The 57,671-nt window shown below is 34.3% G+C and carries 31 protein-coding genes (2 of these 31 cut by a window edge); 25 read left to right on the top strand and 6 right to left on the bottom strand.

Features of this window, described 5'->3' with window-relative positions; all coding sequences use genetic code 11:
• Together rimO and AC2DZ0_RS06260 are read left to right on the top strand one after the other, a co-directional pair.
• A protein-coding gene (gene rimO, locus AC2DZ0_RS06265) for a 30S ribosomal protein S12 methylthiotransferase RimO (RefSeq protein ID WP_484644410.1) crosses the window boundary here: on the top strand, positions 1-1,138 show its 3' portion. 173 nt of this gene lie to the left of the window's left edge; only the last 1,138 of its 1,311 coding nucleotides appear in the window; its start codon lies off the left edge, out of view; it ends in the stop codon at positions 1,136-1,138.
• 9 nt (positions 1,139-1,147) lie between these two features.
• Entirely contained in the window at positions 1,148-1,921 is a 774-nt protein-coding gene (locus tag AC2DZ0_RS06260; RefSeq protein WP_484644409.1) for a Dph6-related ATP pyrophosphatase, read from the top strand.
• Positions 1,922-1,957: 36 nt separating this feature from the next.
• Here AC2DZ0_RS06260 and AC2DZ0_RS06255 read toward each other — a convergent pair whose 3' ends face one another.
• Both AC2DZ0_RS06255 and AC2DZ0_RS06250 read right to left on the bottom strand, forming a co-directional pair.
• Positions 1,958-3,346 (bottom strand): SGNH/GDSL hydrolase family protein, encoded by a 1,389-nt coding sequence (locus AC2DZ0_RS06255; RefSeq protein WP_484644408.1) that lies wholly within the window; start codon positions 3,344-3,346, stop codon positions 1,958-1,960.
• Positions 3,347-3,452: 106 nt separating this feature from the next.
• The gene (locus AC2DZ0_RS06250) at positions 3,453-4,655 is read right to left on the bottom strand and encodes an SMP-30/gluconolactonase/LRE family protein (protein WP_484644406.1); all 1,203 of its coding nucleotides are present in this window, start codon (positions 4,653-4,655) and stop codon (positions 3,453-3,455) included.
• Between the two features lie 212 nt (positions 4,656-4,867).
• On the opposite strand from AC2DZ0_RS06250, the gene bshC reads away from it, so the two are divergent.
• A complete protein-coding gene (gene bshC, locus AC2DZ0_RS06245; RefSeq protein WP_484644405.1) occupies positions 4,868-6,460 on the top strand; it encodes a bacillithiol biosynthesis cysteine-adding enzyme BshC in 1,593 nt (530 codons plus the stop codon).
• Between the two features lie 34 nt (positions 6,461-6,494).
• On the opposite strand, the gene AC2DZ0_RS06240 is transcribed toward bshC, so the two are convergent.
• The 3 genes from AC2DZ0_RS06240 to AC2DZ0_RS06230 all read right to left on the bottom strand — a co-directional run bounded on the left by AC2DZ0_RS06240 (position 6,495) and on the right by AC2DZ0_RS06230 (position 11,017).
• Positions 6,495-7,457, bottom strand: coding sequence for a hypothetical protein (locus tag AC2DZ0_RS06240; protein ID WP_484644404.1), 963 nt, complete (start codon positions 7,455-7,457; stop codon positions 6,495-6,497).
• 221 nt (positions 7,458-7,678) lie between these two features.
• On the bottom strand, positions 7,679-9,466 hold the full coding sequence (locus tag AC2DZ0_RS06235; RefSeq protein WP_484644403.1) for a cytochrome-c peroxidase: 1,788 nt from the start codon (positions 9,464-9,466) through the stop codon (positions 7,679-7,681).
• Between the two features lie 3 nt (positions 9,467-9,469).
• Positions 9,470-11,017, bottom strand: a complete 1,548-nt coding sequence (locus AC2DZ0_RS06230; protein WP_484644402.1) for a PhoX family protein — start codon at positions 11,015-11,017, stop codon at positions 9,470-9,472.
• Between the two features lie 258 nt (positions 11,018-11,275).
• On the opposite strand from AC2DZ0_RS06230, the gene AC2DZ0_RS06225 reads away from it, so the two are divergent.
• The 11 genes from AC2DZ0_RS06225 to AC2DZ0_RS06175 all read left to right on the top strand — a co-directional run bounded on the left by AC2DZ0_RS06225 (position 11,276) and on the right by AC2DZ0_RS06175 (position 34,015).
• Complete coding sequence (locus AC2DZ0_RS06225; protein ID WP_484644400.1) at positions 11,276-12,631, top strand: MATE family efflux transporter; 1,356 nt, start codon at positions 11,276-11,278, stop codon at positions 12,629-12,631.
• Positions 12,632-12,675: 44 nt separating this feature from the next.
• A complete protein-coding gene (locus tag AC2DZ0_RS06220) occupies positions 12,676-12,912 on the top strand; it encodes a hypothetical protein (protein WP_484644399.1) in 237 nt (78 codons plus the stop codon).
• A 19-nt stretch (positions 12,913-12,931) separates the two neighbouring features.
• A complete protein-coding gene (locus tag AC2DZ0_RS06215) occupies positions 12,932-14,167 on the top strand; it encodes a DEAD/DEAH box helicase (protein WP_484644397.1) in 1,236 nt (411 codons plus the stop codon).
• Between the two features lie 295 nt (positions 14,168-14,462).
• Positions 14,463-15,434, top strand: coding sequence for a Gfo/Idh/MocA family protein (locus AC2DZ0_RS06210; protein ID WP_484644395.1), 972 nt, complete (start codon positions 14,463-14,465; stop codon positions 15,432-15,434).
• A gap of 251 nt (positions 15,435-15,685) precedes the next feature.
• Positions 15,686-19,216: a sulfatase-like hydrolase/transferase gene (locus tag AC2DZ0_RS06205; protein ID WP_484644393.1), complete on the top strand. Its 3,531-nt coding sequence runs from the start codon at positions 15,686-15,688 to the stop codon at positions 19,214-19,216.
• A gap of 553 nt (positions 19,217-19,769) precedes the next feature.
• Complete coding sequence (locus AC2DZ0_RS06200) at positions 19,770-22,037, top strand: glycoside hydrolase family 3 N-terminal domain-containing protein (protein WP_484644392.1); 2,268 nt, start codon at positions 19,770-19,772, stop codon at positions 22,035-22,037.
• A gap of 3 nt (positions 22,038-22,040) precedes the next feature.
• Positions 22,041-23,171: a glycoside hydrolase family 88/105 protein gene (locus tag AC2DZ0_RS06195; RefSeq protein ID WP_484644391.1), complete on the top strand. Its 1,131-nt coding sequence runs from the start codon at positions 22,041-22,043 to the stop codon at positions 23,169-23,171.
• Positions 23,172-23,311: 140 nt separating this feature from the next.
• Positions 23,312-25,411, top strand: a complete 2,100-nt coding sequence (locus AC2DZ0_RS06190) for a BNR-4 repeat-containing protein (RefSeq protein WP_484644390.1) — start codon at positions 23,312-23,314, stop codon at positions 25,409-25,411.
• Between the two features lie 263 nt (positions 25,412-25,674).
• Entirely contained in the window at positions 25,675-27,426 is a 1,752-nt protein-coding gene (locus AC2DZ0_RS06185; RefSeq protein ID WP_484644388.1) for a sulfatase family protein, read from the top strand.
• A gap of 30 nt (positions 27,427-27,456) precedes the next feature.
• Entirely contained in the window at positions 27,457-30,057 is a 2,601-nt protein-coding gene (locus tag AC2DZ0_RS06180; RefSeq protein WP_484644387.1) for a glycoside hydrolase family 2 TIM barrel-domain containing protein, read from the top strand.
• 142 nt (positions 30,058-30,199) lie between these two features.
• Positions 30,200-34,015, top strand: coding sequence for a T9SS type A sorting domain-containing protein (locus tag AC2DZ0_RS06175; protein WP_484644386.1), 3,816 nt, complete (start codon positions 30,200-30,202; stop codon positions 34,013-34,015).
• 198 nt (positions 34,016-34,213) lie between these two features.
• On the opposite strand, the gene AC2DZ0_RS06170 is transcribed toward AC2DZ0_RS06175, so the two are convergent.
• Positions 34,214-35,032, bottom strand: a complete 819-nt coding sequence (locus tag AC2DZ0_RS06170) for a polysaccharide lyase family 7 protein (protein ID WP_484644384.1) — start codon at positions 35,030-35,032, stop codon at positions 34,214-34,216.
• A gap of 149 nt (positions 35,033-35,181) precedes the next feature.
• On the opposite strand from AC2DZ0_RS06170, the gene AC2DZ0_RS06165 reads away from it, so the two are divergent.
• From AC2DZ0_RS06165 to AC2DZ0_RS06115, 11 genes are all read left to right on the top strand, one after another.
• Complete coding sequence (locus AC2DZ0_RS06165) at positions 35,182-38,652, top strand: glycosyl hydrolase (RefSeq protein WP_484644383.1); 3,471 nt, start codon at positions 35,182-35,184, stop codon at positions 38,650-38,652.
• 103 nt (positions 38,653-38,755) lie between these two features.
• Positions 38,756-40,918: a glycoside hydrolase family 3 N-terminal domain-containing protein gene (locus tag AC2DZ0_RS06160; RefSeq protein ID WP_484644382.1), complete on the top strand. Its 2,163-nt coding sequence runs from the start codon at positions 38,756-38,758 to the stop codon at positions 40,916-40,918.
• A gap of 113 nt (positions 40,919-41,031) precedes the next feature.
• The gene (locus AC2DZ0_RS06155; RefSeq protein WP_484644380.1) at positions 41,032-42,948 is read left to right on the top strand and encodes an ulvan lysase-like protein; all 1,917 of its coding nucleotides are present in this window, start codon (positions 41,032-41,034) and stop codon (positions 42,946-42,948) included.
• Positions 42,949-43,155: 207 nt separating this feature from the next.
• A complete protein-coding gene (locus AC2DZ0_RS06150) occupies positions 43,156-44,715 on the top strand; it encodes a T9SS type A sorting domain-containing protein (RefSeq protein ID WP_484644379.1) in 1,560 nt (519 codons plus the stop codon).
• A gap of 135 nt (positions 44,716-44,850) precedes the next feature.
• Positions 44,851-45,066, top strand: coding sequence for a glycosyl hydrolase (locus AC2DZ0_RS06145; RefSeq protein ID WP_484644378.1), 216 nt, complete (start codon positions 44,851-44,853; stop codon positions 45,064-45,066).
• Between the two features lie 425 nt (positions 45,067-45,491).
• Positions 45,492-46,319 carry a T9SS type A sorting domain-containing protein gene (locus AC2DZ0_RS06140; protein WP_484644377.1) on the top strand — a complete coding sequence of 276 codons (828 nt, stop codon included), beginning with the start codon at positions 45,492-45,494 and terminating at the stop codon, positions 46,317-46,319.
• A 399-nt stretch (positions 46,320-46,718) separates the two neighbouring features.
• Positions 46,719-49,832 (top strand): SusC/RagA family TonB-linked outer membrane protein, encoded by a 3,114-nt coding sequence (locus AC2DZ0_RS06135; RefSeq protein ID WP_484644375.1) that lies wholly within the window; start codon positions 46,719-46,721, stop codon positions 49,830-49,832.
• Between the two features lie 9 nt (positions 49,833-49,841).
• Positions 49,842-51,710, top strand: coding sequence for a RagB/SusD family nutrient uptake outer membrane protein (locus AC2DZ0_RS06130; protein WP_484644374.1), 1,869 nt, complete (start codon positions 49,842-49,844; stop codon positions 51,708-51,710).
• A gap of 38 nt (positions 51,711-51,748) precedes the next feature.
• A complete protein-coding gene (locus AC2DZ0_RS06125) occupies positions 51,749-54,790 on the top strand; it encodes a SusC/RagA family TonB-linked outer membrane protein (RefSeq protein ID WP_484644372.1) in 3,042 nt (1,013 codons plus the stop codon).
• A 24-nt stretch (positions 54,791-54,814) separates the two neighbouring features.
• Complete coding sequence (locus tag AC2DZ0_RS06120) at positions 54,815-56,536, top strand: RagB/SusD family nutrient uptake outer membrane protein (protein WP_484644371.1); 1,722 nt, start codon at positions 54,815-54,817, stop codon at positions 56,534-56,536.
• 45 nt (positions 56,537-56,581) lie between these two features.
• Positions 56,582-57,671: the 5' portion of a DUF5627 domain-containing protein gene (locus AC2DZ0_RS06115; protein ID WP_484644370.1), read on the top strand. It continues 80 nt past the right edge of the window; only the first 1,090 of its 1,170 coding nucleotides appear in the window; the start codon lies at positions 56,582-56,584; the stop codon falls past the right edge of the window.

The raw sequence follows: 57,671 nt of genomic DNA, 5'->3' as shown, positions 1-57,671 counted from the left end.
TATTGGTAAAGCGAAGGAAGAATCTGTAAATACGATTTTACATTATGCTGAAAAAAAGGCTGAAGGTTTGGTTGATAAGGTATTTGTTACGGGGTGTTTGAGTGAAAGGTATAAGCCAGATCTAGAGAAAGAAATCCCTGATGTGGATGAGTATTTTGGTACGCATGATTTGCCAAATTTATTGAAAGTTTTAGAAGCTGACTATAAACATGAACTGATTGGTGAGCGTTTGACAACAACTCCTAAACATTATGCTTATCTAAAGATAGCAGAAGGGTGTGATAGACCTTGTTCTTTTTGTGCAATTCCTATCATGAGAGGTAAGCACAGATCAACTCCAATTGAAGAATTGGTCATTGAAGCTACTAAATTGGCTGAGAAAGGAATCAAAGAATTAATTTTGATTGCCCAAGACTTGACTTATTATGGGTTAGATATTTATAAAAAGCGTGAGTTAGCGGGATTGTTAAAAGAATTAGTAAAAGTAGAGGGCATTGAATGGATTCGTTTGCATTATGCGTTTCCTGCAGGGTTTCCATTAGACGTGTTGGACGTCATGAGAAATGAACCTAAAGTTTGTAATTATTTGGATATACCGCTACAGCATATCAATACTGAAATTTTACAATCAATGCGCCGTGGGACAACTCATGAAAAAACGGTAAATCTAATTAACGAATTCCGTAAGGAAGTACCAGAAATGGCAATTAGAACTACATTAATAGTTGGGTATCCTGGTGAAACTGAAGAGATTTTTGAAGAATTAAAGCAATGGGTGATTGATTCAAGGTTTGATAGATTAGGAGCATTTGCTTATTCTCATGAAGAAAATACGCATGCGGGTACGTTGAATGATGATGTGCCTGAAGATGTGAAAGAGGCACGAGTTGCAGAAATTATGGAAATTCAATCTCAGATTTCATTTGAGTTAAATCAGGAAAAGGTTGGTAAAACGATCAAATGTTTGTTCGATAAAAAAGATGGGAATTATTTCATTGGTAGAACTGAATTTGACTCACCAGATGTAGATAATGAAGTATTGATAGACGCAACTAAGCATTATGTTCAAGTTGGACAGTTTGTAAACGTAAGAATTACTGAAGCTGGAGATTTTGATTTATACGGAGAGCCTGTTTAAGTTGTAAAGATGAAAAAAGCCTATTTTAACTGGAGTACCGGAAAAGATTCTGCGTTGGCCTTGTATAAAATTACGCAAGCAAAAGATTTTGAAATAGGTACATTATTGACCAATATTAATGGAGAGTTTGGTCGTGTTTCAATGCATGGTCTTAGAGAGGAATTGTTGGATAAGCAAGCCGAGTTGATTGGATTGCCTTTGCAGAAAATTCATTTTCCAGGAGATGTGACCATGTCTTTATATGATAAAATCATGAAGGAGGCAATGGAGGACATCTTAAAATCAGACTACAAACATGCTGTTTTTGGTGATATTTTTTTAGAGGATTTAAAAGCTTACAGGGATAAAAAGCTGAGTGAAGTTGGAATAGAAGGGGTATATCCTTTATGGAAAATAGATACAAAAGCTTTGTTGAAGGAGTTTTTAGAGTTAGGTTTTAAGGCTATTACAGTTTGTGTAAATGCCAAACTCTTGGATGAAAGTTTCGTAGGAAGAGAGATAACTGAACAGTTTATTGCTGATTTACCTGATGAAGTTGATGTGTGTGGTGAAAATGGAGAGTTTCACACGTTTGTTTTTGATGGACCAATTTTTTCCAAACCGGTTCCGTTTGAAATTGGAGAAAAAGTTCTTAGAACCTACAAAGCAAATACGGATACCTCAGATGATAATTGTGGGAATTTCTCCAAGGATAAAGACCAAAATTGTTACAAAGAAAAGAAAGATCAATCGTCTTGGGATACCGGCTTTTGGTATTGTGATTTATTGCTGAAAAAGGAATAGATTTGTATTGAAATAGTTGGTTTTTTAACGAAGGAACTAAGGTGATTCATTTATAACCAATAATTTGTATCTATGTGTTTTTGGTGTATTCATAGCGTAAATTTTAAAACGTATTTCTTCTAACTGTTTACATAGATCATCCTTTTTTTCAACAACCTCGAAATATCGATTGGTGGTTTTGATCATGTAATTATACCAACTTTTTCCTTTTTGTTTTGCAACCAAATTTTTAAGATAACTTTTTTTGGATTCAAGATCATTCGTGCCATTATAGTCTTTTAAGTTTTTATAGTCAATGAGTCCGATGATTCGTAAGTCTCCATTTATTTTATGGTAACGTTTACATAATACGGCTATATCTTTTGCTTGAATGCTTTGTGGTGTGTTCGTATAGTTGCTCAAATTAATTCCATGTTGGAGTTGTTTTGAAGTAAAGGATCCAATTTTAATTTTATCGATGGTCAATTGATAGGTTCCCTTTTTAAGTTGCGTTATTTTTAAAATTTCTTGATTGTAATTTTTAGTAAAATCGACAAGTTGTTCGGCTGCTTTATAATTTTTTGTTAGGGGAAATGGAAGCGAATTATTGTTGACCATGAATGTCAAATTAATTGAGTCAGGTAACATTGTAACTGCTGAGTTTTTAACCGAAATTAATTTTCTTTTTTTTGCGTTAATTTTTATTTCAGAAATTTTATTGGGTGTTTCAATACTATTTAGAATAGTATGCATCATAATAAAATGGCCTGTATCACCTGGATGCACTCTATCTTGACTTATTATTGTTTTTGATGGATTTTTTTTCTGAACAAGTTTGTTAATACGAAGCATCTCTGGTTGAAGGTCAACGAGCAAAGCATCATGTTTTTTAGCTAATTTTCTAATATGGATCGAACATTTTTCAAGGGCATCATTCACTCCGATATTATTTGTACAATCAATTTTTGCAGTTTGGTCATATATGGAAGGAGTCAAGAAAATCGGAATAATTCCGTTTTCTATTATAATATTCCCAAGTTTTTCTGTTTTTATATAGTAGTTTTCTAGTGCTTTTTGACGTTTCTTTAAAAGATTGTCCGTAATTTTTAAATCGGGATTATATAAATATTGTTGCACATCGTTCATACCTACCATTAGAAAGGCATAATTTGGCTTATGAATTAAGATATCTGATTCAAATCGCTCAAGCATACCATCCGCAACATCACCAGAAATACCACAATTAATATATTTTAAATGTATGTTGGGGTGTCTTGTAGCAAAATAGGTTTGCAGTAACATATGATATCGTCCATCCTGTGTAATGCTATTGCCAATAAAACATATGGTCTTCCTATTATTAAACTTTGGTGCTATTTGAGAAAAGCAACAATGAATTGAGATTATAAATAAGAAGGTGAATAGTGTTTTGAGTGTGATTTTCATAAACTAGGTTTGAATACTCAAAAATAGCTTTATTGCAAATCGATTCGAATTTGAAATGGTTTTATTTGGAACACATATGAGCGTTTATCATTAACGTACTTGTTGGTTAGTTTATGATGATATTTCTATTTATAAAATTGCCTTGTTTGGTTTTAAGAGAGACAATATAGACTCCTTTATCAATAGTAGGATTGAGTTCTAATTCTAATATATTCCCTTTAATGGAATGTTTTTTAGGCATTAAATATTTCCCTAAATTATTGTAAATGGAGATGTTTTCTATTTGTGAATTTCCAATATTGATATTGGTTTTATAGTTTGAGGTAGGGTTAGGAAAAAAATGATTCATGGCGTTGTTTTTTAGCAGGCTCTTGACAGATAAATCTTCTGATGCTGGTAAATCAAATGGATGATGAAAACCAAAAGAGTCAGAGGCCTCATCAAAAATAGTTACTTTATAAACCTCGTTCCAACCAGTAACGTATAACGTTTTTTTATCGCTACCTCCAAATACCATATTGGTTGTTTTGGTAGGAAAGTTGATTGTACCGGTTTGTGTTCCTTGCTTATTGAAAACTTGAATGGTAGCCTTTGACGATACGTATAGATTTTCATCAGAGTCCAACGCCATTCCATCCGCTCTAGATAGACTATCTCCATCATTGTTATTTGTTAAAGTTGCAAAAACATGCTTACTACTCAAATGTCCGGTTTGTGAGTCAATATCGTATTTGAAGATGTTATAGGATTGTGAGTCGTTCACAAATAAGTGCTGCCCGTCATTAGAAATCAAAACTCCGTTTGGGTATAGGTATCCGGTTCCATCATCTACAATGGTTAAAATGCCATCATGTGTAATATAATAAACTCTTCTTGCGGGTTGGTAGGGTGAATTACTCCCAGAAGGGTCAGTAAAGTAAACCCCACCTTTAGCATCTATACATAAATCATTCACATTGTCAAAACGAGTACCATTATATCCTTCACTTAAATACTCAATAAAAGTACCTGATGTAGTGCGTCTAGAAATTTTTCCTGCACTAAATTCACATATTACTAGATCTTTGTTTGAGTCAAACATGAGACCGTTTGGTTTGGTATTCATTGTAAACGCTAGTTCAAATGTGTTGTCAATCGTAGAATATTTATAAACTTTGAAATCATTTAAATCCGAAAAATAAATATACTCAGTTCCATCCCAAGCCGGACCTTCTAAGAATTTATAATTATGAGTACTTATTTTGATAGGAGTCTGACCAATGGCAATTGAACAGAAGCACAAAAGGATTAGAGAAAAAATGTTTTTCATAGCGTTTTTGACTAAAATTATTTTTGGCTGCAAGAAATTAAAATAGGGAATTGAAAACTTCGTCAGGATTATCTTTTGGTGCTACCGCATTACCTTATGAATTTCATTTATCAACTAGGTTTAGTATCAATAAGTTTGTTTATTTTAGCTTTTAACTGTTAGGTTGTTCTTGTAAACCGACATATAGTTTTAATAATTAGATTTTCTATTGCATGCCGAATACATATATTCCTTATAAGTCCACAGGATATTTTTCTACTTTAATGGTTGACTATCTAGACAGGAAAGATTCTGTGAAAAATTTATATGGAAATTTTCCAAATTTAGATGGTTTCCAAAAACAGATAGAGCAGAAAAGCGAGCAATTTAGTTTGAATTCAAGAGAAATATTGGTTTCTAGCTTAAAAAAGCAATATGTAGATACAAAAGTGTCAGAGTTGACACTAGATCATATAGACTCCTTAAAGATGCCAAATTCTTTTACAATCGTTACGGGGCATCAATTAAACTTGTTTACAGGTCCACTATATTTTCTTTATAAAATAGTGAGTACTCTGAATTTATCGAAAAAATTAAAAGAGGAATTTCCTGAGAAAAATTTTGTCCCTGTTTATTGGATGGCAACGGAAGATCATGATTTTGAAGAGATAAATCACTTTTTTGTAAAGAGTGAAAAAGTAAGTTGGGAGATTGAAAGTTCTGGACCGGTGGGTAGAAAAAGAATACAAAATTTTGATAAAGTATTCGAATTGTTTTCTGAAGTATTGGAGAATAGGCAATCATCAAAATATTTGAGAGACTTGTTTTATAATGCTTATTTGAAAAATAATTGTTTAACTGAAGCAACTCGATTTTTGGTAAATGAATTGTTTGGTGAATTCGGATTAGTTATTGTAGATGGTGATGACAAAGCATTGAAGCAAGAATTTATTCCTTATGCAAAGAGAGAGTTAGAGGATAGTTATGCTAAAAATGCAACAAAGAGTACAAATGAATTTTTAGAGAGTAATTATAAGTTACAGGTAAACCCAAGGGATATTAATTTGTTTTATATTGAGAATGAACTTAGGGAGCGTGTTGTTTTTGAGGACGGGGTGTATAAAATTAACAATACTGATAAAACTTTTACAAAGGAAGGGATTATTAAGGAATTAGAATGCTCTCCAGAAAAATTCAGTCCGAATGTAATTATGCGTCCTTTATATCAAGAAGTAGTTTTACCAAACCTCTGTTATATTGGAGGAGGGGGAGAGCTTGCCTATTGGTTTCAATTAAAAAATCTATTTAATGCTTCTGAGGTTGTTTTTCCAATACTTTTATTGAGAAATTCGGTAATGATAGCGTCGGAAAAGCAAGGGAAAAAAATAGAAAAATTGAACCTTAGTTATGAGGATTTATTTCTAAAGCAAACTGCGTTAATTGAAAAAGTAGTTCGAGAGTGTTGTAAATTAGATTTAAACTTGTCAAAAGAAAAAGAGCTTTTGAATAATTTATTTAAAGGCTTAAGGCCTATTGCAGAGCAAACGGATATTAGCTTTTTGGGGGCTCTTGAGGCGCAACAAAAAAAGCAACTAAAAGGATTACAGAATCTTGAGAAAAGGCTTTTAAAAGCTGAGAAAAGGAAATATTTAGATGTAACAAATAGGGTAAAAGAAATTCAAGATGCATTATTCCCACGTCAGGGGTTACAAGAAAGAAATAGTAATTTCACTGAGTTTTACGAAGAGTATGGAGCATCGTTAATTCAGTCTTTATTACAGGAGTTAGATCCTTTAAGAATGGATTATACTATATTAGAATTATAAAAAAAAAGCGACTGTGAAGTCGCTTTTTTTATTTTTATTTACAAGCACTTTGTGCAGCGGTATTTGAAATTTCGTTAATTACCGTATTGTTGTTTTTGTATTTGTTTAAATCTACAAATAAAATTCTATCGATATAAAATCCTAAAGATCTTCCGGTGATAATAAGTTTGTATGTTTGGTTTGCCTTAAAATTATATACAGCAAAAGGTCTGTTATAGTGAGGAATATCGGTGCTTGCGTTATGAGTATCCAATCTCATGTTATTGACCCAACTAACGTTAGACGCTCCATAAAATTTAGTGTTATTTTTTAAAAGCCATGTTTTGGTATCAGGGAGTACGTTTTTAGAGTCATAATCTTCAATACATGGATTTGGTTCTCCTGGAGTAAAAGTGGCTCCATCAAGCCCTTCAACTCTAATAAAGCAGTCATTGTGTTTGTCCCCTTCTTCGTTTAGCTTTTTAAAAGATCTAAGGTAAAGTCGATAAATTCCAGCATTTTTAATTTCAAAAGTATATTCTAATGGCGAGACTTTTTCAGGGTCATTCCAGCTAAGCCAGGTTCCTGTGTAATGTATATAGCCTGTTCCTTTATGATCTGTAATTTCTTTTGTTTCGTGTATCGTGGAAGTCCAACTCTTTCTACCAATTAAGGTCTCATTGCTAAAAGACCAAAGATTTAAGTCAGATTTTGTGTTTTCCGCTTCCATCACAACAATTCCATTTTCTTCGGTAAAAATGTCACATTTATTTTCTATAGGTGTTGTATTGGTGTCAATAATAGGAAAGGCAACTTGACTAACGTCATCGCATACTGGGGGTAAAGTAACTACAGGTTGCTCCTCTTCTGGTTCTTCTTCTTCAATTGGGGTCTCTTCTTCATTTGCTTCTTTTTCTGTTTCCTCTGTTTCAACAATGTTCTCCGCAGAATCGGAAGAACAGTCAGACATTATAAGACCTAGAAATAGCGTGGCAATGATTGTGAATTTTAGTTTCATTTGGGTTTTTGGTTTGATTAGTTATGACTAAGATATATAGAGTGCCCTTCAAAATGAAACGAATTACTGTAGCGTATGTTTTTAATCAAGAATTATATGTGTTTATTTTCTATGGAGTTAACTTTTGTCTAGATTCTGAATAGTCTTGTTGGTTTAAAAAAAAGTTCAGCAATACTTTTGAGTCGTAAAACTCATCGTATTGCTGAATTAGATTTTCAGATTTATTGATCAGAAAGTGTTTTTAAAAATGCAATAATGTCTTTTATTTCTTTTTCTGATAAATCTAAATTATCAAAAGGTAATGTCTGATGAGGAACATCAAAACCTAAACCAGCTCCACCTCCTTGATTGTAAAAGTCCAACACTTCTTCAAGAGTGTTATAAATGCCATTATGCATATACGGTGCTGTTAAAGCTATGTTTCTTAGGGTTGGAGTTTTAAAAGCTCCTTTTCTTTCCTCAGTATGAAAAATGGTATATCTCCCTAAATCTGTATCTAGTTTTTGATTTTTGTTTGATCTTGGGACTCCGATTATTTCCAATTCAGATTCATTGAAGTTTGGTGGTACTGTACCATTAAATAAAGGGGGGAAGTGGCAGGTTGCACAAGCCGATTTCCCCATAAAAAGATTAAAACCTTTTTTCTCCGCTTCTGTTAAATTGCTTTCAGTTTTGTTAATGTTATTATCAAATCTTGAGTTGAACTTATTTAAGGTTCTAACATAGGATGCAATGGCATGACGTATATTTTCATCAGTAGCGCTTTTAGTGTATAAACTATCAAATCTAGCTTTGTAGTATGGGTTGATAGAAACAATATTTTCAAGTGTTTCTAAATTAGAATCGAATTCATTGTGGTTTGTAACAACTCCCACAATTTGTCCTTCTAAACTACCTGCTCGGTTATCGTAGAAAAATGCTTTTTGCAAGCCAGCATATGCAATAGTTGGCGTGTTTCTTATTTGATTTCGGTCAAATGTTTTTCTTCCATCGGCAAAGCCTTTTTCTTTGATATGGCATGTGGCGCATGACATATTTTTGGTGGTAGATAAATTTTTATCATGGAATAATTCTTTACCCAATGCAACTTTATCAGTCAAATAGATGGTATCACTATTATGGTCCGAGAAGTAGTTGATATTGAACATCTCTTCGCTGAATAAGGAATTAAATTCGTTTTGGGTAGCCAATGAAAATGGAAAAGTAACTTGCCAATCCGTAGCGGTTTTGTTCCAAAGTTCTAGTTGCTTATTTGTATGGTTTTTAATGAAATTGAAACGGTCAAAATCATCAAAATCTTCAGATAATAATTTTTGTGATTTTTGAATTTCATGCAACCATTCATTATAAATTTCAATATGGACAAAACGTTCTTTGTATAACGCAATAATATGTGAAACACTTTGATAAACTAAAGTAGATTCTTTTAAAGATTGCCCAAGAACTGGAGAGTCAAAATTAGTCAAACCTGTCGTAGCAATTCTTAATACAGCATCACGTATTAGCCATAAAAGGTTATGGTCTTTAAGTTTTATGTGTGTGTTTTGGTAAATAAATTTAATTCTATCACTTGTTTGTTTTGAGGTGATAAAAATCTGCTTGTCTTTTGGGGAATCGCCAAAAAGGTTTTCTTCAATTACTTGAAAACCAATAGGGGGTCTGACTTTGATATCCGTTGCATCCTCTTCCTGAATTCGTAATAAATTAGGGGAGTTTAAAGTTTTGTAATTTTCTTTATCTAGGTAGGATAATATGGGTTCTGAAAGTTTGAAATATTTTCGAGCTTGTAAGTAATATTCTTTGTTTCGATGCGTGCTTTCTGTTGATTGGATGCTATCTAAATATAAAAAACTTTTTTTAAGATGAGCTTTGTAATAGGTTTCTAAATTTAATATTGGGTTAGATTTGATGGGTTGATGATTTGATTTTTCTTCTTTGCAAGCGCTATTGATAAATAGCAAAAGACATACACAGATTGTGTATGTCTTTTTGATAATTGAATGATTCATATATTATCTGTCTAATCCTTCGATAGTGTATAAAGTAGAACCTTCTACTGCCCAGTGGTTTTCAGCATCTAAAACGGCGCTGTAGTCAGTAAATAATTGACCTGTTTTAGCATTCCATCCATGGTTTTGAGTAATCAACATAAAAGTGTTTTTTCCGTTATTCACCACATCCGTTACGTCTATCATTCCTGTAATTTCCCAAAATTTAGCTGTTGTACCATATCCTAATGTTTCAGCATTTGTTTGATCACATTCTAAAACTGTTTTGATGGCACCAGTATTTAAGTCATATTGGTATACTTTTGCAAATCCATTGTCAGCAAAAGCTTTATATCCATTAGGGTCTTCTTGAATATATGCATAATTCTCTGTAACCAAAATGTTGTCTGGAGAATGGAACATTTCAGCTTTTCCTCCAACTTTATCTCCATCTAAAACGCAAGTTATTTTTGCAGCACCTGTTGGGTCAGTATCGTTTAATGTTACTTTGTAAATACGACCTAATAAAGTTCCTTTTCCTACTAAATCAGGCTTGTTTCTTCCTGTAACGCAAAAGTATATTTCTCTTTGGTTTTCAGCAGTTCCTCTTCTCCAGTCAATATCTTCTAATCTAGAGAATCCCATCAAACCTTTGGCTTTACACTCTGCATCTAAGGCAGAAATTTCTGTTTCTTCTAATTCCACAAAATCAGCAGTGTACTCTGTTCCTTCAATCATGTCTACTTCATTTGTAATTCCAGCAGAAGTAACTTTAAGTCCATATAACTTTCCTCCTTCTAAGTCTCCTCTGTTTCCTACATACATACCTAATTGTCCAGAAGGTACAGAGTTATCAGAATGATCATCTCCAATAAAGGCAACGGTTTTATCAGTATATGCATCTTTACCAATAACAACAGCATTTTCCGTAGACCATTGTCCGAACGCAGTTAACATTTTAGCAGAACTTGCTCCTTTTGTTGGTTTCCAAGGATTTGTTAAGAATACTCCTTTAGAAGCACCTCCCCATTCACCTCCAGAAAGGTATAAAGGTCCAAAGCCATGCTCGTCTTCAGAAATTAAGGATCCAGAACATTGAGCAGTTGCAGCTGTTGCGTCAGCGTTAACAATATATTCTCCATAAGCAACCTCTAAGTTACTGTTTAAATAAATTCTAGCAATTGAGTAGTCTGCTTCTATGTTATTGATCAAAGTAAAAGTTCCATCATTATTTCCAATTAAACCAGCACCATCTGCCATAGATCCATAGACAAAATGTTTACTTTCCGGAATTGTGTCTTCAGATGATAAAATAGGTTTTACCACAATATTGGAAAAATCGCTTGAAACTTTTAAGAGGTTAGGAGTTTTTGATGTTTTTAGTGAATTAGTGAAATCAATTTCACCAAAGTTTTTACCGTCTTCACCATCAAGTCCATTGATACCATTGATACCGTTTTCACCATTGGCACCATCAAGTCCATTGATTGCATCTTCTGTACATGCAACGGCAGCGGCTGCTAAGAATGCCATTGTTACAGTCCTTAAAATAGACATTTTTGAAATTTTCATAATTGAATTAGTTTTTAGGGATTAATTATTTTGACGCAAATCTATCTCTGTATGAAAAGCTTAGAGTTATCTAAAAGTGTTTTTTGAATTAGAAAAACTTTATGATAATGTAAACAAGTGAATTAATGGTTAATAATAAGAATCACTATAAATAAGGAGGTTTCTTTAGCTCATTTTAAGTTGAGTGATAAGATTTTAAAATAATTTCTATATGCTGTGGCAAATGACTCTATCTTTGTGCCATCTAAAATTTATAAGTTGAAACTATCAAAATATACTTCAGAATTTAAAAAGAACATGCAATTGGCATATCCTGTAATGCTTGGTCAATTAGGACATGTGCTTGTTGGGTTTGCAGATAGTATTATGGTAGGAGAATTAGGTCCTGCTCCTTTGGCAGCGGTGTCATTGGCAAATAGTCTGGCTTTTATAGCTTTTAGTATTGGTATCGGATTTACGTTTGCCATCACTCCTCTTATTGCTGAGGCGCATACCTCAAATAATGTTCAAAGAGGGAAAAGTTATTTTCAACACGGAATTTTAATGTCCTTTATATTGTCCATTGTTTTATGTGTTGTTTTGTTTTTGATGAAGCCATTGATGTACAAAATGGATCAACCTATTGAAGTTGTTGAGTATGCATCTCCTTATTTTGATATTATCATCTATTCTATGATTCCAATGCTTCTTTTTCAGGCATATAAACAGTTTTCAGATGGAATGTCGCAAACAAAGTACCCAATGAGAGCCGCTATTTTAGCAAATATGATCAATGTATTATTGAATTATTTGTTGATTTATGGGAAATTTGGATTTCCAAGAATGGAGTTGATAGGGGCAGGTTTAGGTACCTTGTTTTCAAGAATATTGATGTTGGCCTTCATCATGTACATCGTACACACCAAAGATGTTTTTGCTGTTTTTGTGGAGAGAATTAGAATTTCAAATTTTAAAAAGAGGTTTGTAGCAAAAGTATTTAACGTTGGGTATCCAAGTGCCTTACAAATGTTTTTTGAAGTAGGTATGTTTGCAGGTGGTATCTTGTTGACAGGAATGATCGGAACTAAAGCACAAGCCGCAAATCAAATTAGTTTAAACCTGGCAACTATGACCTACATGGTTGCGGTTGGTCTAAGTGTTACAGCTACAATACGTGTTGGAAATCAAAAAGGATTAAAAGATTTTGTGTCTTTAAAAAGAATTGCCATGTCCGTTTTATTTTTAATGCTCATAATAGATTTGTTTTTAGCGGCTGGTTTTATTCTTTTAAAGGACCTATTGCCTTTATTGTATATCGATGATACGGAGGTGGTAATTCTTGCGGCACAATTATTAATTGTGGCTGGGCTTTTTCAAATTTCGGATGGAATACAAGTGGTTTTTTTAGGAGCGTTAAGAGGGTTGCAAGATGTGAAATACCCAATGATAGTAACTTTTGTCGCTTTTTGGATTATCGGATTGCCAGTGAGTTACTATTTGGGTTTAAAAACAAATCTAGAAGCTTTGGGAGTTTGGATTGGGATGCTTGTTTCCTTAACTATATCCGCAATTATGTTGTATCTTCGCTTTCACAAATTGACAAATAAAATGATCAATGAACAGAAAGCTTTATAGGCTTTTTGATAGATTGAATTAAATTATAATAATTATACAATACTATGGAGTTACCAAAGTTTTTATTAGGTGATAATACGAAGGCAAATGAAGATGATATTTTTGTAATTCATACTGAATTTCCACGATTTATAATCAATTTAAAAGATGATGAAATTGAACTGATGGATGATCTCATAGGAAGTGATGAAGAAGAACTTTCGATTCAGGTTGCGGGATTTATTGAGGAAGCATCTGAGTTTTATGATGAAGAGATGAAGGCGTACGAAGAGGAAGCCTAGAGAAGCTAAAAAATATAGTATGGAATTTAGAGATTTAAAATTAAACAAGCCGCTTGTTAAAACTCTTATAAATAAAGGGTACGAGCAACCAACATTGGTGCAAGAACAGGTTATTCCGTTGGTTTTACAAGGGAAAGATGTGATCGCATCAGCTCAAACAGGTACCGGTAAGACAGCTGCTTTTGCCTTACCAATTCTTCAGAATTTATACGATAGGCAAGATCCTTCTAAAAGAGGAAGAAAGATAAGAGTTTTGGTGGTAAGCCCTACAAGAGAGCTAGCGATTCAAATTGAAGAAAATTTTAAATCTTATGCAGAGAGTACTGTCTTAAGAACGGCAGTTGTTTTTGGTGGTGCTTCCATTGAGCCTCAGAAAAAGTTGTTAGATGCAGGAGTCGATATTTTAATAGCCACACCTGGAAGGTTATTAGATTTGCATAAGCAAGATTTGGTGAATCTAAGTTTTATTGAAACGTTGGTTTTGGATGAAGCAGATTTGATGCTGGATATGGGGTTTATTGATGATGTTAAAAAAATTGAAAGACTCTGTCCAGTAGAAAAACAAATTTTATTGTTTTCGGCAACGATGCCACACAAAGTGGTACAGTTAGCAGAGACTATTTTAAAAAATCCAAAGAAAGTAGAGGTTGCTCCAACTTCATCCGTTGTAAAAACAGTGAGCCAGGTTTTGTACTATACGCCTAAACCTCAAAAAATTGAACTTTGTCTTTATTTGTTGAGAAACACAATAAAAGGAAATATTATTATTTTTAGAAGAACCAAATACGGTGTAGATAAACTTGAAAAAAGTTTGTTGAAAAATGGCTATAAAGTAGATAGTATTCATGGTGATAAACCTCAGTCTGAAAGACAAGATGCGATGAACAGGTTCAAACGAGGGGAAGTGAATATATTAATAGCTACTGATGTAGCTGCGAGAGGACTTGATATTAAAGAGTTGGATGCAGTAGTGAATTTTGATTTGCCGAATGTACCAGAAACCTATGTGCATAGAATAGGAAGAACTGGTAGGGCAGGTGAAATCGGAACTTCGTATTCAATTTGTTCTGCTGATGAAAAGCCATATTTAGCAAGTATTCAAAAGTTAATAAATACGCATATTTCTGTAGAAACAGAACATCCCTATCCATTAGATCCGAAAGCGAAACCTGAAGTTCATAAGAAAAAGGGGAGTAAGCACAGACCAGGAAGGAAGTCAGAGGCTTCTAAGAAAAAGAAAAAACGTTGGTATTGATTTACAAATTATAATCCGGTGTAACAATTGAGTTACATCGGATTTTTTTTGCAAATTATTTTGTTCCAATTGAATTCTTGAGAAAATGATTCGTAATCTTTGGACGGAAACAAGTAGTTAAGTAACAGTTGGGTTTTAGGGCATATGTTATAGAGATTGATGAGGATATTCTGTTAGTTATCAAAGTTTAGTAAGAGGCTTTTTATAAAACATATTATTTTTTTTACATAACAGTTCAGAACAGGACTTCTGATAAAAGTAAATAATTTTGAGTGTAACTTGCATAAAAATTGATATGAAAAAAAGAATTATAAGATGGGGCATCATAGGTTGTGGAGATGTTGCAGAAGTAAAAAGTGGTCCTGCATTTCAGAAGTGTAAAGATTCAGAGTTGATAGCAGTTATGAGACGAGATGCTTCCTTGGCGGAAGATTTCGCGAAAAGACATAATGTTCCTTTTTGGTTTGATAATGTGGAATCTATCTTGGCTAATAGAACCATCAATGCTATTTATATCGCTACGCCTCCCTCTAGTCATTATGCTCTTGTTGTGAAGGCCTTAAAAGCCGGTAAAGACGTTTATGTTGAAAAACCGATGGTACTTACCAAGGAAGAAGCTGCTTCGTTGTCTAAAATTGTTCGAGAAAGTTCTCAAAAAGTGGTAGTAGCTCATTATAGAAGGTATTTGCCTATGTATATTAAAGTCAAGCAACTTTTAGATGAAAACTATATAGGGGAAATACATCATGTAGATATTCGATTTCTTCAACCTTTTGATTTTAACCCTAAAACTACTTGGCGTTTAGATAAAAGAGTCTCAGGAGGTGGATATTTTCATGATTTAGCACCACATCAGTTAGATTTGATGTATTATTTCTTTGGTGATTATGTGAGTGCTTTTGGTATAGCATCAAATCAAGCATCAAAATATGAGGTAGATGATTCAGTGAATGGAATAATAAATTTCCAAAATAAAGTTCAATTTATAGGGTTATGGTCCTTTGTAGCCCCAGAGTATTTAAAAACTGATATGTGTTCTATATACGGATCACATGGCAGCTTGCAGTTTTCTTTTTATGAGGACAAGTTAACGGTACATTCAAAAGGAAGTTATGAAGAATTAGAGTTTAAAAATCCGATCAATATTCAGCAACCGATGATTCAGGAAACCGTTGATTATTTTCTTGGTAATAGAGATAATCCGTGTTCTGTTGAAGAAGGAGAGCTTATAATGTCCTTGATGTTTGATTTGACTCATAAGGTGTAAATAATTAAGATTACTAGGGATTTTATAATTTGTGCTTTTGAGATTGAATGTGAATCAGTTGTTTTGAAAAAGTTAGTTTTCAAGATGTTGTTTATGAGTGTGATATAGTTTTGTTAGAGAGTGGTTCACTACACATCAGTACAGCTATTCAAATCAATAAAAGTAATTTAGAACATTGTTGTGTTTTTTAGGTTGTGTTTTGATCTGATGAAAACAACAAGGTTTAAGAATTTACATTTAATTTTATTCATATGCATAATCATAGATTTTTGTTGCTTGCGTTTATAGTGTTCGCCGGCGTAGGGAAAATAAAAGCACAACAAAATAATACCACAAATAAAAAACCTAACATTATTTTTATCTTAACAGATGATCAAAGGTATGATGCAATAGGTTATTATGGGAATAAATATGTCGAGACACCAGAGATGGATGATTTGGCAAAATCAGGAACCTATTTTAAGAAAGCGATTGTAACAACGCCTATTTGTGCTGCTAGTAGAACAAGTATTCTTACAGGTTTACATGAAAGATCTCATAACTATACCTTTCAAACAGGAAATGTACGTGATGAGTATATGGATAATTCATATCCTAGATTGCTAAAAGATAATGGATATTATACAGGTTTTTTTGGGAAGTACGGTACACGTTATGATGGATTAGATAAACAATTTGACGAGTACGATTCGTACGATAGAAATCATAGATACAAAGATAGAAGAGGATATTACTATAAAACCATCGGTAAAGATACTGTTCACTTAACAAGGTACACCGGACAACAAGCATTAGATTTTATTGAAAAGAATGGCGCCAATGAAGAGCCGTTTTGTTTGTCTTTAAGCTTTAGCGCACCTCATGCTCATGACAGTGCGGTAGATCAATACTTTTGGCAAGAGACTACTAATGAAATGTTGAAAGATACTAAAATACCTGGCCCGGTGTTGGCAAGCGATAAGTATTTCAAAGCACAGCCAAAAGCAGTAAGAGAAGGTTTCAATAGATTACGTTGGACATGGAGATATGATACACCAGAAAAATACCAGCACAGTTTAAAAGGGTACTATAGAATGATTTCTGGGGTTGATTTAGAAATCAAAAAAATAAGAGAAAAGTTAAAAGCAAAAGGAGTAGAAAATAATACCGTTATTATTGTCATGGGTGATAACGGCTACTTCTTGGGAGAAAGACAAATGGCAGGTAAATGGTTGATGTACGATAACTCAATTCGTGTTCCATTGATTGTCTTTGATCCACGTGTGAAAAAGCATCAAGATGTAGATGATATGGCTTTGAATATTGATGTTACTGCCACTATTGCGGATTTGGCGGGAGTTGAAGCTCCGAAGTCTTGGCAAGGAAAAAGCTTGATGCCAATTGTAACTCAAGAAAAAAGTTCGATGGAACGAGATACAATTTTGATTGAGCATATCTGGAATTTCAGCGAGATCCCTCCGAGTGAAGGAGTAAGAACCAATGAATGGAAATATTTTAGATATGTAAATGACAAACGAGTTGAAGAGTTATACAATCTTAAAAAAGATCCTTTAGAAACAAAGAATTTAATCAACAAAAGAAAGTATAGAAAAATTGCCGCAGCACTTAGAGCAAAGTGTGATGAATTAATTAAAAAGAATAGTAATGAATTCAGAGCTGCGCCTAGAGATTTAACAGTAGAATTGATTAGAGAACCAAAGACAGAGGTAAAGGTTTTTGATTTAAAACCTGAATTTGGATGGTCAGTTCCTTTAGGAGCTAAATATCAAGGTGCATATCAAATTTTGGTAGCTTCTTCAAAAACGAATATTGATGTAAATAATGGTGATGTTTGGGATAGTAGAAGAGTGGCTTCATCAAAATCTACAGATGTAGAGTATAGTGGGAAAGATTTAGAAATAGGTAAAACTTATTTTTGGAAAGTTCGTATTTGGGATGAAGCAAATAGGTTAGTTGACTATTCAGAAGCACAACAATTTACTACAGGAAAAAGCGATAATTATATCATTTCTACAGAAAATAAATTTGAAACTACACAGGTAAAGCCTGATAAGTTTGAAAAAAGAGGTGATTTCTACTTTATGGATTTTGAGAAAGCAGCTTTCGCAACTATGAAGTTTACATACAACGCAAAAAAGGCTCACACACTAACAGTGAGAGTTGGTGAAATGTTGGATGATAATGGAAATGTGAATAGAGTTGTACCAAAGAAAAGTAATATTCGTTACCAAGAGATAAAAGTTGATGTATTACCTGGTAAAAAAGAATATCAAATTCAAGTTCAGACAGATGAAAGAAATACTAGACCGAACAAAGCGGTGCCTTTGCCAAACGGTTTTCCTCCATTAGTTCCTTTTAGATATGCTGAAATAGAAGGATTTGAAGGTGAGTTAAAAGCAGAAGATTTTACGCAGCTAGCTTTCCATACCTATTGGGATGAAGAAGCGAGTAGTTTTATAAGTGACAACAAGGTCTTAAATCAAGTTTGGGATTTATCTAAATACTCTATCAAAGCAACAACATTTAATGGTTTGTATGTAGATGGAGATAGAGAACGTATTCCATACGAAGCAGATGCTTACTTGAATCAGTTAAGTCATTACACAACAGATAGAGAATATGCAATGGCAAGAAGAACCATTGAATATTTTATGAAAAACCCAACATGGCCAACAGAATGGCAACAACATGTGCCTTTATTGATTTATGCAGACTACATGTATACTGGAAATATTGAGTTGATAGAGCGTTATTATGAACCATTAAAGCATAAGTCCCTATTCGAATTGTCTAATGAAGATGGATTGATTACTTCAACAAAAGTTGACGAAGAATTCATGAAAAAATTAGGTTTTCCTGATGGATATAAAAAACCATTAACAGATATCGTTGACTGGCCATCTAAAAACTTCTACGGAAGTAAAACAAAAGGAGAGCGTGATGGTTTTGTTTTTAAACCCTATAGTACTGTAATCAATTCTTTCTTTTATGAAAACATGAAAATCATGGCTGAGTTTGCTAAGTTATTAGGAAAAACGCAAGAAGCTTTAGATTTTGAGTACAGAGCAATAAAAGCTAAAAAAGCAGTGAATGAACAAATGTTTGATCAAGAAAAAGGAATCTACGTGGATGGTATCGGTACAGATCATTCGTCATTACACGCAAACATGATGCCTTTGGCATTTGGAATTGTACCTGAAGAGCATTTTCAATCAGTCGTGGATTTTGTAAAATCTAGAGGTATGGCATGTAGTGTGTATGGAGCACAATTTTTATTGGATGGTTTATATAATGCAGGTGAAGAAGATTATGCTTTAGAATTGCTTGCAAGCAAAGCAAAAAGAAGTTGGTATAATATGATTAGGGTTGGTTCTACCATCACCTTAGAAGCATGGGATTATGAATACAAAATAAACTTAGATTGGAATCATGCTTGGGGTGCTGCTCCGGCAAATGTAATTCCAAGAGGCTTATGGGGAATCAAACCAAAAACACCAGGTTTTGGAATTGCAAGTATCAAACCTCAAATGTCTAATTTAAGAAAAAGCGAAATAGAAGTTCCTACAGTTAGAGGAACGATTAAAGCAAAATATAGCTATAAAGGGAAAAGGATACAAGAGTACGTTATTGAAATTCCTGGAAACATGGTAGCTGAGTTTTCATTAAATAATTTAGAAGGGAAAGATTTGTTGCATAATGGAGAAAAAGTTCCAGCTGCATTTGATTCGGTACGTTTAGATCCTGGTAAACATGTCATAGAATTGAAGATAAACTCATTTTAAAATAAAAGCCAATATGAGAGTATTGGCTTTTTGCATTTAGAGAGTTGATGTGAAAAATCACTTGGAGTGGTTGCCAATGAAAATTGAACAGTCTATACAGTTCAGAACAGGTATATTGTAAAAGGCTTTTAAATTTAAAGAGAATTTTTTGAGGGTTTTAATTGAAATAGTGTTAGCGTATCATGTTTATTTGGTGTCTGGCATTCGGTTTACGGCTATCTAATTCACTTAGAATATAGAAGATGGTTCTCAAAAGAAAGCTGTGTAAGTTTATGTCGCATTCAAAAAACATAGAAACAGAGTGGTAAGTGTACGAAAGTGGTTGTCTATTTAGAAAAAGAGGGGGTAATTCGTATGAAAATTGAAAATTTTGTAACATTTCAATTTGTGATTGTTAATAAAAAAGTTTGTCAAGATATTGAAGTTATTTCTGAGGTTAGGATGAAGTGTTGTCCATAAATAAAGAAAGGTGTTTTGAGAAAAAATTATGCAAATTATATTCGCTTACCGGAAAATGTAAGCTTTTGATTTTAAAATAAAATAAATATAAAAAATGAAGAAAATAGTTTTATCATTAGCTGTAGTAGCGATGTTTTATTCATGTGAAATGAAAGAGGCACAAGAGAAAGACTACAACGATGCAAGTTTATCTATTGAAGAACGTGTCGAGGCATTATTGCCGAAGCTATCTTTAAAAGAGAAAGTTGCGCAAATGAGAATCTTTCATGCTAATATTGGTGTGAAACATGATGAACAAGGAAACTTGAAGTTATCAAAACGTGTTAAGGATAAGCTTGAATTAGGAATTGCCGGAATTAAAAATCCTGGTGAACATGTAAGTGCTGTTGAAGCGGCTAAATTTAACAATGAACTGCAGAAATATATTATTGAACACAACCGATGGGGAATTCCTGCATTGTTTGTAACAGAATCTTATAATGGTGTTGATGCTGAAGGTTGTACTAAATTTGGTAGACCTATGACATCAGCAGCTTCTTTTAATCCAAAATTGGTACAAAAACAATGGGATATTGTAGGTAGAGAGGCTAGATTAAGAGGGATGCATATGTGTCATTCTCCAGAAGCTGATTTGGTTCGTGATCCAAGGTTTGGTAGAATGAGTGAAGCTTTCGGAGAAGATACTTATTTAACAACACAAATGGTAAAGAATGCCATTATTGGTGTACAAGGAAATTATGAAGGACTTGGAAATGGGACACATATTGGTGCGGTTGCAAAGCATTTTGCGGGATACGGACAAGTATTGGGAGGTTCAAATTTTGCAGCTATAGAAATTTCACCAAGGACTTTGATAGATGAAATATATCCACCTTTTGAAGCAGCTGTGAAAGAAGCGAAAACTTTGGGTATAATGGCTTCTCATGGAGATTTAAATGGGGTTGCGAGTCATGGAAATCAGGCTTTGCTTACAGGAGTATTGCGCGACCAATGGGGGTTTGAAGGTTATGTAGTTTCTGATTCGAATGATATTGCACGTTTGTTCTATTTTATGAATGTTGCTGAGTCTCCGGAAGCGGCAGCTCAAATGGGATTAGAGGCAGGAATAGATATTGATTTATATGCAGAAGATTCGTATGCTTACTTACCAGAAATGGTAAAAAAGGATCCAGAACTTGAAAAACTAATTGACAGATCTGTGAGACGTGTGTTACGAACAAAATTTATCTTAGGATTGTTCGATAATCCGTATATCGATATCGAAGAGGTTAAAAAAGGAGTGAGAGCAGAGTCTTCTTTTGAATTAGCGAAAGAATCTGATTTAGAATCCATCATTTTGTTAAAGAATGAAAATGGAATATTGCCTTTGCGTAAAGAGAAAAAGACAAAAGTTGCTCTTTTAGGTCCTTTGTTGAAAGAAAACACAAAAGAAATGTTTGAGTCTGTTGCAGGAAGTAAAATTAAGTTTATTGCTGAAAAAGGATTCAATCTTACAAACGAAAGAGGCGGTGCTCCTAAATTATTAGAGAGAAACCCTGCCGCGATAAGCAAATTAGTGAATACAGCGAAAAATGCAGATGTAGTGGTGTTGTTTTTAGGAGGTGATAAATTTACAGCTAAAGAAGCTTATTTTAGTAATAGTACACTAGGGGATAGAGCTACAATTGATCCAGTGGGACCTCAAGACGAATTGTTAGAAAAAATTAAAGCACTTGGAAAACCAGTGGTCGTTGTTTTAAAACACAGAAGAACCTTGTCTATCAATACGATTGCAGAAAAAGCAGATGCAATTTTAGATACTTGGGATTTAAGTGAATTTGGAGATGAGTCTACTGCAAGAATTGTATTCGGTGAAGTTTCGCCATCTGGTAAATCCCCAGTAACTATTCCTCGTTCAATAGGTCAGTTGCCATTCCATTATAGTATGAAAGAAATCAACTATAAAAAGGAATACCTATTTTTAGGGCAAGGTCCTCTTTATCCATTTGGATTCGGTTTAAGTTATGTAGATTTTGAATATTCGAATATAAAAATATCGAATACTGAAATTACTCCATCTAGAGAGTTGATTGTTAGTGTTGATGTGAAAAACAACGGAGATATGAAAGCGAAGGAAGTTGTACAGATGTATATCAAAGACGAAATAGGATCGGTTACAAGACCAGACAAGGAACTGAAAGCGTTTGAAAAGGTTGAATTAAATCCAGGAGAGCGTAAAACAATTTCATTTAAGATTAACCCAAAAATGTTAGAATTTACAGGGGCTAATATGCAAAAAGTTTTAGAGAGTGGAGACTATACTGTAATGGTTGGAACTTCATCTAAAGAATATTTAGAAACTACATTCAAACTCAACAAATAAAAAATGAAAAAGTTAATTTTAAGTATACTAGTTGTAATAGGCATATCAAGCTGTAAAGTATCAGAAACAGCAGTAGCTCAAGATTCGTTGAATAATGTCGAAATTGAAGCGTCAATGATCAAAGCTTTGGAGTGGCAAGAAGCACATCCTATTTTTGCGATTCATCCAACAGACTGGACTGAAGGAGCTTACTATACAGGGGTTGCAAGAGCGCATAAAACGACAAAGGATATGATGTATATGGCTGCTTTAAAAAACCAGGCAGTTAACAATAATTGGCAAACTTATAAAAGATTACACCATGCAGACGATATAGCTATTTCTTATAGTTACTTGTATATTTCAAAGGCAGAAAAGAGAAGAAATTTTGTGGATTTAGAACCTACAACAAAATTCTTAGATGCACATTTATTTGAAGATGATAACTGGAAATCAGGTAAGAATCCAGGAATCGATGGAAAGAATATTTTATGGTGGTGGTGTGATGCTTTGTTTATGGCACCTCCTGTATTGAATCTTTATGCCAAATACACGGAACAACCTAAGTATTTGGATGAAATGCACAAGTTTTACATGCAAACTTATAATCAATTGTACGACAAAGAAGAGCGTTTGTTTGCAAGAGATATGCGTTTTGTTTGGAAAGGAAATTCGAAAGATAGAAAAGAAGAAAACGGAAATAAAATATTCTGGTCTAGAGGAAATGGATGGGTGCTTGGTGGGCTAGCATTGATTTTAGATGATATGCCTGAAGATTATGAACATAGAGATTTCTATGTGAATCTATATAAAGAAATGTCCGCTAGAATTCTTGAAATTCAACCAGAAGATGGTTTATGGAGAACGAGTTTGTTGTGTCCAGAATCTTACGATCATGGTGAGGTTAGTGGAAGTGGTTTTTATACATTCGCTTTGGCTTGGGGTGTGAATAATGGATTGTTAGATAAAGCTACATATACTCCAGCAATAAAAAAAGCTTGGAACGCTCTTGCAGCATGCCAACATCCTGACGGAAGAGTAGGATGGGTACAAAATATTGGAGCCTCTCCAGAACCTGCATCTTTTGATAGCTGGCAAAACTATGGTACTGGTGCTTTTTTAATGGCCGGTAGTGAGGTGTTAAAGTTAAAATAATAGCATAGCTCATAATTTGATAAAAAGTAAAAAAATAATGAGATTTTTAGGTGAGCTATCAGATTAACAACAAGGCATCTTCCATTTGGAAGATGCCTTGTTGTATTAAAATGAACTACTAAAAAGATAAATCATATAGTATGAAAACGTATTACCTTGTAATTTTAGTCTTGTTATATTGTTCTTTAGTAGAATCACAAGAAAAACAGTTTGTAGTAAATTTAAATGCTTCAACGAAAGTTGCAGACGATGGTTTGTATTTTGCCGGAACTAAAGATGTGAATTATAGATTTGGACCAAGAATTACACCTCATGGCGATTGTGTTGATGTTGTCAATGGTTATGCGTTTGTAACCTGGTACAAAGGAGGCATGGATAAACGTAATTTAATGCTTTCCAGAAAGAACTTAAATGTAGAAAATTCGCCTTGGGTAAGTATTGAATTTCCACATCAACATGTCGGTCAAAATGGAGAGCTTTTAAATGGAACGGGTATTCGTGGAGATTCTCACAATACAGCAGCAATTGGAGTTAGCACCATAGACAATACGATTCATATAATTTATGATATGCATGCATATCGATCTTCTTCTCTACCCAATCATTTTTTCAATTATTCGGTTTCATTAGCAAACAAAGCATTCGTGCCAGATAATGAGTTTACTATTGATATTTTTAATGCGAAACGAAATTATTTAAAATCAGGAGGTGATTATGAACGTATGACGTATCCTATGATTCATAGAGCAGATAACGGTAGTCTAATTGCTAGATTCAGACAAGGGGGCTCAGGTAATGGTGATATTCTTTTAGCGCATTATAACGGTGCATCATGGAGTAACAATTGGTTGTTTCATGAAGGAACATTAGCAGCGCCAAATACAAATAATATGTATGGGGGAGAACGTTTTTTACATGGTAAGTTTTATAGTGGTTTTTCAATAAGATATGCTACCAATAATAGTAGTGATACAAGCAATGGGTATATGCTAAATAGTGGCTTGTATTTTGCCTATACAAATGGCATTCCTAATAATTCTTCTGTGCCATGGTTCGATGTAAATGATGTTGCTATTTCACTACCGATAAAAAACAATGTCAACCCCAATATAGACCCAGTTCAATTTGCACAACCAGGTGATGATTTCGGCATATCCTCAATGCCGAGATCATCTACTGACCCAGCATGGACAGTTACTGAAAATGGAGCTATTCATTTTGTTCAAAGGGTTGATAATAGAAATGTTCATTATTATAAGTTGGCTGCAGATGTCAATTTCTCTAGCAATGCAGATGGACTTATACCAAACCCTCAAACCCGTGGAGAAATTTATAGCTACAAAAACCATGTATTTATGGTTGAACTTCTAGGAGGAAAAGTCAATGTTAAAAGTACTCCAGAGGGAAAAAATGACTGGACAATAGTTTACGCAAGTTCAGAAACGATAAATTTTTCGCATTTTGATGCTTTTGTTGAGGGTAATAAACTCTATGTATATTTAATGGAAAATACTGGGAATAATACACCAGGTGTTGGAGATAAACGTCCTCTGTATTTTAAAGAATTTACCTTGTCAGAGGTTGATATTCCAACGGAAGGAGATAATATATTGTTAGAAGCAGAGGATTACACAACGGCATCTAACGATATTGTGGTGGGATCGAATCCTGACGCTTCTGGGGGTGCGTATATCGACTCTTTTTCCTCAAATCAATTTGTAGAACATAAGTTTCAGGTAGAAAATGCAGGTAAGTATAACTTTAAACTATTTGCCGCAAATAGAAATCGAGATGATTCTGTCATGGATATAGAAATTAATGGAACATTATTCGAGAGTGTTTTAATTACTAGAACATTTGATTGGAATGTATATTTAGAAACAGTAATCCCAGATATTTCATTAAATCAGGGGGAAAATACCGTTCGATTGACCCAACGAAAATCACTATCAAGTGAGCCTGATAAAATAGAATTTGAACCAACAGATGCATTGAGTTCGAAAGATTATTTACAGAATGATACAAGTGTTTACCCGAACCCAAGTACGGGTCTTTTTTATTTAAAAAATTATGATGATAATTTGGCGTATACATTATTTTCTAGTCGAGGTGAAGTTTTGAAAAATAGTATTATGGAAAAAAATGAACTTGATTTAGTTGGGTATCCAGAAGGTGTTTATTTCCTCAAGCTAGCTTCCAAGGGAAACACTGAGATAAAGAGATTAATAATTAAAAATTAAATACACTCTTACACGGTAAATTAGGGGTGTAATATTCAGTATTGTACAGAACACTTGGGCCTGTATAGTTTTTTATTTTGGTTGATGCACTAAATATTCTTGAATCGGGATCATTTGATAATAAGTAGGTTTATAGAGCTGCGATTTTCAATTAGTCAGGAGTGAAATTTTGCATGCAAATAATGAATAACAATCAATGGTTGAGGGATATTATTTTTCAATCTTAATTTACGTGTTAAACGGTATTGAACAAAAATATTTCTATGGATAAGTTTATATTGACAGTTGTCACATGTCTGTTTATGGTTGGTTGCCATATAAAAAAGAATCAAAAAGATTCGTCTAATGATTTAAAATTACAAAAGAGACCGAATATTCTTTGGTTGGTAACTGAAGATATGGGAGCTTACATTCCTTCTTTTGGTGATAGTACGATAGTGACACCTCATCTTAGTCGTTTGGCAGCTGAAGGTGTGTGTTATCCAAATTTATATTCTCCATCAGGTGTTTGTGCACCGAGTAGAGCAGCCATCGCTACTGGGATGTACCCTTCAAGTATCGGGGCGAATCATATGCGTGTGAATTCTTATACCATGGAGAGAGGATTGCCAGCTTATGAAGCCGTGCCACCTGCCGAAGTGAAAATGATAAGTGAGTTATTACGTTCACAAGGTTATTATTGCTCTAATAATTACAAAGAAGATTATCAGTTTAAAGCTCCTGTTACAGCCTGGGACGAGAGCAGTCCATATGCTCATTGGCGAAACAGAAATAATGAGCAACCGTTTTTTTCTGTGTTTAATTTTACTGTAACACACGAATCAGGTTTGTTCGAACCTTATGGGTTTCGAGAAATAGAAACTAGGTACGATCATTTAGGAGATAGAACGTATCAATGGAAAAATAAAGGAACTTCCCCTGCTAATAATAAATCAAAAGAAGCTGAAACTCCTATACTCGTTTCTAAGGATACGGAATTCAAGATTCCTCCTTATTTGCCAAACACACCAGTTGTTCAGAGAGATATGTGGAAGCTTTACAACAATATCGCAGAAATGGACCGGCAAGTAGGAATGGTTTTAAAACAATTAGAAGAAGATGGATTGTTAGAAAACACATTGATATTTTTCTATGGAGACCACGGTGGACCTTTACCTAGAGAAAAACGTTTGATTTATGATTCGGGATTGAAAACACCTTTGATTATTAGGTTTCCTAATAAATTAAAGGCCGGAACCGTAGATAAGCAATTGCTAAGTTTTGTTGATTTTGCTCCAACAATGTTATCTGTGATTGGGCAACACCCGAAAAATTATATGCAAGGAAAAGCTTTTTTAGGGGTAAATAAAGTTGAAGTTGAACGAACATATATTCATGGAGCAGCAGATCGTTTTGATGCAGAAACAGACATCATTAGAGCGGTGAAAGATGGTCAATTCAAATACATCAGAAATTACCTGCCAGAAATACCATATTATTTACCAATTACCTACAGAGAAAGAATTCCTAGCATGCAAGAATTATTAAAATTACGAGAAGCAGGGAGGCTAAATGACATTCAAAAACAATGGTTTCGTGCATCAAAACCACAAGAAGAATTATTTGATTGTATAGCAGATCCTAATGAATTGGTCAATCTAGCGGGAAAAGCAGCGTATTCAGAAAAGTTACATGAGCTTCGGGACGAAATGGATAGGTGGCTATCTGAAATTAATGACAACCCATCAAGAAAAGAGAAAGATCTAATCAGCTTTTTGTGGAATGGAAGTTCAAAAAAGCCAATTACTGCACCCCCAAAAGTATCAAATGAAAATGGAGTGATTTCGATTGCTTGTAAGACAGAAGGGGCTTCCATAGGATATAAAATTGAACAACCGGGTACAGCACCTCAGAAAAGTTGGCAGGTCTATACAAAACGATTCTCCATTGCCGATGGATCAAAATTAGTAGTAAAAGCGCATCGAATAGGGTATGTTTCTAGCAAAACATTAGAACTAGTATTTGAGAAAGAATAGCTTTAATATTTCAACTATCATCCAATAACAATGAAAATAACAAATTTATTAGTAACATTTTTAAGTTTCGCAAACTTCTTAATCGCTCAACAAGTTAGACATATTGAAACAATCAATGAATCATGGAGCTTTCATAAAGGAACAATTGAAGCCCCTTTTTCTGATAATAATACAACAGTTTGGGAAAAGGTTACTATACCTCATTCATGGAATACTGAGGATATTCTAGATGATGAAGATGGATACTATAGAGGAGATGGATGGTATAAAAAATCTATAACCGTTCCAGAGGTCTATGAAAACCAACAAGTATTTTTGCTTTTTGAAGGTGCCAATCAAGTCACTTCTCTATATGTAAATGGGCAAGCAGTAGGTGAAGATCATATTGGTGGTTATACTACTTTTACCAGAGATATTACAGCTGCTTTAAACCTTGGGGCAAACGAAATAGCAATCAAAGTAAACAATGCTCATAACGATGAAATTGTACCACAAGCGGCAGATTTTTCTTTTTATGGAGGTATTTATAGAGACATACAATTAATCATTACCAAACCTGTTCATTTTGAAGTAGCAAATTTGGGTGCGAATGCAGTTTTTATATCAACACCCAAAGTGTCTGAATCCTCTGCTACAGTTTCTGTGAAAGCGAAATTAAAGAGACCAAAAAATGGACGTTATTTAGTGAGAAACACTTTATATGACGCTGATAATAATATTGTAAAACAATCTTTTAGAAAATCTTCATTCGGTAAAGATGTTATAAATGAATTCACTATTGAGAATCCAAAGTTATGGTCACCAGAAGATCCGTATTTATACAAATTAGTTACGGAAATAATCGATAAGAAAAAAAATGTTTTTGATAGAGTAGAAAATCCTTTAGGTTTTAGATGGTTTCGTTTTGATCCGAAAGAAGGTTTTTTTATCAATGGCAAGCAAACCAAATTGATTGGTACATGTAGACACCAAGATTTTTACGGAAAAGCTAATGCAGTGAGTGATGAGGTACATAGAAATGATATGAAATTGTTAAAAGAAATGGGTTCTAACTTTTTCCGTATAGCCCATTATCCGCAAGATCCGGCAATATTAGAAATGTGTAATAAAATGGGGTTTGTGGCTACTTTAGAAATTCCTTTTGTGGACAAAGCAGCGGCAAATGAAGCCGGGAAGCAAAACACGATTAATATGCTGAAAGAAGCGATTCGTTTTAATTATAACAATCCTTCTATTGTAGCTTGGAATTTAGGAAATGAAACGACTATGAAAGCTCCTAGTAAGTTAGGAGAAGCGTATACAAAACACTTTGTAAGTACGCATGAGGCTTTAGCAAAAACAATTAAAGATGAAGATGAAACAAGATATTCTTACACAGTTTTTTTTAGAGAACCAGCGTATCAAGATAAATTAGGAATTCGATTTACAGAAATCGTAGGGTACAATAAATACTATGGTTGGTATATTGAAGAGTTAGAAGATATTGATAAGAATTTAAGAAGTTTGGTTGAACGTAGCTTAGCAATTGACCCTGACAAACCATTCATCCTAAGTGAATATGGAGGAGGTGCAGATCCGAGATTAAGAACCTACAAACCAACTCGATTTGATTTTAGTGTAGATTACCAATTTTTATTGCACAAAGCTTATATGAAAGCGATTTTGGATATTCCTGAAATTGTTGGAGCAAACGTATGGAACTATGCCGATTTTCAGGTAGAACATCGTAAAGATGCCGTGCCACATATCAATAACAAAGGTTTGGTTACTTCAGATAGAAAAAAGAAAGATGCTTATTATTTATACCAAGCATTATTAACCGATACACCTTTTATAGCGATAGCTTCTAAAGGTTGGAAAAAAAGAGCTGGTATTGCAGATGTTGAAGGCGGAAATTCTGCAACACAACCTATTACTGTTGTAGGTAATGGAAGTGAAGTGGAATTATTGGTAAATGGTAATTCTGTTGGAAAACAAAAATTTGATTTTGCAACTGCAACATTCAATGTACCGTTTGAACAAGGGCAAAACTTAATTGAAGTGATTTCTGAAAAAGATGGTAAAATAAGTAAAGATTTTGCAAACATCGAATTTACACTTCAGCCTAAAAACTTAAAAAGTGAAACCAATCCTTTTAAAGAGATTGCTATTAACGTGGGATCATTCTGTTATTTTATTGAAACGGATAACATAGACTACTTATGGATGCCCGACAAAGAGTATGAAAAAGGTGGTTTTGGTTATGTTGGTGGAGATTTATTAAGATTTAAAAGCAAACGTAGAAATAATATTGGAGTAGATGTTAGTGTAAAAGGCACTGAAAATGATCCTATTTATCAAACTCAAATGATAGGATTAGAGGCATATAAATTAGATGTTCCAAAGGGTACATATGAGTTGACTTTATTGTTGGCAGAATTAAAAACCAAAGGTGAGAATAGCATGGATATTTTTGTGAATTCTAAAAAGATTTGGTCGAATCTAAATATTAAAAAGGAATATGGAAAAGACAGGGGAGTATCCAAAAGGTTTTTAATTTCTGTTGATGATGACAATGGAATCACGATAGATTTTAAGGCTATAAAAGGAAAAACACGATTGAGTGGTCTTAAGCTTAGAAAAGTGAATTGAGATTTTCAAATAAAACAAGAATACGCGGATGCGATTTTTATTAGAGATCATTGTATGACTCTTGAATTATATTTATTGATAAGAAATTTTGAATAAGAAAAATATCTTTTTTAGAAGTCGATTTATTATAAAATCTTTAAAAATGATAAAAAAAGTACTCGTTGTTTTATTTTTTTGTGTTGTTTCAATTTCGTTGAAAGCTCAAATATTTAGTCAGGATTTTAGTTCTTCTACCTCAATATCAGATTATATAAGTACGGTACCAAATGATGGAGAGTTTAGTGCGATAAGCAGTGGTTCTCAAGTAGAGTCAAGTATTACAAATGGCGCATTAAGACTAGATAAAAAAGAAGTTGGCTCAGCTTATTTTTACAGAAATTTAAACCCACCTCTTTCATCAGACCCTACTTTTATTCAATTTAAATTTGATTTTGAAGTAACGAATAATGATCCAAATCATCCAGATGATCGTAGAGAAATACCTTTTTACTTTGGACCTAGTTTTGATAGTAGTGGTACTTCTATTTCTACCACGTATTGTAGGTTTGGTCTAGGAATAAGTGGAACAGATGGTAATTTCTTTTTGAAAGTGTTGGATAATGGAAGTACTCAATCAATAGATTTTTCAGGTAAACAAACGATTACTTTTATTGCGAATAACTCTTGTGACGAACAAACATACTCAGCTCCAGATGGAAATGTTGAATCTGTTGGGAATGATACTTGGGAAATTTGGGTAGGTACGGTTAAAGTTTTTAATGATGTGCCAGTAAAAAATCCAGATTTAACTTTGGGTGCTTTTAAATTACAAAACAATTCTTTTTTACCAATTGCAACGTTAGATTTTGATAATTTTGAATATAAAGATTTCTTGGTTGATTTTACGCCACCTCCTCCTTCACAATCTTTAACCCATCCTCATATTTGGGTATCAAATGCTGATAAGCAAGAAATATTAGATAACATAGCGAATTATAGTTGGGCGAATAGCATGTTTACTCAGTTACAAAATAGACAACAGAATCTTAAAGATACGCATGTTAGTAATCCAGAGTCCATACTAAATCAAATACCAGCAATACCTGGAGATAGAACAAATCATAGAGAGCGTCTTAATGCCGCTGCAGAAAGTTCTTTTTTGTATTATTTAACCGGCGACGAGGAATATGCACAAGTCGCATCGGATGTGCTACACCATTATGTAAAAATGATAAGTATTCAAGATCCATTAACCTTTGAGTTTTATGAACCGAATTTTAATCATTTAATTCCACCTAGAGAATTGTTTCCACGTGTTGCCATGATCTATGATTTTGTGCAACCTTTTTTGTCAAAATCAGGTACTACTGTTTATGATTTAGAAAGCACATCAAGAGTGTCTTTTAATTTTGAGACCTCACAAAAGGCTTTTGAGGTAATGGCTGATAATGTGATAAAGGTAGGAGGAAATAATTCCAATCATCCTGTTTTAGAATTACCAGGTGCACTTTACAGTGTGATGTGTATGGAAGATGATGCCGTTAGAGGTGTTTTCTATAATGAGTTACTCAATGGTCCAGCGAATTCAAAACAACCTGGTGTTAATTGGATGTTAGACAGGTTTAGTGAAGAAGACCGTTTATGGCCAGAATCAGCTGGCTATGCTAAGTTTACGCATGCGCTGTTTATTCAATTAATGAATATTATAGACGTTTACAGTCCAGAATTGACTATAGTTCAAAACAACAAAGACCTCTTAGAAAGTATTTTTATTTACGAGAACTTTTTATATCCGAATGGGGCAACAATGACTTACGGAGATATAGGAAGAAGTTTTACAGATCATGCATATATATTTAGAGCGGTTTTAAAAATTGCGGAAAGAAAAGGGTATACCGATCTGAAAAATAGAGCTGCCATCACTTTACAAAAAATTTATGATGCGGAAGAAGGATACAAACCTGTTATAGAAACGCAGCGTTTGGAATGGAATAATCCACTACAATTGTTATGGGGTGTTCATATTGACGATTCGGTAAGTAATGCTGGTGAACCTCAATACGAAACCATGAAGGCAAGTCATGCTGGAGTTGTAATGCAACGGAATTATGTAGAAACAAACAATGAACAATATGGTTTGATGTATTATACCGGTGGAGGTACGTATGTACACGCACATGCTACTGGTTTAGACTTTGAGATTTACGGTGCAGGGTATGTAATAGGTCCTGATTTTGGAGGAGCATCTAGTGGCTATGGAACTCCTCTTCATGAAGAATATGCTGTATCACACGCTGCACACAATACCATTATCGTAAATGGAGAAACCAAACGCGGAATAACTGGCTCTGGAACTTGGGAGAATATAGTAGATCCCATTGTTTTAGAGGCAAGTGAACCAAATACAAATGCAGATCCTATTGCAGAGAATTTTAGTTTCTCTTCTCAGTTTTTAGATGACAATATTAATAATGTTGATCAATTACGAACAAATAGCATCGTTAGAACAAGTGCAACTTCAGGATATTATGTTGATATATTTAGATCCGTGTCTAATGCCACGAATAATTATCATGATTATTTATTTCATGGACTAGGCGATGAAATGATAATTAGCAAGAATGGAACACCGTTAGATTTAATAAATACCCCAAATCGCTATCAAAACGATATTGGAGATAGTCGAAAGCAACCAGGTTGGAGATGGTATACCAATGCCAAAACATCGGAGTTATCAAATGAAGCGATGTCTGTTAAATTTGAATTGCAAACAACCAATGATTTTTTACATGTTCATGTGCCTGGAGGGGTAGAAAAAGAATACAGCTCTGCATTAGCGCCACCAACTCAAGAAGTTCGAAATGGTTATGACAATAAAGACACGCAAATGTTTATTATGCGTAAATATGGTGAAGCCTGGAATGAACCATTCGTAGCGATTTATGAACCATCAGACAAAGCGGAAAGTACTGTTCTGTCTACGAAGAAAATTTATAGTAATAATAGTGTAATAGGTGTAGAGGTAATTTCTCAAGTTGATGGTCAGGTTATTAGAGATGTTATTTTGACTAATACTGACAATAAAGGTTCACTTTATTTACCAGATTATGAAATAGTATTTAAGGGGAGATTTGCAATCGTACGGACAGAAATAGTAAATAACAAAACCAATGTTTCTCTTTACCTAGGTGAAGGGCAAGAATTAACTTTTATTGATAAAACTGTAACGGGTGATAATGACGAAAAAGCATATTTAGAATATGAGCTGGATTATGAATACGAAGTTCCAGCAGAAGCAATTACTTTTACCGTGGAGGAAATAGGAGAATCTTGTGTAGATAAGAAAAATGGAAAGATTCATATAAGTTCTAGTGAAAGTAGAAGTTTTACAGCAACTGTTGATGGGAAAGATTATGATTTTACAAATACGACAAGCATAGAAAACTTGGATGTGGGTACATATTCTTTATGCATTTCTATTGAAGATGACATTTTTGAACAATGTTATGAAGTTGAAATAGCTGAGGGAATGAGTTTGAGTGGTAAAATTCAAGTAGAAAATAATACGGCGGAAGTTACTATTGAATCTGGTATGGCTCCATTTGTAGTTTTTAAAAATGGAGAGCCCATTATTGAAACATATCAATCTAATTTCTCAGTAGCTGTAAATCATGGTGACGATATAGAGGTGCAAGGTAAATCAGCTTGTCAAGGGGAATTGGCAGAACATATTAATTTGCTTGAAAATATTAAAGCTTATCCGAATCCATCCAATGGAGTTTTTGAAATATTCATACCTGCAAATATTCTTTCGATACATGTTGAGGTATATAATGTACAATCTCAATTAGTTTCCTCTGAGACATATGACGTTCATGCAGGTGTTGTTAATTTAAATATTAATGAAAATCCCAATGGGGTTTACTTTGTAAAAGTGAATACAGAAGAACCAATTTTTCTTAAAGTTATAAAGAACTAATTTTCCATTCCTTCCAAAGAGTCAATATGTCCATAAAAAGGATTTTTAGAATTAGTCTTTGAAAAGGGATACTTGGAGTATTCATGTATATTGATGATTCAAAGTTCTTTATAAAATAATACTTTGCATATATAAAACCACTTTATGTGAATAAAGTGGTTTTATAAGGTGTGAAAATTAATGCTAAAACTAAAGAACTTAGTCTTTATATCTAAGTATTTCTGTACATGTATTTGTTAAATCCTTTTCTGCAGGGTAGTTGTAATAAATTCCCCATCTAAAATGATATTTTCGTGAGGCTTCAGAGCTTGTGTTTATGTAGTGAGTTTCTCCTGACCACTTTTTTGTGTTGTTAAAATATACTTCAATTTGTTTCCCATTAGAACGTATTTTAATTTTGAAACTTTTATTAATATAAGAAACATTGTCAGAGATATTCATATTGGTGTTGTTACCAGATGCAGCATTGGCAACAATACTACCGATATTAATTTTACCGTCTGATCTTATTTCTACTCGCATATGTGGTTTTCCACCAAAAAGTTGAGCAATGGTTATGCTTTGTGTGAATGTACCAGATATTTTCATGCGTGCTTCAAATGTATGCCAACCATCATTTCTGGTAAAAGTAATACCTTCTTCAGCTTCTACTCTTATGTATCCTGTTCTATCAGGACTCGATGCTGCTGTAACTTCATCGTCCTTAAAGAATTTGAAAATTTGAGTTGAGTTTTCTTGTTCTACATATCTCGGACTTGCATTGTTAAATTCACTAGAAGGTAATGATTTATCGTGCATATAGTGAAGTGTAAGTGGCCTAGGTATACCTAAAGAATTAGTCTCGTTTCTCGTTCGAGTATCTTGCGCAGGAGTTTCTTCTTCTTCTTCTTCAGGAATTTCTAATTCCAAAAGTGTATCAACTTTTTCGTTCTTTGATTCTTGACAAGAAAAGAGAATTATAATATTGAATAATACAAGTAGTAATGTCGTTTTGTAATTGAGTTTTACGCTTTTCATGATTCGTCGTTTTGTTCAAAGGTATTCTTTTGTTTTATGGAAACTATGTTGTTGTGTACTGAGGTAAATAAGTTGAATCGCATACCGTCAGTACACAGCAGAATACTTATGCATGATTAAAAATGTTAATTTATAGATTAATTTAAAAAATGGCTCGAAAGATGTATAGATTGATATGCTTTTTTATAATGTGCTTAATTGTGAGTTGTCAATCTGAAAACAAGGTGTTTAGAGATGATGAAAATCAAATTAGCTTTGTAGAATTATCACAAAAATTCAAATCACCTCCAACAGAATACCGTCCAGAAACTTGGTTTCATATAATGGGGAATAATATTTCTAAGGACGGACTTACTTTGGATTTGGAGGCCATAAAAAATGCAGGTCTCCAGGGAATTCATTTATTTAATAAGTCTGGTCGACCTTATCCTAATGTAGAGCAAATTAAAATATTATCTCCAGAGTGGGAAGATGCAGTTCGCCATGCTGCAGATGAGTGCAAAAGGTTGGGATTAAAATTTACTATGCAGAATTGCCCGGGTTGGTCTATGACCGGAGGTCCATGGGTGCCAGCAGAAGAAGCACAACGTGAAGTTGTAGAAACTGTTTATAGAGTCTATGGTGGCGAAAAAACAACAAAAAAACTTGAATTAGATTCCTTGTATTATTTGCCTGATTGTGATTATAAAGACATCCAGTTACTCGCGTTTCCAACTCCCGAAGGAGACGATGCTGAATTGTTGCATCCTCTGAGGATTGAAACGAATAATAATAAAGTTCCATGGAAGGAAATCTTCAATCCTAATTCAAAAATTATTGTTACGCGTAAGACAAGTCAATTAGACATGCCTTTGAAATCCTATAGAAGTAATGGGATTTCAAAAGTGAATAACCAAAATACTTGGGTCAAGACGAAATTCGAGAAACCTGAAACATTACGTACAATTAAATTTCCTCAATCACGTCATATGATTTTGGATACGCAATATCCGAAGATAGATGTCGCAATAAAAGTTGAGGCACTTGTGAATAATAAACTAGTTGAAGTTGCCACTTTACAACTTCCCGATGCGAATTGGAATGATAGAAGAAAACACCTCACCTTAACAATTCCAGAAACAACTTCCGATGAGTTTGTATTTACCTTTTTAGGAAATCATCATATCGCTCCAGAGTTGATTCGTTTAAGTTCGCAACCGAGACTTCATAACCATGAAGCCAAAGCAGCAAAAGTATTACGACGTTTAGAAAAAAATGTCACATATGCTTATGCTGAAAACACCATCATAAAATCAAAAAACATTGTCAATATTTCTAATAAAATGTCTGCTGATGGAACACTTACTTGGGATGTGCCAGAGGGAAATTGGACAGTTGTGCGTTTTGGGCATATCAATATGCGTCTTACCAATAAACCTGCTGTTCCTGAAGCTACAGGTTGGGAGTCTAGCAAGCTAGATAAAATTGCAATTGAAAATCATTTAAGAAATGGGATGATTGGTAATTTGATCAAAAATGGAGGTCCTATTGGTGACGGGAAATTGCATGGATTGTTAATAGATAGTTGGGAAAGTCATGTACCTACTTGGACAATAAATTCTGAAGATATGTTTACAGAGTTTGAGACAAGAAGAGGCTACAGTATGAAGAATTACCTGCCTGCTACTATAGGATATATTGTTGAAAGTGCTGAGGTAACGACCAAATTTTTAAGAGACTTACGCCAGACGATGGATGATGTTTTTATAGATAATTTCTTTAAGCATTTTGCAACTGTGGCTAATGACATGGGAGCAGAGGTATATACAGAAGGTGCAGGAGGGGAGGTTTTACCAATTGATCCGATGCGTTATTATGGAGTTAGTGATATTCCGATGACTGAATTTTGGTATCCGAAGGCACCATCTAATCAAAACGAATATGCCAAGCCAATTTATAATGCAGCCTCTGCTACACATTTATATAACAAGTCAAAATTAGCGGCAGAAGCGTGTACTCAAGTTGGTGTAAAATGGAATGAGCATCCTTTTTCAGTAAAAAGCTTAATTGATTATAACTTTACGAAAGGAGTGAATCATTTGGTATTTCATACGTTTTCACATACACCTCAAACAGATGTTATGCCGGGTTCAAGTTTTGGTGGGAACATTGGTTTTCCTTTAGTACGAGAACAAACTTGGTGGAAATACATGCCTTATTGGATGGATTATTTGACACGCAATCAATTTATGTTACAGCAGGGTGAATATGAGGCCGATGTTTTATGGTATTACGGTGATCACTTTGAAAGGCCGCCTTTTGATTTAGATCCTTTCCCTAAGGGATATCGTTTTGATTATTTAAACGCCGAAATTCTTTTAGAAAGGACCTCAGTAAAAAATAATAAGATACATATAGAAAACGGTGGAGATTACCGTGTTATTTTATTAAGAGATTCTCAAGAAATGCTCTTGTCAACTTTGAAAAAACTTGAAGAATTAGTTGTAAAAGGAGCTATAATCTTAGGAGACAAACCTACTGATTCACCTAGCTTAATGGATGATGAGCATGACCTGAAAGAATTAAGAATGATTGCTAATAAAATGTGGGGAAATGAGCAGGAAGGGTCTCGAATCTATGGTAAAGGTAAAGTATATTGGGGCAAACCTATTTCAGAAGTAATAACAAAAGAAGAACAAATCCCTGAAGATGTTATTGTACCTGAAAACCTAGAGTTAACATGGATACATCGGAAAACTAAAGATGCAGATATTTTTTTCATAGCTTCGAAAATGGAATCTCCGGTGAATGTTTCCTTAAGTTTTAGAGTCTCAAATAAAGTACCACAAATATGGAATGCTTTTACAGGAGAAATCAAGGAAGCTAAAATTTGGAAAAGTGATGGTAGGAGAACGAATGTGCCTATTTCATTTGATGAAAATGGAAGTGCAATAGTGGTTTTTTCTAACGGAACGCCAAAACCATATACAACAGATATCATCTTCAACGATGAAGTTATTTTGAGCAGTACACAAGGTTGGTTTACCACCGAAAAAATGAATACTATTCCTAAGATACACTGGAAAAATGACAAATTTATATCTTCTTTAGCAGGCTCTTATTCCTTCATCAAGGATAACGAAGTAAAAAACATTGAGTTAAAGTTAGAAAAGCAACAACTCTCAAGTAATTGGCAGGTGTTGTTTGAATCTGGTTGGGATACGCCAAAGTCAATAAAATTACCAAAATTAATGTCCTTGTCCGAATATAAAAATGAATCAATACGACATTTTTCAGGAACAATCTGCTATCAAAACACCTTTGAATTGAAAGATAAATCAGCTGCAGTGATTGTTGATTTGGGAGAGGTAGGTAATATTGCTGAGCTTTGGTGCAATGGTAAAAAAGTAGATGTGAAATGGGCACCTCCTTTTAGATTCGATCTGTCAAACGATGTGAATATTGGAGAAAATGCCCTAGAGGTTAAAGTTACGAATACTTGGAGGAATCAATTGATTTTTGATCGAACAAGACCTAAGGACAACAAAAAAACTTGGACAACCAACCCCCCGAAATCAAATGATAAAATTTTAGATAAATCAGGCTTAATTGGTCCTGTTTTTTTAGAAATTGTTCCATAGATAAGGGGCTTTTCTTTTTATATCACTTCACTCAGTATTGTACATAACAGCTATGAGAGGGACTTGTTTTAACTTAGTAAAAAAAACAAAAATTAGTCTACTAATGAAGGGTAAATGGTTGATAGCAGCTTTAATTGGAACAAGCATTTTTACAGCATGTAAAAGTAATGTTAATGATAACAGTTTAACAGCTGAAGATAATGTGGTGAATTCAAAAATATCCAAGTTGGTTGCTGAAATGACTTTGGATGAGAAAATAGCAGAATTAACGCAAGATGCTCCGGCAAACGAAAGATTACAAATTCCATTCATGAAATTTGGAGAAGGTTTACATGGACTTTGGTATGACGGTGTAACTGTATATCCTCAAGCGATTGCATGTGGCTCAACTTGGGAGCCAGCATTGATAAAAAAAATGGCATCTCAAACCGCAAGAGAAGCAAGAGTACTAAACATAACACATTGTTATTCACCAAATTTAGATGTGATTTCAGGTGATGCGAGATATGGTAGAGTAGAAGAATCTTATGGTGAAGATCCTTATTTGGTATCACGAATGGGAGTTGCTTTTATTCAAGGAATGCAAGGAATGGGAAGTCAGCGTTTAGATAAAAATCACGTATTGACAACCGCGAAGCATTTTGTCGGTTACCCAGAGAATCGAAGAGGTATTAACGGTGGATTTAGTGATATGTCTGAAAGAAGACTAAGAGAAATTTATTTGCCACCTTTTGAAGCTGCAATCAAAGAAGCCAATGTAGGATGTATTATGCCTGGTCATCAAGATTACAATGGAGTTCCTTGTCATATGAATACTTGGTTGTTGAAAGATGTTTTGAGAGACGAACTAGGTTTTGATGGTTTCTTAGTTTCAGATAACAATGATGTTGGAAGGTTGCAAACAATGCATTTTATTCCTGAAACGAGAACAGAAGCTGCCATTTTGGGTTTAAAAGCGGGTGTTGATATGGATTTGGTTTTAGGAAAACACTTGCCTTTGTATACTTACCATTCAACTATTTTAAAGGATACTCTTGAGAAAAATGAAGACTTGGTAGCTTATGTGGATCAGTCGGTTCATCGAATATTAAAAGCGAAACATGATTTAGGTTTGTTTGGTTCAACGCAAAACTCGGTAAAGAAGGATACCGTAGTAAGCACAAAAGAACATCAAGATTTTTCTTATGAAATGGCGAAGAAAGCGATAGTTTTATTAAAGAATGATAATGATTTGTTGCCTTTAGATATATCAAAACTAACATCATTGGCAGTTATCGGTCCTAATGCTCATGAGGCACGACCTAAAAAAGGTACGTACACATTGTTAGGAGGGTATTCAGGTCTGCCACCATATTATGTATCTGTTTTAGATGGATTAAAGAATAAAACAGCAGGTAAATTAAAAATAAATTATGCTCAAGGTTGTGCATTGAAAGACGACTCAAAAGAAGGTTTTAATGAAGCTATTGCTGCTGCAAAGAAATCTGATGCAGTGGTTTTGGTTGTCGGTGGTTCAAGAAGAACTGGGGGAGAAGGAGCTGATAGATCTGATTTAGATTTGATAGGGGTTCAAAATGATTTAGTAAAAGCTATTAAAGAAACGGGAAAACCGGTAATCGTTGTATTGATCAATGGAAGGCCATTATCAATTAATTATATAGCGGAAAATATTCCATCTGTTTTAGAAACTTGGTATTTAGGAATGCGTTCAGGTGACGCTATTGCTGATGCGATTTTTGGTGATGTGAACCCTGGAGGAAAGTTAACAGTTTCTTTCCCAAGATCTGTCGGACAATTACCTGTAACTTATTTAGAACGTCCTGATTTTATAGGGTCAGGTAAAGGTCTATACAACGATGCTATTAAAACACCTTTATATCCTTTTGGTTATGGATTGAGTTATACAGATTTCAACATAGGAAAGCCGGTATTAAAGGAACCTGAAATCGATGTAGATGCAACAACTACAGTTTCTGTTGAAGTTACGAATACGGGTGAAGTTGAAGGAGATGAAGTAATTCAAATGTATGTGAGAGATGATTACGCTTCTGTCGGACGCTATTTGAAAATGTTAAAAGGGTTCGAGCGTATTTCTCTAAAACCAGGGGAGACAAAAAAGGTGTCTTTTACATTAGGGTTTAATGAATTAAATGTGTTAAACCAAGAGCTACTTAAAGTAGTAGAACCAGGTACATTCACCATTTATATTGGAAATTCATCCAAAAATGAAGATCTACAGAAGATTCAGTTTCGGGTTAAGAAATAATGAAGCGACATTTAAAGTGTGCTATAGCCTTTTAATAGAGTAAATAATAGATTGAGTTAAAAACTAGTATCCCCTGAAGATAGGATACTAGTTTTTATTTAAAAAAGGATGATATGAATAGAAGAGAATTTTTACAAAGTACTGGAATGATAGGTGTAGGAATGCTACTTCCATTTTCAGATTTAATCATAGGATGTTCCAAGACTGAAAATCATTCGGTAGAATTTAAGAAATTAACCTCTGATTTATTGAAAGAATGGTGTGATGGAATGTTAAAACTTCAAATCAATGATCCATCAAATCTTGAATTACATGGTGCATTAGACTGTCCATCTTGTTCTCATATCCATGGAAGATGCATGGATGCTGTATATCCATTTTTATATATGGCAGATATATCAGGTGATGGAAAGTACCTAGAAGGTGCGAAATTAGTTATGACTTGGGCAGAAAATAATGTATCTCAAGAAAACGGAGCATGGACGGTTATTAAAAACCCGAAGTCTTGGAAAGGAATTACAGTTTTTGGAGCTATTGCTTTAGCTGAAGCTTTACACTATCATGGTCATGTTTTGGATAAGGAGACAAAAGAAAAATGGATGTTACGTCTTGAAAGAGCGGGGCAATATTTACATGATACTTTTACCATCGATTTTACGAATATCAATTATCCTGGTACTGCAGTTTACGGTCTTGATCTTATTGGAGATGTAGTAAGTAATGAAGATTTTAAAAACAAAAGTAAAAAGCTAGCTGTTGAGGTGAGAGAGTATTTTACCGAAAACGAAGGGTTGTTATATGGAGAATGCAAAAAAAGCTCTAGCAAATTAAGTGAAAAAGGTTTACACGGGGTAGATTTAGGGTATAATGTAGAAGAAACCTTGAATAGCTTAGTGATGTATGCGCTAAAGGCTAAAGATGAAGAGTTACTTCAAATTTTAGAAAAATCCTTAAACAGCCATTTAGAGTTTATGTTACCTGATGGTGGTTGGGACAATAGTTGGGGAAACCGAATGTATAAATGGACCTATTGGGGCAGTAGAACATGTGATGGAAGTCAACCAGCTTATGCGATGATGGCAGATGCAAATCCAGCCTTTGGAACAGCTGCGGTTAAAAATACTGAACTTTTACAGCGTTGCACCTCCGATGGTTTGATTCATGGTGGTCCTGGTTTTATTGAGGCAGGGATTCTGCCATGTGTACATCATACCTTCACACATGCCAAACCATTGACCGCATTATTGGATCATTGGAATCATTTACCAAAAATAAATGATGCTGCGAGTCTCCCGAGGATGGCTTCTGATGGAGTAAAGCATTTTAAAGATTTAGATGTGTATTTGTTTGCAAGAGGGGATTGGAGGGGAACCGTAAGTGCTTATGATGCTGAATATCACTATAAATACGATTTTCGTCAGGCATCTGGTGGTTCATTAGGTATTTTGTATCATAACAAAATAGGACTTCTTTGTACTGCAAGTATGGCTCAATACCATCTAGTAGAGAAAAATAACCAACAACCACAACCGGGTGAGGATATTTGCTTGACACCACGAATCGAGACATTTGTTGGAGATCAATGGTATACCAATTTGTATGACCTACCAGCGACTGTTACTGCTCAAGATGTTAATGGTATTATTGAATTAGAAGCCAAAACAAAGTTGAAAAACGTAAATCGAGAAGAAGTTATTGAAACAGCATCTCAATTCGATATTACTTATCGTTGTTCTGGAGATAAAACGAAAATATATATCAATACTGAAGAACATATTACAGTAGCTACTGCTTTTGTATTGCCCATCGTATCATCTTCAAAAGAAGCAGTAACTTTTGTCAATGAGAATCACATTACTATTCAAAAACCAGAAGGATTGGTAACTATTAAAGCTAATGCTCCGATAAAAATAAAAGTTACTGAAGGTAAAAGAACTTTTAATATGGTACCTGGTGTAGAAGCCTTACCATTGGAAGTTTATTTTCAAAAAGGGAGTAATGGATTAGAGCTTTCTATAATGGTTAGTTAGGTGTTTGTATTTGCTAATAGATTTGAGAAAATGAAGAATAAGTCTTGTGTTTTACTTGATATTGGTTATTCTTAAAAGAATTCAGTAAACAAATGTTAAAAGAATTCTTGTTTTATGTAATTAACATGTGTGCTCGGTAGAGTACAGAAGTGTGCTGAATTTTAGACAATCTAATTTTGCACTTATAGATTTTAAAATAAAAGAATTATGCAAAAAATTACCCTTAAAACACTACTACCTTTAAGTTTCATGTTTGGAAGTTTCATAGCAGGAGCTCAAGTGATCGCACCTGATGAAGATGGTACACCTTATGATACTTGTTATGATGAAGGTTATAATGAAAGCCGAACTTCCGATGATTTAGTAAATCCTGTAAATGTTGGAACAATTGATGATAGAAGTTGTTATGCCAACTATAAAGAAACAACTATTGATGATACAGTTTGGGGAATCTATAATATTACGGATGGATCAAATCATTTAGATGCTCCAAATACGCTACAGCCGAGAATTGAACGTTCATTGACGAGGTCTCAAGAGGTTGGTGTGGGAAGTTATGCTAGATTTACAGGAACGGTGCGTATTCTTGAAACAGGAAAAACGGATAGTTCAGGTAGTGATGGTACTTATATTATGCAGGCAAAAGGAAAACATACCGGAGGGGGTGGATCCGCAGATCCAGCAATTTGTTTATACTTAGCGAAACCGGTATATGGTGATGACGGTGAAGGGAATCAAGTGCAAGTGTCCTTTGATTTGTATCGAGAGCAGATTAACTACCGAGGAGGATCTGGTGGAGATGGAAGAGAGGTTGTCTTTTTGAAGAATATTCAAAAGAATGTAGAAACTGAGATTGTTTTAGAAGTTGGTTTTAGAGAAGACCCGAATGATGCTTCACAAAGAGTTCATTATGCTGATGCTGTGATTGGAGGTGAATCTTTTAATTGGGATATTCCTGAACCAGAAAAAGGAATTGAATCTGGTATACGATATGGAGCCTATAGAATTAAAGGAGGAAGAGCTCAAATTAGATGGGCAAATACTACTTATGAAAGAGTGGAAGTTGAGTATGTACCGAATCCAAACGACGGATATGTGAGATTGAGAAATGTTGCAACAGGTAAATTTTTAACAGATGCCGGTGTTGGATCTGAGCCCGTTACGATGAGTGATTCTGCTGAAGGAGAAGATAAATTTTGGGCTTTTGTAGATTCTGGAGATTATTCAAATATTGAAAGTCAATCTTTTGGGATTTTACGTTCACCAGGGGCAGGCTTTGCGGGAGGTGCTTATGTTGTAGTAAGCACATCTACAAGTTCACCTTCAGTTGATACTGATAAAACTTGGACTATTCATTATAATCAAGCGAATCATTACTATAGGTTTGAGTCAAGAAATAGTGGAAGATTCATGTATCATGAAGAAGATGGATCTGTTACACATATAATTGTATCAGATACTGATGATAGAAGTAATTGGGAAGCTATTCCAGATGGAGCCTTAAATGTTTCAGAAATACAATTGAATGAGCAAACTGTGAGTGTATACCCAAATCCGTCGAACGGAGAATTTACCATCTCTTTGAGCAAATTTGAAAATGTAAAAGTGCAAATTTATAATCTACAAGGGAGAGTTGTTTTTGAGAAATTAGATGTGAATTCTAGCATTCAAGTCAATACGAACTTGGAGCTAAATCCTGGCATGTACATTGTAAGGGTAGTATCCAATGGAAATCAAGTGATTCACAAAAAAATAATCATTAAGTAATATATTTACTACCAAGTATAAAGGCCAAAAGAGAAATCTTTTGGCTTTTTTTGTATTGAAAAGTTAGGGAGGTTATTAAATCTTAAAGTCGTTACAATCTGCTAAATGAATAAGATGAAATTACCATATTAAAATATGTGTGTAGAAGTGCTGCTAAGTCTTTTTCTATCAGACTTGAAATCTCAAAATGCCCAATTAGAACAAGATTTTAAAAATCCGACAGCATCCGAGAAACCTCGAACGATGAGGTTTTGGATAAATGGAAACGTTACAAAAGAAGGCATAACAGCGGATTTGGAAGCCATGAAAAACGCTGGCATTCAAGGCGCGTTAATTTTTAATGTCAACTAAGGAAAGCCAAAAGGTTTTACTGATGATCTAAAGAGAATAAATACCCTTAGTAAGTTATAGTATAGAATCAGAGGGTGTTTGCGAATTTTAAATCAGTTATCCAAATTCAAGTTGCTGGGTGCGTTTTTTGGCAATCTCATAGCATCCATCAATTGAAAAAAATCGACTATAAATTTCTCAAAAGTATTCGTAAGGCTCATGGCTATTTTGAGTATCTAAAACAACTATTGCTGAACTTCGATAAAATTAAAAGTTACATATTTTTTGCTGGATAAAATTATTTAAAACCCTATAAATTATTAGGCATTAAGTAGATAATAATTGAGGGAAACACTATAAAAATTTATAACATCAGCATAGTTCAGTAAACTATATCAAAAATAAAATCGGTAATTGTATTCATATTAAACTTAAACTTTTTTATGATGAAAAAACAATTACTTAGATTAACTTTATTGGCACTTGTTATGTTTTCAGCTTCGATACAAGCTCAAAATGAATGGACTAAAAATGCCAAGTACAAAATTAAAGCGGATGGAGTTGATCTTTTGATGACAATTGATGTTGGAGCTCCAGGTTTTTTAAAATGGGCTGCCGAGAAACCAGGTGATGATGAATCACAAGTTTGGACAATTACTGACCATAGAGTTGCAGCTGCAGCTGCATTAAGCTATATGGAGATTACAGCCGAAGTTCAGGGTACGGTTCTTACTTTGGGTACTGTAGCTGGAAATGTTTCAGGTAAAAATATTACACTTACTGCGAATGTTGGTGAACCAGTTACGGACGATACAGCAGCTGGCTACGAGTATGATTGGTTTCAAAGAAGAAAGACTGGAACTAGTCTAGGTGGTAACGATGCATTGTTTATCAAAGTACCAGGTGAAGGTGGTTCGAGATATGGGATAGCTCCGGTATTAGATGCTGCTGTTGAATTTGATGGCGGTGGAATTGATAAATTAGAATTTGTTTTTGTCGAGGATTTACCAGCGGCAAGTGTAAATACTTTTGAATTAGATGCATTTACAATTGCAAATCCGATAGGAGATCAATTGGTAATTAAAGGAGCTACTGCTGATGTAAGTAAAGTTTCTGTTTTCTCTATAGTAGGAAGCAATGTATTATCACAGTCAATTAATGTTGGTGGTGGAGATATTGAATTAAACGTAAATAACTTACCAAGTGGTTTGTATGTTGTTGAAATCCTTGGAAATAATGGGGAAAGATTCACACAAAAATTAGTGAAAAACTAAGCAACCTCTTTTTTAAGAATTAATTTTTTAAAATCATTTTGTCTTTTTAATAAAAGGCAAAATGATTTTTTTGTAAGTTTAAGTGGTATATAAATTTTAAAAAATGATTTTCGAACAAGGAATTCAATAATTTCGATTGTGAGTCAGCTGTGTAAATTGCGTTTTTATTTTATCGGTTAGTGTTGTTTTTATAATCTAGTCTGGATGGAATACAACATATAGGGGGTTGGAGGCTTAGTACTGTTTTGTATTTGTTTTGTTTACCAATCATCGATTAGCTGGTAATAATACCTTAGAAAATGAATGTTAAAAAATTTAACAGTATCACTACAGTGCAGAACACTTTTGATTACCGCTCTACTTATATTTGATGTTACTAACTGAATAACTAATATATATATGAAAGTAAAAAAGAACTTGAAGGTTCCGACTACTATTAGGAGGAGTTTAATTACCGCCATACTTTTGCTCTGTTGCAGCGTAGTAGCAAAAGCACAGACAGTTACAGGGACTGTTACCGCTGATGGTATGCCGTTGCCTGGGGCTACTGTGATAGTTAAGGGTACAAGCTTAGGCGTGGTAACTGATTTTGATGGACTCTTTTCTATTGATGCAAGTCCAGATGCTACTTTGGTAGTTTCTTTTATGGGGTTTGAAACGGCGGAAGTTCCAGTTAATGGAAATAGTGAATTGACCATTCCTTTAATAGAAGCTGGCGAGCAATTAGATGAAATAGTTGTTGTTGGATATGGTACTCAAAAGAAAGAGTCTGTTGTAGCAGCAATTAGTCAAGTGAAAGGAGAAGAACTAATGGAAAGAGCTGCGGGTATTGCTAATGTTGAAGAAGCATTGCAAGGTAATATACCTGGGATAACTACAATACAAGGTAGTGGTACGCCTGGAGAATCTGATATTCAGATTTTTATTCGTGGATTGAGTTCTTGGAATGGTAATGGAGGTCCCCTTATTCTTGTAGATGGAGTAGAAAGATCTATGACTGATATCGATATGAACGATATTGAGAATTTATCAGTACTTAAAGATGCCTCTGCAACAGCAGTTTTTGGTGTGAAAGGTGCGAATGGTGTGATATTAATTACTACAAAACGTGGTAAAGTAGGAAAGGCTGAATTGTCGTTAAGTGTGAATTCAACGGTTAAAATGGTTTCACAATTGCCTAATAAGTTAAATTCTTATGATGCAATCAAACAAGCGAATAGTTCTATACTTCGTGAATTAGCTGTATTGCCAGATTCATGGGGAGATTACACTTCTGAGTCCATTTTAGATAAATATCTTAATCCTGCGAATGAAGAGGAGCGTAGAATCTATCCGAATGTTGATTGGGAAGATGTATTGTTGAAAGATTTTGCACAAGATTATCGAGTGAATTTATCTGTTCGTGGTGGTAATAAATCAGCGAAGTACTTTGGAAGTTTAGCATACCAATCGGTAAATGATATTTTTGATGGTGCTAAGCATGATAATGGAAGAGGTTCATTAGGTGAATATAACTATGAAAGATTTAACTATAGAAGTAATGTTGATTTTAAAGTCACTAGTTCTACTGAGATATCTGTAAACCTTTCTGGTTTTTTAGGTATTCAAGAAAAACCAACAACGATTGGTAATGTTACAAATGGTTTGTACCAAATTGCTCCGAGTTTGTATACACCAGTGTACAACGATGGTTATTATGGTTTGTCTACAAATCCTGCTTTTATTTTCTCTAATTCAGTGGTGAATTTATCCGCTTCAGGATATGATAAATTCACGTATTTTCAAGTAAATACCGATTTTATTTTGAAACAAAAATTGGATTTTGTTACTAAAGGATTAAGTTTTCAAGGGCGTTTTTCTCTTGATAATAATATGAGAAGTAAACAAACAGTAACCGAAACTCCTGTTGAATACAGAATCTACGATAATGGTGTTGAAGAATTGGAACCTGCGAGTGGAGTGAATGGTTTTGATTATGTTCGTGCTCCATGGACAATTGATCCTTCAGTGGTAGAAAATAGTCAAAGAGAGCGCAGAATGACTTATGATTTTTCATTAAACTATCAAAAAAAGTTTGCTGAGAAACACAATGTAACTGGGTTGTTCTTGTTTAGAAGACAGGAGTATGCAAAAGGGAGTGTATTCCCTCGACGCAGAGAGGATTGGGTTGCAAGATTAACTTATAATTACGATTTAAGGTACTTTATTGATGTAAATGGAGCTTATAATGGATCTGAAAAGTATGGTCCGGGATATCGTTTTGATTTGTTTCCGTCGTTAGCACTAGGATGGACTGTTTCTAATGAATCTTTCTTAGAAAATGTTGATTGGTTAGATAAATTTAAAATTAGAGGATCTTACGGAAGGTTAGGTGATGATAATGCTGGAACTAGGTTTGGTTATCAAACACAATGGGAAAGTGGTCAGTCAGCCTTCTTGGTGCCAAGTGCGTATCAAGGTTCAGGCGGTAGATCACCATACACTTTTTACAGAGAGGCGTCTGTTGGTAATCCAGATTTGCAATGGGAAACAGCTGTCAAAAGTAATATAGGTGTAGAGTATTCTTTCTTTCAAGGTTTGATAAGTGGAGAATTTGATTATTTCATGGAAGACAGAGATAATGTGGTCGTAGTAGGTTCACAGCGTGCGGTTCCTGATTGGTTCGGTGCTACACCTCCAGATTTTAACCAAGGTATCGTTCAGGTAAGAGGTTATGAATTTGTAATAGCGTCAACTTATACTTTTGAAAATGGTTTGAATATCTATGGTAATTATTACTTTACTCAAGCTATTGATAAAATCATAAAAAGAGATGATCCGGCATTTAGTCCGGCATACCAAAATGATGCAGGATATATAATTGGTCAGTCTAGATCGGCGATACCTGCAGATATACTAACAAATTGGGATGATGTGTATATGTCAACACCTGTTGTTAACAATCAATCATTGACGCGTGTAGGTTATTATGATGTTGTGGATTTTGATGGTGATGGTATTTATAATTCATCTTTTGATAATACACCTTTTGGGTATTCTTCGCGTGCGCAAAGAAACTGGAGTGCTACTTTTGGTGCTCGTTACAAAGGTTGGGGTGTGTCGGCTCAATTGTATGGTACACAAAATGCTTCCAGAAGGTTTAGCAACAATACGTTTACACAACAAACACCGTTGATTTATGAGCATGATTTGAATTATTGGACGGTTGATACACCGAACAATACTGATACACAACCACAATGGAGAGCTCAAGGTGGACTGAATCCTAGAGACACCTGGTTAGATGCCTCGTTAACAAGATTGAAGGCGGTTTCTTTGTCTTATGATTTTTCAAAGAAGGCTTGCGAAGCGATCGGACTTAATTCTCTACAATTGTTTGTGAATGGTAATAATTTATTCTTATGGTCTAATATGCCAGATGATAGAGAATTTAATACTACTAGTGATGCCCAATCTAGAGGGGAGTACCCGACACTAAAGAGATTTAACTTTGGGTTTAATATGAACTTTTAAATAGAAATAATGATGAAATATATAAAATTTAAATTTCTAATTTTACTAGGTCTCACATCGTTGATTTCTTGTGTAGACTACTTAGATCAATCTCCTGAATCAATTATTGATGAAGAAGTTGTGTTTTCAACTTTTAAAAACGCTCAGGGTTTTGTTGAAGAGATGTATGCATCTGTGGTAGATTATGGAACCGCTGCACACACCTTTCAAGATTATATTTATGGTGATGATGCCTATGGAAATAGAACATGGAAAGCAAGTTATTTAATAGATTTTGGTGATTTAAATGCAGCCGCAAGACATAGATATTCTTATTTGTGGAACTGGCAAAGTGCTCAGTATGGAACGAGTAATGCCAATATTGAGAATACAAATTCAAGTAGAAGGCCTGGTATGTATGATGCTAGTATGAGAGGTATTCGTAAAGCGAATATTGTAATTGCAAATATCGATTTGATGGTAGATGCTACTGTTGCTGAAAAAAATGCAATACTTGGTCAAGCCTATTTCTTTAGAGCATTTTTTCATAATGAAATCATGAAGTTTTACGGTCGTTTTCCTTATATAGATTTTGTGTTGGTTGGTGAATTTGATTTGCCTCGTCCAGCAACATACAAAGAGAGTGCATTGGCTGCTAATGAAGATTATAAGAAAGCTATAGAATTGTTACCAGTGAACTGGGATAATGAGGCCTACGGACAATTAACCCTAGGAGATAATAAAGGAAGATTGACTAAAGGAACAGCTTATGCTTTTCAAGGTAAAAACCTTCTTTTAGCTGCGAGTCCGTTGATGCATGGTAATAATCAGACAATTGATACCTATACCTATGATACTGAATTGTGTGATATGGCTGTTGATGCCTTTGCAGGGATTCTTAAATTAGCAGACCAGGGAGTGTATGGTTTGTCTAGCTGGGAAGATATTGATGAAGTATTTTGGAAAACACCAGCACCAAATTCTTGGCCGGGTGGTTCTGAGTTTATCTTTTCTGCAACCGGAGGCCTTCAAGTACAGGCACAAAGGTTTATGACAGCCGGTGTTGATAGACAAATTCATGGCCAAAGTGGATCTGAAATCGTTAGTCCAACGCACAACTTCATTCATCATAATTTTGGAATGGCCAATGGTCTTTCTATTGAAGATGATATGAGTGGTAATTATGGGACACCAACTTATGATCCAGCGAATCCATTCGCAAATCGAGATCCTCGTTTTTATAAATGGGTTATCGTTGATGGAGATTCTTTTGGAACTAGCTCGAATATACCTGCTAAAGATAGAGTCGCACAATTATATACAGGTGGAGAACACCGTAGTACAGGTAGTGATAATCAACCGTCGACAACAGGATATATGCATAAGAAATTTTATCCAATTGTTGATGGAGAACCTCATAGTAGATGGAATAATATCATAAGTCAATATACTGGGGTACGTTTGCATATGAGACTTACGGATGTTTATTTGATGTATGCAGAAGCGTTACATGCGTCTAAAGGTGCAACAACTGCACCAAGCTCTTATGGTTTGACTGCAGAGTCGGCAATTAATTTGTTCCGTACCAGAGTTGGTATTCCAAATGTGCATTCAGCTATCGTGTCAGATAATAATAAGTTTATGGATGAATTAAGAAGGGAAAGAAGTGTTGAATTGAGTTATGAGGCGCATCGATGGATGGATATCCGTCGTTGGGGTGTAGCACATGAAATTAAGTACAGAAGAAAAACATCTTTAGAATTTCCTCAAGATCACTCATCATTTACACCTACGCTTCTTGTAGAGCGTGTTTGTGAGTTTCCTAAGCATTATTGGTTACCATTTGCTGCTGAACAAACTCAGATTTATGAGGGATTCCCTCAAAATCCAGGATGGTAGTTTTATATAATTCGTTTTAAATTAATACAAAGAAAAAAATGAAGAAAAATATATTATACAGGTTGTGTACTCTAGCTAGCCTTATGTTGTTCTGCTTTGGAAATATTGCAATTGCACAAGAAGGAATAGAACTTAGAGAAGTAAAAGCAACCGTTGTTGATGAACAAGGGAATCCGTTAAGTGGAGTTACTGTCATTAACAATGAAGGAAAAGAAGTAGTTTCAGATGTCAACGGAGAGTTCAAAGTAGAGTTGAAAGATGATGATTATGTCGTTGTTGAAAAAAAAGGGTATGAATCAGAATTGTTAAATATTCTTGATTTAACACAAGATATTGTTCTAATAAAATCATTATTTATGGCATCGGAAGAGGATATCATAAAGATGGGGGTAGCTACAAAAGAGCGTCGTGAAATTACAGGAGCGGTTGCTTCCGTGAATACTAAAGATCGTCAAGTGTACGACAATACCCAATGGGTTAGAGATTACATCAATGGTTTGATGTTAGGAGTTCGTGGATCGGATAACATTAGAGGACTTGGAACTGCTACTTTTGTTATTGATGGTGTTATTGGTCGTGATCCGAATATCTTAAACATGGAAGAGGTAGAGCAAATTACTGTTCTTAAGGATGCGAATTCAGTTGCCTTATACGGTAGTCAAGGTAGAAATGGTGTGATTGTTATCAACACGAAACGTGGAAAAATTAACAAAAAAGAATTTAAAGTTAATTTACGTACGAGTATTGTTGAACCAAGGGCTATGCCAAATTATCTAAGTTCAGTAGGATACATGAAACTTTTCAATGAGGCTAGAATAAATGATGGTTTAGATCCAACTTTTCCTGCAGAACTTATTAATGAACATATATTAAGTGATAACAAGTATAGATATCCAGATGTTGATTTGTATTCTAAAGAGTATATCAAACCTTTCTTACATCAAACGAGCTTGATTACTGAATTCTCAGGAGGAAACAAAAATACACAGTATTATATCAATATGGGTTGGAATCGAAGTTCAGCATGGGAAGAACTAAATGAGGATATAACAGCTGGGGTAAATCGTTTCAATGTTAGAGGTAATATTGATTTTAGAGTAAACGATTGGATTACGAGTAGTATAGACGGTATTGCAGTTATCAGTTCAAACAAATCTTCCAGAGCAAATTTATTAAGTTCTGGGACTACGTTTAAACCGAATTCTTATTCACCACTTTTGCCTGCTGATTTAATTGATGCATCGAACAACCCTACATTAGAAGGGCAACTAAAATCTGCGAGAGTCTTTAATGGGTTTTTGTTGGGTACTACACAAGAATTTAAAGAAAATGCACCTGTTGCCTTGGCAATGGGAGGGGGACACAATACAACAGTTTTTCGGTCTACTCAGTTCAACAACTCAATCAATTTTGATTTAGCGAAAATCACAGAAGGTTTGTCATTCAAAACCTATGTTAGTTTTGATTTTTATGATTCTTATAATGTTTCTATAACGAATCAGTATAAGACATATGTACCGACATGGACAGACGATAATATCACTAGTTTAGAAGAATTTGGTGAAAATTTAAAAGATCAAACTGAAACGGTTTCTACAAATGGTTTTGTGTCAAGATTTGGTTTTTATGGATTGTTGAATTATGATAAAACGTTTGCAAAAGATCACTCTATAAATACGACTCTTTTAGGATACTATAATGCTCAAAGTAGCAATAATGTGATTCAAACTAATAAGGATTCTCATTTTGCAGTACAAGTAGCATATGATTACAAGAAAAAATTATATGCTGATTTTAGTGCTGCTTATATTCATTCAATTAAATTGGCAGAAGGTAATAGAGGAGGTTTGTCACCAACTCTTGGTGTAGGATATGTGTTAAGTGAAGAATCGTTTTTACGTGATAATACTGTTGTGAACTACTTAAAGTTAAAAGCTTCTGGAGGTATTATAAAATCTGATCAAGGAATAGATGGATATTATTTATACGATGAAAATTATTCTGATGGTAATAATTTTACTTGGAATGATGGAACATCTAACCGTAGACAAGATATTTCTCAAGGAGAAAATTTGGATTTAGGTTTTGAAGAGCGTATTGATTTGAATGTTGGTTTTGAGACTTACTTATTGAATTCACTTTGGTTAGAGTTCAATTACTTCAAGTCTGATTTAGATAAACAAGTAACCTTTTTGAACGATCAATACCCTTCTTTTTATAACACATTTAGACCTTATAATAATTATAATAAGAATACGTATAATGGTATTGAAATAGGTGTTGATTATAAAAAAAACATTAAGGATGTTACGTTTAGTGTAGGTGCCAATGTGATGTATAGTCAAACTGAAGTTGCAAAAAGATCCGAAATATACGAGTTTGAGTATCAAAATAGAGCAGGTAAAGAGGTATCTACAATTTTTGGTTTAGTGGATCAAGGATTTTATACAGAAGCGGATTTCGATATGGTGGATGGAAGTTACGTCTTAAAAACGGGTATGCCGGTTCCAAGTTTTGGAGCTGTACAACCAGGAGATTTGAAATATCAAGATCAAAACAATGACAATGTTATTGATAACAATGATCAGGTTGCTATTGGACAATCGAGTAGTCCTTTGTCTTATGGAGTTAATTTGAATGTAAACTATAAAGGATTTAATTTCTTTGTATTGGCAACAGGTCAATCTGGTGCTGATGGAAACAAAACCAACTCGAGTTTCAACCAATACTATACAGTAGACGGGAATGACAAATATTCTGAAGTTGTGTTAAACCGTTGGACTCCGGAAACAGCAAATACGGCAACGTATCCTAGATTGTCATCTCAAACGAATCAAAATAATTTTAGAAATTCTACATTTTGGTTGTATGACAATAGTTATTTTAACATAAATCGTGCTCAATTAACATATGAGTTTACAGATAATTTATGTGAAAAAATAGGTATGGATGCCTTCAGTTTGAATTTACAAGGTACCAACCTTTTAGAAATCTCTAAAAACAAGGAAATACGACAGTTACGAATTGGTTCTGCACCATTAACGAGATCTTACACTCTAGGGATAAGAGCGTCATTTTAATTAATTTAAAATTAGAGAAATAAAATGAAACAAATTATAAAATATATTTTAGTTATGTTAGTGTTTACTGGCATGATTAGTTGTAGTGACATCAATCCTATCGATGAAAATAGATTAGATTTTGATTTTGTTGCGGATAATGCTCTAGCTGCAGAAGGTATTCTGTTAAATGGGTATGTTGGATTAGTAAATCAATACTCTTTTTCAGAGGGAGGTACAGATGATGCAGTGAACAATAAACTTAGTAATGGTTATAAAAGAATTGCTCTTGGTGAGTTAAATTCTCAATACAATCCAGCGAATCGTTGGGGTTCTTATGAACGTGTATTTTGGGTAAATAAATTCTTAGAAATTATTGAGGCTGGTGAGATTCAATGGAACAGAAATGAAAATGTGAATCTGATGTTTAATATGAGGTTGAAAGGTGAGGCCCTCGCACTTAGAGCGTTGCATCATTTCTATGTATTGCAAGCGCATGCAGGATTAGCATCAGGAGAGTTGCTTGGTATTCCTTACTTTACGCAGTTTATTGAATCTAATGGGGATTTTAATACGCCACGTTTAAAGTTCCAAGAGTCGGTTGATGCGATTATGAAGGATTTCGACGATGCTCTGGCTTTACTACCTACAGATTATGGATTGAATGCTGGTGATGTAGATCCTTGGTATACTAGTTTACCTAATTATGATTTTGGGGATTACCAAGTGGTAAATGGAAGCCTGTTCAATTTGCGTATTTCGGGAAGAATAGTTAAAGGTCTGAAAGCGCGTTTGGCACTTTTTGCTGCCAGTCCTGCCTTTTTAAATAGTCAAGCATATTATAGCATGACTGCTGATCTTGCTGGTGAATTGTTAAATGACATAGGTGGTGTAGCTGGATTAGATCCGGATGGGTTGGAATTTTATAATATCGATGAGAGTGTAACTGGAAATGAGATGTTATGGCGTGGTTCAATTGGTGGTAATAATACAACATACGAATCTAGAATGTTTCCTCCTTCGGTGAATGGTACAGGTGAACTGAATCCATCTCATGATTTTGTAATGGCGTTTCCAATGTTAGACGGTTCTCCTGCAACAACTGCGAATGGTTTTGATCCTCAAAATCCTTATGCTAATAGAGACCCTAGGTTAGAGAAATATGTTGTTGTTAATGGGGCTACATTTGGTGGAGGAGTTATTAATACAGGATTCGGTGGTGGTATTGATAGATTGGATTCTATTCCTCAATTTTCAACAACTACAGGTTATTATCTAAAAAAATTGTTGCATCCTGATGTACGAATTAATAATGATGGAACATCAACTGGTAAAAGACATTACAATGTGTATTTTAGATATACAGAATTATTTTTAATTTTAGCAGAGGCGGCAAATGAAATTGGAGGTCCAGACCATGCTGTTAATGGAATGTCTGCACGTACTATTTTAGGTGCTATTCGCGACAGAGCCGGGATCACACAACCGGATGCTTATCTTGCTACAATTACTGATCAAGTAGGAATGAGAGATCTTATTAGAAATGAGCGTAGATTAGAATTGAGTTTTGAAGGGCATCGCTTTTGGGATCTTAGAAGATGGAATGCAGATTTAAATGCATCGGCTAATGGGTATTATTTTGACGGAACTAATTATATTGATATATCAGTTGAAGATAGAAGGTATCCAGATCATGGAACGTATATGCCAATTCCAAATTCTGAAATAGTTAAGTTTTCAGAGTTGGTCCAAAATGAGGGTTGGTAAGATATTTTATAACAAAAAGATAAATAAATATTATATATTAATTATATGAAAACAAAAATTTTAATATTGTTTGCGTTCGCCATTGGTTTGGTGTCATGTGAAAATCAAGACAATGATTTTGATGATTTTGGTTCGACTTCAGTTTATTTCCCTTTTCAAAATCCAGTTAGGACCTTGATTCAAGGTGACTATGATTTGGGGTTTAATGAAAATGATAATAATGGTCGCTTTGTAGTTGGTGTTACAATGTCGGGAGTTTATAGTAACGATTCTGATAGAAAGGTTCATTTTGTTGTTGATCCCGCTATCATTGACCCTGTTGAATTAGGCGTTACTGATGTAAATGTAAAGGTATTACCTGAAGCATATTATACGATTGAACAAACAAGTCCAGTAACAATTCCTTCAGGATCGATAAAAGGTCGTATTCCTGTAAAATTGAGTGATGCGTTTTTCGATGATCCATTGGCGTTTTTTACAGATAAAGACTCTGTAAATTATGTCTTGCCTTTGAAAATTACAAGTATTGAAGGTTTAGATGTTTCGCTTACCGGGGTTCCTGCAGAAGGAATTACGGATCCTAAAAGAGTAGTTGCTACAGATTGGGAGGTTGCACCAAAAGATTATACGTTATATGGAATAAAATTTAAAAATAAATATGATGGAATCTATTTGCGTCGAGGTGCAGATAAAATTGTAGGTACTTCTGAAGTTGTGAAGGTTTATACGAATGGTGACCCTACAGAAACTACGACAGATAACATTGATGATTCTACAATTTATTCGGAGGAAAACGTTGTTGAGGATGAGGTGACTCCGGTTTTAACTGCTGGAAAAAGCAAAGCAACAAGTACGAGTTTTATCAGGAGGGCAGCAGGTTTACCAAATGGAGCTGATATAACATTATTATTGACAGTTGATTCAAATGAAGATATCGTTGTTAGCAATGCTGATCAAAGTAGTCCTTTGGTAATTACGGGTACAGGTAAATTTGTCGAAAATGGTGACGCATGGGGTGGTGAAGCACGTCATGTAATGTATTTAGAATATGGATATCAAGATCAAACTGTGGAAGTTGAAATAGAAAATGGTTTTTTTGGACCTATTTCAACAACGACAACCACAGTTGATTTAC

The organism is Flavicella sp. IMCC45668 (assembly GCF_057219105.1).
This window is presented reverse-complemented; position numbering and strand designations above follow the sequence as displayed.

Bases quoted from the DNA above. Each gene is read 5' to 3' on its own strand.
- AC2DZ0_RS06260 (WP_484644409.1), top strand. From the start codon at position 1,148: ATGAAAAAAGCCTATTTTAACTGGAGTACCGGAAAAGATTCTGCGTTG.
- AC2DZ0_RS06255 (WP_484644408.1), bottom strand. From the start codon at position 3,346: ATGAAAATCACACTCAAAACACTATTCACCTTCTTATTTATAATCTCA.
- AC2DZ0_RS06250 (WP_484644406.1), bottom strand. From the start codon at position 4,655: ATGAAAAACATTTTTTCTCTAATCCTTTTGTGCTTCTGTTCAATTGCC.
- bshC (WP_484644405.1), top strand. From the start codon at position 4,868: ATGCCGAATACATATATTCCTTATAAGTCCACAGGATATTTTTCTACT.
- AC2DZ0_RS06240 (WP_484644404.1), bottom strand. From the start codon at position 7,457: ATGAAACTAAAATTCACAATCATTGCCACGCTATTTCTAGGTCTTATA.
- AC2DZ0_RS06235 (WP_484644403.1), bottom strand. From the start codon at position 9,466: ATGAATCATTCAATTATCAAAAAGACATACACAATCTGTGTATGTCTT.
- AC2DZ0_RS06230 (WP_484644402.1), bottom strand. From the start codon at position 11,017: ATGAAAATTTCAAAAATGTCTATTTTAAGGACTGTAACAATGGCATTC.
- AC2DZ0_RS06220 (WP_484644399.1), top strand. From the start codon at position 12,676: ATGGAGTTACCAAAGTTTTTATTAGGTGATAATACGAAGGCAAATGAA.
- AC2DZ0_RS06215 (WP_484644397.1), top strand. From the start codon at position 12,932: ATGGAATTTAGAGATTTAAAATTAAACAAGCCGCTTGTTAAAACTCTT.
- AC2DZ0_RS06210 (WP_484644395.1), top strand. From the start codon at position 14,463: ATGAAAAAAAGAATTATAAGATGGGGCATCATAGGTTGTGGAGATGTT.
- AC2DZ0_RS06205 (WP_484644393.1), top strand. From the start codon at position 15,686: ATGCATAATCATAGATTTTTGTTGCTTGCGTTTATAGTGTTCGCCGGC.
- AC2DZ0_RS06200 (WP_484644392.1), top strand. From the start codon at position 19,770: ATGAAGAAAATAGTTTTATCATTAGCTGTAGTAGCGATGTTTTATTCA.
- AC2DZ0_RS06195 (WP_484644391.1), top strand. From the start codon at position 22,041: ATGAAAAAGTTAATTTTAAGTATACTAGTTGTAATAGGCATATCAAGC.
- AC2DZ0_RS06190 (WP_484644390.1), top strand. From the start codon at position 23,312: ATGAAAACGTATTACCTTGTAATTTTAGTCTTGTTATATTGTTCTTTA.
- AC2DZ0_RS06185 (WP_484644388.1), top strand. From the start codon at position 25,675: ATGGATAAGTTTATATTGACAGTTGTCACATGTCTGTTTATGGTTGGT.
- AC2DZ0_RS06180 (WP_484644387.1), top strand. From the start codon at position 27,457: ATGAAAATAACAAATTTATTAGTAACATTTTTAAGTTTCGCAAACTTC.
- AC2DZ0_RS06175 (WP_484644386.1), top strand. From the start codon at position 30,200: ATGATAAAAAAAGTACTCGTTGTTTTATTTTTTTGTGTTGTTTCAATT.
- AC2DZ0_RS06170 (WP_484644384.1), bottom strand. From the start codon at position 35,032: ATGAAAAGCGTAAAACTCAATTACAAAACGACATTACTACTTGTATTA.
- AC2DZ0_RS06165 (WP_484644383.1), top strand. From the start codon at position 35,182: ATGGCTCGAAAGATGTATAGATTGATATGCTTTTTTATAATGTGCTTA.
- AC2DZ0_RS06160 (WP_484644382.1), top strand. From the start codon at position 38,756: ATGAAGGGTAAATGGTTGATAGCAGCTTTAATTGGAACAAGCATTTTT.
- AC2DZ0_RS06155 (WP_484644380.1), top strand. From the start codon at position 41,032: ATGAATAGAAGAGAATTTTTACAAAGTACTGGAATGATAGGTGTAGGA.
- AC2DZ0_RS06150 (WP_484644379.1), top strand. From the start codon at position 43,156: ATGCAAAAAATTACCCTTAAAACACTACTACCTTTAAGTTTCATGTTT.
- AC2DZ0_RS06145 (WP_484644378.1), top strand. From the start codon at position 44,851: ATGTGTGTAGAAGTGCTGCTAAGTCTTTTTCTATCAGACTTGAAATCT.
- AC2DZ0_RS06140 (WP_484644377.1), top strand. From the start codon at position 45,492: ATGAAAAAACAATTACTTAGATTAACTTTATTGGCACTTGTTATGTTT.
- AC2DZ0_RS06135 (WP_484644375.1), top strand. From the start codon at position 46,719: ATGAAAGTAAAAAAGAACTTGAAGGTTCCGACTACTATTAGGAGGAGT.
- AC2DZ0_RS06130 (WP_484644374.1), top strand. From the start codon at position 49,842: ATGATGAAATATATAAAATTTAAATTTCTAATTTTACTAGGTCTCACA.
- AC2DZ0_RS06125 (WP_484644372.1), top strand. From the start codon at position 51,749: ATGAAGAAAAATATATTATACAGGTTGTGTACTCTAGCTAGCCTTATG.
- AC2DZ0_RS06120 (WP_484644371.1), top strand. From the start codon at position 54,815: ATGAAACAAATTATAAAATATATTTTAGTTATGTTAGTGTTTACTGGC.